This is a genomic window from Peteryoungia ipomoeae, from assembly GCF_004912165.1.
Classification (GTDB): domain Bacteria; phylum Pseudomonadota; class Alphaproteobacteria; order Rhizobiales; family Rhizobiaceae; genus Allorhizobium; species Allorhizobium ipomoeae.
This window is the reverse complement of record NZ_STGV01000001.1, coordinates 570,909-628,579: the sequence shown is the minus strand read 5'-3', so window position 1 is coordinate 628,579 and position 57,671 is coordinate 570,909. Positions and strand designations below refer to the sequence as shown.

The window sequence follows — 57,671 nt, the reverse complement described above, 5'->3', positions numbered from 1 at the left end:
ATCCGTGGCCGCAAAGGCGAGTATAAGAAGGAACTCGCCGAACTGATGAAGAAGGGCTTCCAGCGCGTCAAGATCGACGGACAATTCTACGAGATCGCCGAGGCGCCTCCGCTCGACAAGAAGTACAAGCATGACATCGACGTCGTGGTCGACCGCGTGGTCGTGCGACCGGATATCGCCAGCCGCCTGGCGGACAGCCTGGAGACCTGCCTGCGGCTGGCCGACGGTCTGGCGGTCGCCGAATTTGCCGACAAGGCCTTGCCTCCAGAGGAAACAGCAGCCGGCGGCTCGGCCAACAAGTCGCTCAACGAGACGCATGAACGGGTGCTTTTTTCCGAAAAATTCGCCTGCCCGGTCTCCGGTTTTACCATTCCGGAAATCGAGCCGCGGCTTTTCTCCTTCAATAACCCTTTTGGTGCCTGCCCGACCTGCGATGGTCTCGGCTCGCAGCAGAAGATCGACGAAGCGCTGATCGTTCCTGAAACGCAGCGTCGGCTGAACGATGGTGCGATCGCGCCCTGGGCAAAATCCAGTTCTCCCTACTACAATCAGACGCTAGAGGCCCTGGGCAAGGCTTTCGGCTTCAAGCTGACGTCGAAATGGTCGGATTTGAGCGCCGAGGCGCATAAGGCCATTCTGCACGGCACAGAAGAAAAGATCGACTTTCACTACGCCGATGGTGCGCGCTCCTATACGACCACCAAGACCTTCGAGGGCATCGTGCCCAACCTGGAACGGCGTTGGAAGGAGACCGACAGCGCCTGGGCGCGCGAGGAAATCGAGCGCTTCATGTCAGCCGCCCCCTGCCCGGCCTGCAAGGGGTTTCGACTGAAGCCGGAGGCCCTCGCCGTCAAGATCAACGGGCTGCATATCGGTCAGGTCACCGAAATGGCGATCCGCAACGCAGGATCCTGGTTCGAGGATCTGCCGGCCAAGCTGACAGACAAGCAGAATGAAATCGCGACGCGTATCCTCAAGGAAATCCGCGAGCGGCTGCGCTTTCTCAATGATGTCGGTCTCGATTACCTCTCGATGTCGCGCAATTCGGGCACGCTCTCCGGCGGCGAAAGCCAGCGCATCCGGCTTGCTTCACAGATTGGCTCCGGCTTGACGGGCGTGCTGTATGTGCTGGACGAGCCATCGATCGGCCTCCACCAACGCGACAACGCCCGTCTTCTCGACACGCTGAAACATCTGCGCGACATCGGCAACACCGTCATCGTCGTCGAGCATGATGAGGATGCGATCCTGACGGCCGACTATGTTGTCGATATCGGCCCGGCCGCTGGCATTCATGGTGGCCAGGTGATTGCGCAAGGCTCGCCGCAGGACATCATGGCCAATCCGAAGTCGCTGACGGGCAAATATCTGACCGGGGAACTTGGCGTGAAGGTGCCGGCGCAGCGCCGCAAGCCGAAGAAGAGCCAGCAGATCAAGGTCGTCGGTGCCAAGGGCAACAACCTGAAGAATGTCACGGCCTCGATCCCGCTCGGCGTTTTCACGGCCGTCACAGGCGTTTCCGGCGGTGGCAAATCGACCTTCCTGATCGAGACGCTCTACAAGGCGGCGGCGCGTCGCGTCATGGGTGCCCGTGAAAATCCGGCCGAACACGAGCGCATCGATGGCTTTGAGTTCATCGACAAGGTGATCGATATCGATCAGTCGCCGATTGGCCGCACGCCGCGGTCCAATCCGGCCACCTATACCGGCGCCTTCACCCCCATCCGCGACTGGTTCGCCGGCCTGCCAGAGGCCAAGGCGCGCGGCTATCAGCCGGGCCGTTTCTCTTTCAACGTCAAGGGTGGCCGCTGCGAGGCCTGCCAGGGCGATGGCGTCATCAAGATCGAGATGCACTTCCTGCCCGACGTCTATGTCACTTGCGACGTCTGCCACGGCAAGCGTTACAATCGCGAGACACTGGACGTGCATTTCAAGGGCAAGTCGATCGCCGACGTGCTCGACATGACTGTCGAGGAAGGCGTCGAATTCTTCCAGGCCGTGCCGGCTGTGCGCGACAAGCTGCAGGCGCTCTTTGATGTCGGTCTCGGCTATATCAAGGTCGGCCAGCAGGCGAACACCCTGTCGGGTGGCGAGGCCCAGCGCGTCAAGCTCGCCAAGGAATTGTCGAAGCGCTCGACCGGTCGCACGCTCTACATTCTCGACGAGCCGACCACCGGCCTGCATTTCCACGATGTCGCCAAGCTTCTGGAAATGCTGCAGGAACTGGTCAACCAGGGCAACTCGGTCGTGGTCATCGAGCACAATCTCGAAGTCATCAAGACCGCAGACTACATCCTGGATTTTGGCCCCGAAGGCGGCGATGGCGGTGGCCAGATCGTGGCGCAGGGCACGCCGGAAGAGGTCGTTAAGATAGAGGCCTCCTATACCGGGCAGTTCCTGAAGGAACTTCTGGAGCGTCGCCCGGTGAAGAAGGTTGAGGCGGCGGAATAGCCGCCTCTCCTTGAGGTCGTTTCAGAGCTTCGGCGGGTCCTCGGCGGCATTGTCACGTCGCATCGATCGCCGGGCAGGTGTTTTTGCATGTTCGGGGGCATATGATGACGAATGCTGGCATTATTCGGACCGGAATTGGGGGCTGGACCTTCGACCCATGGGAAGGCTCTTTTTATCCGGAAAAGCTTGCCAAGAAGCGCCAGTTGGAATTTGCCAGCCGGGAACTCAAGGCAATCGAGGTCAACGGCACCTATTATTCCAGCCAGAAGCCTGCAACGTTTGCCAAATGGGCCTCCGAGGTGCCTGAGGATTTTGTCTTCTCGTTGAAGGCAAGCCGCTTCTGCACCAATCGCAAGGTCCTTGCAGAGGCCGGGGAGTCCATCGGCAAGTTTCTTGGACAAGGGATTGCCGAACTTGGACCGCATCTCGGTCCTATCCTCTGGCAGTTCATGGCAACGAAGAAGTTCGATCCTGTCGACTTTGAAGGGTTTTTGTCCCTTCTCCCGAAAACGCTCGATGGTTTGCCGTTGCGCCATGTCGTCGAGCCACGCCATGCCTCCTTCCAGGTCCCGGAATTTGTCGAGATGTTGCGCCGGCATGATGTGGCGGCAGTCTGCGCTGATCACCATGATTATCCGATGTTCGCCGACCCGACCGCAGATTTCATCTACGCGCGGCTACAGAAAGGCACCGACGAGACCCCCACCTGCTATCCGCCCGCGGAAGTGGAGGCTTGGGCCAAGCGCATCGACGTCTATGCCACCGGCGGCATTCCCTCTGACCTCCCCCTGGCCGCACCAGAGAGCGCTGCTCCATCCCGTCCGAGAGACGTATTTGCCTTCTTCATCACTGGCGGCAAGGTCAACGCTCCCAATGGCGCGCGCCTCTTGCAGAGCAAGGTCAGGGCTGCCTAGCAGCTCCGCATTGTCTGACGATTTGAGTAGCTGACGAAAGTGGATTAGCCTCAGTCGCAGAATCGTATGGTCCTGCAGGGTCCGGCTTTGTAAATCGGTATGCCGCCCGCTGTCGGGCCGAAGAAATGTCCGGGGCGTCCATGTCGGGAATTGTCGTTTTCATTCATCTGGCTGGCGCCGTCGCTTTGCTTTTGTGGGCGACGCGCATGGTGCGAACCGGCATTGAGCGCGCCTATGGCAAGTTTCTGAAAACCAGATTGCGCTCTGCTGTCAGCAATCGCGCGTCAGCCGCCGTGGCAGGTTTTTTCCTTGCAGTGGCGCTCCAAAGTGCCACAGCCGTGGCGCTGATCATTTCGTCTTTCTCTGCCGCGGGTTACGTGGTGCCGGCGATCGGGGTTGCAACCCTTCTGGGCGCGGATCTGGGGTCCGCCTTTGTCGTCCGCGTATTGCGCTACGATCTTTCCCTTCTCGTCCCCATACTGCTGCTTGCCGGTACGATCGCGTTTCGCACCGATGAAGCACGAGGCTTGCGCCAGATCGGGCGGATCTTGTTTGGCCTTGGGCTTCTTCTCCTGTCACTGCAGCTGATTGGCGAGGCTTCAGAGCCGCTGAGGTCCAGCAAGGTCCTGCCGATCCTGTTCGACTATCTTGCCACGGACTGGATCAGTGCCTTTGCCTTGGCGGCGCTTTTGGCCTGGAGTTTCCACTCCAGTGTCGCTGCCATTCTGCTGGTAGCATCCTTCGCAGACAAAAACCTTCTGCCGGACGCACTGATCATTCCCGTCGTGCTCGGCATCAACTTTGGTGCCGCGATTGTTGCCGCGATGCTGACCAAGAATGCGGAGCCGAATGCTCGCGTCGCGCCGCTCGCCAATGTGATGATCCGCGGCGCCCTGACGCTGGCCGCGCTGCTTGGGCAGTTCGCCGTCATGCTCGACCCTGCGGTCTTCTCGGCACAACCGGGCGAATCGGTCGTTCTTGTCCACCTCTCGATGAATCTTGCGGTCCTCTTGATCGGCCTTCCCTTCGCTGGTGCGATCGCCCGTCTGCTGGAGGGCGCCTTGTCGACCCCGGGCGAACAGTCCCCGCGGACTGAGCGGCTCTCTGCTCTCAACGGAAATGACCTGTCCAATCCGCAACAGGCTCTGTCCAATGCGACACGCGAGGTTTTGACCGTCTGCGACAAGACAGAGTTCATGCTGAACGGCATTTTCGAACTCTACGAGCATTGGGACCAGAAGAAGATGGAGCGCATACAGGCGCTCGATGACGAGATTGACAGGATACACAACGATATCAAGTTCTATCTGGCGCGCATATCAGAGGCGGCTCTCGACGAGGAGCGGGCCGCATTGTTCCAGAACATACTGGGCGCAACCATCAAGATCGAACAGGCGGCCGACATCATTTCCGAGAGCATGTTGACCCGCGCACGCAAGAAGAACGAGCGCAACATCGCCTTTTCACCCGAAGGCTGGACTGAGATCACCGCCATGCATGGCGAGGTGGTCCAAAACGCGCGTCTCGCCTTCAATCTCCTGCTGTCGCGTGACGTTGCCCAAGCCCGCCACCTTGTGGCGCGCAAGGAGGCAATCCGGCAATTGGTCAAATCCAGTGAGGAAAGCCATTTGCAGCGATTGCGGCGGGGCAATTCTGCAAGTTTCGAAACAAGCTCGCTTCACATCGATACGATGCGTGATCTGAAAGAAATAAACTCGCTGTTCGTCTCGATCGCGTATCCTTTGCTTGAAGGCGAAGGATTGCTGCACAGGAGCCGGCTGGTTCAAGTTGCCGATTTCTGAGCTCGGTAGAGCGTTCTCCTAGTCAAGAGCGTCCAAGGGCGGGATGTTCCGAACCAGATCCTCTGCCGTCATCGGCATCAGCGCTTTGAGGGCTGCTTGACTGTGGCGATGCACACCGGCACAGGCGGCCTCGAAGGCGGGAACGCCATTCGCCAGATGGGCACCGATGATGCCTGCCAGCACATCGCCAGATCCCGCAGTGGCAAGGCTCGGCGGCGCGGAGGTCTCCACCGCAACGCGCCCATCCGGCGCGGCAATAACGGTATCGGCCCCCTTGAAGACGACGACACCGCCGATCTGTGCCGCTGCCGCGCTCGCCATGTCCAGCTTTCCAGATCCGCTTCCGAAAAGCGCTGGGAACAGCCGGGCGAACTCGCCTTCATGCGGGGTGATCACCAGCGCGCCGTCCGTCGGCCCCTGCAGGCTGGCGCGCAGTTCCGGCGTTTCGGCAAAAGCTGTGAGGCCATCGGCATCGAGAACCAATTTGCGGCCAGAGCCCAGAATGGCACGCGCATAGCTTCGGGCAAGCGCCCTGTCGCCAAAGCCGGGGCCAAGCACGAAGGTGGAGCGACGATCGTCCTCAAGCCAGGCTGCGAGGTCGCCTGCTGTATCGATCCGTGTCAGCATCACCGCTGTTGTATGGGCCGCATTGATGGCAAGTGCTGCGCCGCCGCTTGCAAGTGCTACGACGCCGGCCCCCGCGCGCAACCCTGCTTCGGCCGAGAGACGGGCAGCGCCGGTCGCCAAAACAGGCCCTGAAAAGACAGTGAGATGCCCCCGCCGGTATTTGTGATCAGCCGCCGAAGCCTTGCGCAGATGCGGGCGCAAATGCCGAGGGGAATTCAGGCTGACAAGGCCACGATTGGCCTCGACGATACGCCGGGGAATGCCAATGTCGTAGACCTCGACCGGCCCGCAACTGTCTCTGCCGGGCAGCAGAACATGTCCGGGTTTCAAGCCAACGAAGCTCACGCTGCGCTTTGCAACAAAGGCAGCACCCCTCACCCTCCCCGTCAAGCCATCGATCCCCGAAGGCAGATCAACGGCAAGCACGGGAATACCAATTGCGGCCACCTCCTCAATGCATTGGGCCACGACATCAGGCACGTCGCGCGCCAGACCCGCTCCGAAAATGGCATCAATCACGAGATCACCGGCATATGGACGGTAGGCCTCAAGCGGTGCAGACGCGAGCGGGCATGATCGCCGCGCTTCGGCAGCATCCCCGTAAAGGCGATCCGGATCGCCCAGATGGAACAGCGCCACGTCCGCCCCTGCCCCCGCCAGTGCACGCGCCGCCACATAACCATCACCGCCATTGTTGCCAGGCCCGCAAAGCACGCAGAAGCGCAGGGTTTCTGGAAAGTGACGCAAGGCAGTGGCGGCGACAGCCTGTCCGGCGCGCTCCATCAAAGCCGAGCCAGGAATGCCGGAGCGGATCGCATCCGCATCGATTTTGGCCATCGTGGCCGGCGTAATCAGCCAGTTTGAAGGAGTGTCCTGCATGCCCAGATGGTAGGTTCTCCTGCGCGCCGTGCAAGTGGTGATTTAACGGGCGGGAACGACTGCCTAATAAATATGCATATGCCTATTGCGCAACCACTGCGACATTTAAAAACCACCACGAGAGCAATATGTTAGCCGTTGGTGATTGTCAGAAAAAATTGGAAGAAAAATCGGAATTTGCGCATTTCGGGCTGGCTTTTCCTGCAAATTTAACTGAGATTTGCTCCGACGACGGAGGAAGCGGGACGTTTTTCCCAGTTTGCCCATCAAACTGGCACGTTAACTGCATCCTTCCCGGCGAGTCGGAATCCTCCGACTCTCATGAAAGAGGCGGAGAGAAATTTTCTCATGAAAAAGATCGAAGCGATCATAAAGCCCTTCAAGTTGGACGAGGTGAAGGAAGCCCTTCAGGAAGTCGGTTTGCAGGGCATCACCGTAACGGAAGCCAAGGGTTTTGGACGCCAGAAGGGCCATACCGAGCTCTATAGAGGCGCCGAATATGTCGTGGACTTTCTGCCCAAGGTCAAAGTCGAGGTGGTCCTCGCCGATGAAAATGTGGAGGCTGTCATTGACGCAATCCGCAATGCTGCCCAAACCGGACGCATCGGCGACGGCAAGATTTTTGTCTCGAATGTTGAAGAAGTGGTCCGCATCCGCACAGGCGAGACCGGCATCGACGCCATCTAAACCGACAGGATGAAAGCCCTTTGGGTCTTCATCGCCAGCCCATACGAGGAACTCAAGATCATGACGACTGCCAACGACATTCTCAAGCAGATCAAGGACAACGACATCAAGTTCGTCGACCTGCGGTTTACCGACCCGAAGGGCAAGCTGCATCACGTCACCATGGACGTGGTCTGCGTCGATGAAGACATGTTTGCCGACGGCGTCATGTTCGACGGCTCGTCGATCGGCGGATGGAAGGCCATCAACGAATCCGACATGGTGCTGATGCCCGACCCCGAAACGGCCCATATGGACCCGTTCTTCGCACAATCGACGCTGGTCATCATGTGCGACATTCTCGATCCAGTATCGGGCGAAGCCTACAACCGCGATCCCCGCGGCACAGCCAAGAAGGCCGAAGCCTATCTGAAGGCATCCGGGATCGGCGATACCATCTTCGTTGGTCCGGAAGCAGAGTTCTTCATCTTCGACGACGTGAAGTACAAGGCAGATCCCTACAATACCGGCTTCAAGCTCGACTCCACCGAGTTGCCCTCGAATGACGATACCGATTACGAGACCGGCAACCTCGGTCACCGCCCGCGCGTCAAGGGTGGCTATTTCCCTGTTCCACCGATCGACAGCTGCCAGGACATGCGCTCCGAAATGCTGACTGTATTGTCGGAAATGGGCGTTGTCGTCGAGAAGCACCACCACGAAGTCGCCGCCGCGCAGCACGAACTCGGCATCAAATTTGATGCACTCGTGCGCAACGCCGACAAGATGCAGATCTACAAATACGTCGTCCACCAGGTCGCCAATGCCTATGGCAAGACGGCAACCTTCATGCCGAAGCCGATCTTCGGCGACAACGGTTCGGGCATGCACGTGCATATGTCGATCTGGAAAGACGGCAAGCCGACTTTTGCTGGCGATGAATATGCCGGCCTTTCGGAAAGCTGCCTCTTTTTCATCGGCGGCATCATCAAGCACGCCAAGGCAATCAACGCCTTCACCAACCCGTCGACCAACTCCTATAAGCGCCTTGTTCCGGGTTATGAGGCACCGGTTCTGCTCGCTTATTCTGCGCGCAACCGGTCGGCCTCCTGCCGCATTCCCTTCGGCTCCAACCCGAAGGCAAAGCGGGTCGAAATCCGCTTCCCGGATCCGACAGCCAACCCATACCTCGCTTTCGCCGCCATGCTGATGGCGGGCCTCGACGGCATCAAGAACAAGATCAATCCTGGCAAGGCCATGGACAAGGATCTCTACGATCTGCCGCCGAAGGAGTTGAAGAAGATCCCGACCGTCTGCGGCTCCCTGCGCGAAGCGCTGGAAAGCCTCGACAAGGATCGCAAGTTCCTGACCGCTGGCGGTGTCTTTGATGACGACCAGATCGACAGCTTCATCGAGCTGAAGATGCAGGAAGTGATGCGCTTCGAAATGACCCCGCATCCGGTCGAGTTCGACATGTACTATTCTGTCTGAGAAACCATGCTAGGATGCAGAAAGGGAGCGCTTGGCGCTCCCTTTTTTTGTCTCAGGCATCTTTGGCAAGGCAGAGACCCGGCTGAGAGATCGAAAAAAACCGGCAGGAGCTCGATCTGCCGGTTTTCATTATGGTGACAATGGCAAGCCAAAGGTCCAGCCGAAACGATCCCAGCTCGGCTGGAAAGGCGCAATGGGCGGCAACTATTGCTTCATGTGGGCGCGAAGGAGGTTGAGATAATCCTTGTTTGCGTCACTCTGCACATTCTCGACAGCGGACGGTTTGCACTCAACGGTATAGGCCGGATCAAGCCCCTTGCGAACGCAATCACCGATCGTCCACCCTTGCGGGATTTCGGTCAGGTCAATGTCTTTCCATTTCGGGTGACCGGTCCGCCGAAGCTCGTCGATGTTGTCGACCACAAGCCTGGTAAAGTCCGCAACCGCCTTGCAGGCCTTTTCGGAATAGGCATTCTTTTTGGCGCCATATTCATAGGTCATAAGAACAGTCTTAACCGCAACCGTTTGTACGGCTTCCGGTTGGAATGTGTAGAGACCCGCCTGCAGCGTGGTTTCCTTGTAAGTCGAGCGCAGTATTTCTTCAGTGATCGGAACCAGATGAAAGCGTTGGTCCAATCGTCCGTCGGCAAGTGCATCCACCGGAGCACCCGCGACGCGCACCAGCGCATCGAGCTTGCCGTCGCGCAGGAAATCGATCATCTCATCGTTGGACCCCTTGACCAGTTCGACGCCCTTCACTCCCAGAATGTCGAAAATCAACTGTCCGGTGAGATTGGCAGCGCTATCTTGCGGTCCAACGCCAACACGCAGACCCGAGAGGTCCGCCAGCGTTCTGATACCCGAGCGAGCGACAATCTGCACCTCCGCGTCGTAGAGGGGCAGCATGATACGCATGCCGCGCACCGCCGCCTGGACGTCGGCATTCTCGCTCTTGTAGGAATTCATGTAGTTCAGAACGTCAGCCGCGACGATGCCGAACTGGGTGTTCGGACGGTTGCGAACTCCGAAGAAATTCTCCAGCGACCCGCCGGACTCGACCAGGTTCAGGTCGAGTCCGCATCGCTTCCCGATACGGGCAATGTCCTCTGCGAATGGCCAATGCGTGCCGCCGGGCTTGCTGGCCATGATATTGTAATCCGCAGCAATTGCGGGAGCGGCCCCTGTGAAGCCGCCCGCTGCGGCCCACAACGTCAACGTCAATGCAGAAATTCTAGGCAGTCTCACAGGGTACTCCTCCCCTTCAAGGCGTTTAGGGTTTCAATCTCTGCTTCAAGAGATCGAGATATTGTTCGTTGTTGCTGGAAACCGGGGCAGCAACACACGTGGGCTTGTAGTCGGACTCCAGACCCTGCCGCACACAGGCGCCAACGCGCCAGCCAGGTGGAACGGCTGTCAGGTTCACCTGCTTCCACTTGGGATGGCCATCACCCTGGAGGCGCTCAAGGCCATCAAGGATAAGGCGGCTGAAGTCTGAGACGGATCGGCAGCTTTCGCGATGATAGGCGTTCTTGCCCGGCTCGTATTCGAACGTCATCAACACCGCTTTCACCGACACCAGTGAGACCGGCTCGTTTTGGAAACTGTAGGTGCCGGCTGGAATGGTCGTTGGCGTATAGGTCCGCATCAACGCTTCATCGCGGATCGGCAGCAAGTGGAAGCGTGACGCATCGATGTTGTTTTTGACAAAAAGCGAAGCGGGCGCACCTGCGACATAGAAGAATGCGTCGATCTCCCCCTGCTCGAGCAATGGCAAAGCCTGATCCTGGGTATATTCCAGGCGCTGCGCATCCTTGATCCCGAGAATGTCGAGCATCAGGCTGGCGGTGAGATAAGTGCCGCTATCCACCTTCCCGATCGCAACGCGTCGGCCGGCCAGATCCCTGATATCGGCAATGTCGCGACGTGCAAGAATATGGATCTCTTCATTGTAAAGCGGGAACATGATGCGGACGCCGCGGACAGCCTGCTGGATTTGGGCGTCATGCGCCTCGTAAGTCTTCAGATATTCCAGGACATCGCTTTGGACGATACCAAACTGCGTATTGCGCCGATTTCGCAAGGCGCTGAAGTTTTCCAGCGAGCCGGCGCTCTCGACGACATTGAGGTTGAGACCGCAGGTCTTTCCCAAGGCGGCAATATCGCGACCGAATTGAATGTAGGTTCCCGTTGGGCCCCCAGTCATGATGTTGCGCTCGAAAGAGTCGGCCATTGCGATATTGGCAGCGAAAAGACTGGCTGCGACGAGCGCTATCCTCTTCAAAATCTGATGAAACATAGTAATCCCCTTGCCCTTTTCTAAGTCTTTCGGGCTCCCGAGGTAGGGCTTTCCTCGGGAGGTTTGCACAGTCAAATCGTGAAGCATGAATAAAAAGAAAACACCGACCTTTTGGGGCCGGTGTTGTCATTCAATTCTTCAGATGAAGCTTGAGCAAATCCAGATAGTCCTGGTTGAAACTGTCGGCCTGCGCAGCCGGCGCCGCCTCACACTCGACCTTGAAATCGGGCTGCAGACCCATCTTGACGCAGTCGCCGATTTCCCAACCCGGCGGGATCTCCGTCAGATCGACATCCTTCCACTTCGGGTGACCGTTCTTCTTCAGATCATCCAGATTGTCGACGAGCACACGGGTCATCGTCGCGACGGCGTTGCAGGCCTCCTTGTAATAGGCATTCTTGCGGCTGCCGTATTCATAGGTCATCAAGACGGTCTTCTGCGAGACGATCGGCACATCGGTCTTTTGGAACGAGTAAGTTCCCGCCGGCATCACGATCGGCTTGTAGCTCGCCTTCAGCAGTTCATCCTCGATCGGGACAATGTGAAAACGATCGTCAAGCCGCCCGTCGGCAATTGCGGGGTTGGGCGCGCCAGCCACGTGCATGAAAGCATCGAGCTCGCCCTGCCGCAGCAATTCGATCATGTCGTCCAGCGACTGGTTCACCCGTTCTGCCGGGCGAATGCCAAGAATATCAAAGATCAGCTGCGACGTGAGGTTCGCCGCGCTTTCCTTGTTGCCAACGCCGATACGCCTGCCATTCAGATCCTGCAACGAGCGGATATCCTTGGACGCGATGACGTGGATTTCGGTATCGTACAGCGGCAGCATGATGCGCATGCCCTGAACGCTGGCCTGAACCTCTTTATCCTGAGACTGATAGCCTTTCAGGTAGTCCAAAAGGTCGGCGCTCACGAGACCATACTGTGTGTTGGTACGGTTACGCACGCCATAAAAATTTTCAAGAGATCCCTTCGATTCAACAACATTCAAAGGGACGCCACATTTGCGGCTTACGCCGAGGATGTCTTGAGCAATCGCAAAATGCGTCGTGCCCTTGTACATCGACATCAGGTTCTGCTCGAGCGATTGAGCCGGCCCAGCAGTCAACGCGGCCGTGCACAGCGCCGACATCAAAACGATAGCGCGACGGATGTTCAAGTCTATCTCCCTTATGGATCAGCAGTCGCTGTCTAGGTTGCGAATGAGGTCACGCAACGGAACGACAGGAACGTGGTTATTAAACGCGCTGGCAAGACTGCTTGAAACGCACTCCCCGCGCACCAGGCGGGCTTCCAGATCAGATCTCGACGTCTCGCTCAAACCGGAGAGACCAGGGGCCTTGCCAAGCACATCCGAGACCGCCAATGCAGAGCGAGGCGTCAGCGCGCGACCAGCCGAAGAAGCAAGCTCCGGCGGCGTTTCGGTGACAGCTGCCGTCATGCCCGAGAAGGAACTGTTCGGCTGCGGCTCAGAGACACTGGTGCCCGTCACGCCACCAGCCGAATTCGATTGCGCCTCAGTTTCAGCGACACTACCGGAAATCGACTCAAGCGCAGGCGTGCGAGTGGACTTGTCTTCAGCCAGCGCACTGACAGCGCTGCCACCAGATGGAGCAGCAGAAGCCGACGCCAGACGATCGGACATCTCGGTCGCAGCAGCAGTCATGGCGCGAGCAGCCTCGGCCTCCGCGGCAGCCTTACCTGCAAGAGCGGACGCCACCTTGCGGTCAGCCTCCTCCTTCTCGCGGGTCGCAACGATGATCTGCGACTGCAGCGTCTCGACCTGCTGCCTAAGCGAGGTCAGATCAGTCCGCGCAGCCTCAACTTCGACTGCACAGCGCTTCTGCTCATCAAGCGTCCACAAGAGACCGCTGGTGTCCGACGAACCCTGCCCGGCAGACGCAACCTCAGATTGGGCCGGCTTCTCCGGCTCCATGCTGATGTAGCTCGTGATGGCAGCTCCCGCGATGAAAGCAACCGGCACCGCCATGCCCAAAGCAAGCGGCAGTATAGAAAATTTACGATGATGGCCCTGTGCCACGACAGAGTCTTCTTCCCAACGAGTACGCAACTACTTTACCCCTTGTTAATTGCGGTGTTCTTAGCGAAGTACTCTGCGCTCCACAAGTTTGCATGTCTGAAATTAGCACGCGATTACTGATTTAGAGTTAACTCGCAGATCGCAACCCACAATGACACACCAGATTTTGGCGAATTTATGTGCACGACACTAACGCAACACCCCCGGAAGTTCTAGGAAAAACACGGTGTTGACCCCTTCCGCCTGTGATGCAGGACACAAAGTAGACTGTGAGTTTTCATCCTGAACAATATAAAGTCTAATTTATGCGGGCTTTATTAAATTACGATCTATTTATATTTACGTGTTTTAGCGCTTTATTTCCACCCAGAATAGCACGCGCTTGCGCTGATGGGGGTTCTCTCGGCTATCAAGCCATCGACTCATCGCAAATTGAGACATCGCCGCCCTCAGCCTCACGGCCCGAGCAGCGCACCACCCTTGAAATCAAGGGGGCACTTCACCACCTAACTTGGGAAAGGATGAAAGCCATGAAACACAGAAACGCTAAGTTCGGTATTGGTGACGTCGTCCGCCACAAGGCATTTCCGTTTCGCGGCGTCATTTTCGACGTCGATCCGGAATTCTCCAACACGGAAGAATGGTGGAACTCAATTCCTGCCGATATCCGGCCTCGCAAGGATCAGCCCTTCTACCACTTGCTCGCGGAGAACGAGGAAACGGAATACGTCGCTTATGTCTCCGAGCAAAATCTTGAAGCCGATACCAGCGGCATTCCATTGCGCAATCCGCATGTGCACCAGATCTTCGAGATTGAACCGCGCGGGCACTACAAGCCGAAAATGAACTTCGCCCATTGACCAGCACCTGGACAGCAAAAAGCCCGCGCCTTCCATCAGGCGCGGGCTTTTGTTCGTGTCAAAGACTGAGTTGGTTCAGTTGCTTGTCTTGGCAGCGTTCTGGGCGTCGTTGATTGCCTTGCTACGCTCTTCCATCTTCTGCTGCATGGCTTCCTGAAGCAGGCGCTGACGCTCTTCAGCCTGAGACTGTGTCATCGCTTCACCGTCAAATGCGCTGGTGAACCCTTCCAGCGGAATCTTGATCGGGTTGGGGGCACGACGGAAGTTGATCGACGTGAAGACGACTTCCTGACCCTTCTTCAGATTGGCGATGATGGCGTCGGTCAGCGGGATTTCTGCGGTGCAGCGATCCGGCAGGCAGACAGCGTAGTCAACCTTGGTGCCTTCCGCGCCGTCGATCTGCATCAGGATGCCCGGCGGGATCAGGCGAGCCGAAGGAACGGTCACCTGCAAGAGCTTGCGGTTCACCTTGCCCTCGACCGTGATCAGGCCGACGGCGGTGATGAGCTGGCCGTTGGCGGCAACGATCTGGTTCTGCACGACGCAGACGTCAGAGTCTTCCTGCTTCGAGCAGGTCTTGAACCACTTGGCTGGTGCTGCTTCCTGCGCCTGGACTGCAACCGGTGCGGAGGTTGCCGCGACGCCGAGAGCCAGTGCAGACAGTGCGGTCCGCGTTACATTCTTAAAATTGAACATCATTGGTATTCCGTCTCCTGAAAGCCCCTGTCGCGCGGCATTGTCCGCCGCGTCGTTGACCGATCCTGCATGCCGGTGACCTGTCGCCCAAATAAGGCAAATGCATGACCTGGCGATCGTCGCACCTGTTACATGCTGGCGGCAGGAATATCCAGCATTTCTTTGCTGCGGGATCGATTCACCGCGTCTAATTCTCACCGCGATGTGTTGGTTTTGTGGTCGCCATGCTAGCTTGCATGCAAATTAGGATTCCATACTGGAGGAGAACCCGGTGCGTCGCCTCGTCTATACGCTGATGTGTCTTTCACTTGCGACGTCTGTCGCAGCTCAACCGCGCCACGGCATTGCAATGCATGGCGAACCGGCCCTCTCCAGCGATTTTCAGCATTTCTCTTACGTGAACCCAGCAGTAAAGAAAGGTGGCACGATCAATTATGGTGTCGTTGGCACCTTCGACGCCGTCAATCCTTTCGTCTTGAAAGGCATGCGCACCAGCGCCCGCGGCATCTGGGACCCCGAATTCGGCAACCTCCTCTATGAGACGCTGATGACCCGATCGGCGGACGAGCCTTTCAGCCTCTACGGTCTCCTTGCCAAAACGGTCGAGTGGGACGAGGACCGGACCTATGTCCAGTTCAACCTGGATCCCGCCGCGCGTTGGAGCGATGGCAAGCCCGTGACCCCGGAGGATGTCATCTTCACCTACGAGCTATTGCGCGACAAAGGCCGCCCGCCCTTCAGCAGCCGCCTGGCTGGTGTCGACAAGATGGAAAAGATCGGCGAGCACGGGGTTAAGTTCACCTTCAACGACAAGGCCAACCGCGAAACGCCGCTGATCTTTGCGACCGCCACCCCCGTCCTGCCCAAACATGCCATCGATCCGGAGAAATTCGATCAGGGCGGTCTCGGCATTCCTGTCGGTTCCGGCCCTTACAAGATCAAGGAGCTGAAGCCCGGTGACAAGGTGACTTGGGAACGCGATCCGAATTATTGGGCCAAGGACATTCCGGCCAAGGTGGGTTTCGACAATTACGACCAGATTACCGTGACCTATTTCCTCCAGGAGGCGACACTGTTCGAAGCCTTCAAGAAGGGCGCCATCGACGTCTATCCCGACGGAGACGCGACCCATTGGGCACGCGCCTATGATTTCCCCGCGGCGCAGAATGGCGACGTGATCAAGGAGACGGTGAAACCTGGCTTGCCAACCGGCATGCTGGGATTTGTCTTCAACACCCGCCGTCCTGTCTTCGCCGATCCGAAAGTCCGCGAGGCTCTGTCGGTCGCCTTCGATTTCGAGTGGCTGAACAAAACCCTGTTCGGTAGCGCCTTTACCCGGACCCAAAGCTACTGGCAAAATTCCAGCCTCGGTGCCCATGGCAATGCCGCCGACGAGCGGGAACTCGCATTGCTCGGGCCTGCGAAAGACAGGCTTCCCCCCGAAATTCTCGCTGGCACCTACACGCAGTCCGCCACCGACGGCTCCGGCGGCGACCGGAAAGCATTGGGGAAAGCCGTCAAACTGCTGGGTGAAGCCGGCTACAAGATCTCCGGCGGCAAGATGCTGGACAAGGACGGTCGACCGCTGAGCTTCGAGGTCATGAGCAAAAACGAAGGCCAGGAGAAGATGGCGCTGGCCTTCCAGCGCAGCCTCAAGCTGATCGGGATCGACATGGCAATCCGAACGGTTGATGACGCCCAGTATCAGGCGCGCTCCAACAGCTTCGATTATGATATGGTCATCATGTCCTATACGTCCTCGCTGTCGCCGGGCGCCGAGCAACTCAATCGTTGGGGCTCTCAATCCCGCGACGCAAACGGCAGCTTCAACTATGCCGGCGTTGCCGATCCGGACATCGACCGGATGATCGAGGCCCTGCTCCAGGCCCGTAGCGCGGACGATTTCACAGCAGCCGTCAGGGCCTATGACCGTCTGCTTGTCGCAGGGCATTATGTTGTGCCGCTTTATCATATTGGAGAACAGTGGGTCGCCCGCTGGAAACATATTGGCAGGCCGGACAAACAGCCGCTTTACGGCTACCAGCGCCCCACATGGTTTGACGCGCGCGTCCAATAGCGGCTAAGGCGACCGCTGACGGTGTGAGCCGCGGTTCCGGGCACACGAGTCTGGAGAGACAGCAACGGTTTCGTTGCAGCAGAAGAGGAATACCCATGGACCGAATCACCATCGACCTCGTCTCCGACGTCGTTTGCCCCTGGTGCTATCTCGGCAAGGCCCGGCTTGATCTTGCCATTGCCGAAGTGCAGGACGAAATCGGCATCGACGTCAACTGGCGCCCCTACCAGCTCAATCCGGATTACCCGCCGGAAGGTGTCGAGCATCAGGTCGAGTTGGCAAAGAAGCTCGGCGGCAAGGAGCAGATGGATCGCGCCCACGCGCATCTGCGCCAGCTTGGCGCCGAAGTCGGCATCTATTTCGATTTCGACGCGATCAAAGTCGGGCCGAACACGCTTGATGCCCACCGCTTGATCCATTGGGCCGGCCAGGAAAGCCGCGAAGCACAGACCAAAGTCGTCGACCTTCTGTTCAAGGCCAATTTCGAGCAGGGCCGCAATATCGGCGACCAGACAGTTCTTCTCGATATCGCCGCCGAGGCCGGTCTGTCGCGGGCAGTCATCGAATCGCTGCTTTCAGGCGATGCGGATGTCGACCACGTGCTGGCGGAAGTCGAGGCCGCCAAGCAGATGGGCGTCAACGGCGTGCCCTTCTTCATCTTCGATCAGCAATACGCCGTCTCGGGCGCCCAGCCGCCGGAAGAACTCGCCAATGCGCTGCGTGAAATCGCCAAGGCCAAGCGCGAGGCAATGCGCAATCTGAATTGACCACCTTGGCGAACCAGCCTATCCCGGGGTGATAAATAGCCTCTCCCCGGGATCAAATACCTTGTCATCAGACACCACCTTCAAGGGCGTCATACTCGCCCTCATTTGTTTTGCTGCCTATGCCTTTAGCGACGCCGCCGTCAAACTGGTCGATGGGCGCGTCCCGGCCTTCGAGGCAGGGCTGATCGGCAGCCTCTTCGGCATCCTCGCCATCCCCTTTTTGATGAAGCGCGGCGATCGCTGGACGGACCTCGTGCGCAGCAGCAACTGGCCGCTTTGGTGGCTGCGCTTCGCCTGCGCGGCAATCGGCACCGTCACCAGCATCATCTCGTTCACAGAATTGCCGATGGCGGAAGCTTTCTGCCTGATTTTCCTGCTGCCGAGCTTCGCGACAATCCTTTCCGTCATCTTCCTCAAGGAGCAGGTCGGCATAAAGCGCTGGGCCGCCGTCATCATCGGCTTCCTCGGGGTACTCGTCGTGCTGCGTCCCGGTTTCCGCGAGCTCGAATTCGGTCATCTGACGGCCCTGATCTCCGGCTTTACCGGCGGCGTCTCCATCGTCATCTTCCGTGCCATGGGGCCGAAGGAAAAGAACATTTCGCTCTTCGGCGCGGGCCTCATTGGCAACATCGTGCTCTGCGCGCTGCTTTCGCTGCCCGATCTGCACATGCCGAGCGGTTACGATCTGACGCTGCTTGCGGCCTTCGGCATTCTCGCAGCCGTCGGCAATGTCTTCATGATGCTCGCCTCCTTCTACGCCCCTGCCCCGATTGTCGGACCGATCCAGTACAGCCAGATGCTCTGGGCCATTCTCTTCGGTTACGTCATCTTCGGCGACAAGGTCGACTGGCCCATGGGTGTCGGCATCGTGCTCATCGTCGGCTCCGGCCTGCTCACCCTGATCCGCGAGCGCAAGCGCGACACGCCGCTCCCGCCACCAGTTGCCGGCAAATCGGATGCGGCGCTGGCGATCAAGCCGCAAGAGGGCGACTGAGACATATCAATGAAACCGGATTCGTCTGACCAGAGACAGCTTTTCGTGCGATTGGCGGACCGAGCTGACCTACCTGGACTCCTGCCGCTTTACCGCGATCTGAACCCCGATGATGTCGAGTTATCAGTCGATGCAGCAGAAACGCATCTCGATGCTCTCGGACGCATTCCCGGCAGCGCGGTGCATGTCGGCGTTCTCGACCAGACCATTGTCAGTACCTGTACGTTGATTGTCCTCCCCAATCTAACTCGGGGCGGCCAGCCTTATGCCTTGATCGAGAATGTAGTCACCGGTTCTCAGCATCGTGGACGCGGTTACGGTCGCGCCACACTGCAACATGCCGTTTCAGCCGCCTGGGATCATGGCTGCTATAAGGTAATGCTGTTGACCGGCTCAACCAAGACCGAGACACTTGGCGTCTACCGGTCTGCGGGTTTCGAGCAGAACAAAACCGGCTTCCAGATCCGCCGCATCGCACCACGCATCGGCTAGGGCGCCCTCAGCCCTTCGCCAACTCCGCCAGGTGCGTCATCACGACCGCCGCGCCCGACAACCGCTTTTCCGGCGTCGGCAGGTCGCGCGTCAGGAACACGCTGTGATCGGGGCGGATCTTCGCCATTGTCCCCTGCTTGGCGATGAAGCCGACCAGCGCTGCCGGGTTGGGAAATTGCTTGCCGCGGAACTGCACGACGACGCCCTTCGGACCCGCCTCCAGTTTCTCGACATTGGCCGTGCGGCAGAGCGCCTTGATATAGACCACCTTCAAGAGATGCTGCACCTCGATCGGCAGTGGGCCGAAGCGGTCGATCAGTTCGGCGCCGAAACCGTCGATCTCGCGCAGATCGTCCAGTTCGCCGAGGCGGCGATAGAGCGCCATGCGCAGATGGAGATCGGGTACATAGGTCTCCGGAATCATCACCGAGGTCCCGACCTGGATCTGCGGCGACCAGCCGGTGTCGACGACTTCGTCGATACCCTTCACTTCGGCCACGGCCTCCTCGAGCATCTGCTGGTAAAGCTCGAAGCCGACTTCCTTGATGTGGCCGGACTGTTCCTCGCCAAGCAGGTTGCCCGCGCCCCGGATGTCCAAGTCATGGCTTGCCAACTGAAAGCCGGCGCCGAGTGTGTCGAGCGATTGCAATACCTTCAGCCGTCGTTCCGCACTCTGGGTCAGCACCTTGTTGACCGGCAGGGTCAAAAGCGCAAAGGCACGGACCTTGGAACGGCCGACGCGGCCGCGGATCTGGTAGAGCTGGGCCAGGCCGAACATGTCGGCGCGGTGAACGATCAGCGTATTGGCCGTCGGCACATCGAGCCCCGATTCGACAATGGTCGTCGACAGCAGCACATCGTAGCGGCCTTCGTAAAAGGCATTCATGATGTCTTCGAGCTCGCCCGCCGCCATCTGCCCATGCGCGAGCGCGACCTTCAGCTCCGGCACGTTTTCATCGAGGAAGGCCTTGATGTCGGCGAGATCGGCCAGACGTGGGCAGACATAGAAACTCTGGCCGCCGCGATAATGCTCGCGCATCAGCGTCTCTCGAATGACGAGCGGATCGAAGGGCGAGATGAAGGTGCGGACCGCCATCCGGTCGACGGGTGGCGTGGTAATCAAAGACAGCTCGCGGACACCGGTCATCGCCAGCTGCAGCGTGCGCGGAATGGGCGTCGCCGACAGCGTCAACACATGCACGTCGGATTTCAGCTCCTTCAGCCGCTCCTTGTGCTTGACGCCGAAGTGCTGCTCCTCATCGATGATCAGGAGGCCGAGATTGGCAAAGCTGATGCCAGAGCCGAGCAGCGCATGGGTCCCGACGACGATGTCGGTCTTGCCGTCGGCCACCTCCTTCTTGACGAGGTTGAGTTCCTTGGTGCCGACAAGGCGCGATGCCTGCTGCACGCGGATCGGCAGGCCCCGGAAGCGCTCCGAAAAAGTCTTGAAATGCTGGCGCGCAAGCAGCGTCGTCGGCACCACCACGGCGACCTGGATGCCGTTCATCGCGGCGATGAAGGCCGCGCGCAGCGCAACTTCCGTCTTGCCGAAGCCGACGTCGCCGCAAATCAAGCGGTCCATCGGTCGGCCCTGCCCCAGATCCGAGCGCACCGCTTCGATGGCGTTCTCCTGGTCTTCCGTCTCGTCATACGGGAAGCGAGCCGCGAATTCGTCGTAGAGCCCTTCCTGCGTCGTCAGCACAGGCGCCGAGCGGGTCATCCGTTCGGCGGCGATCTTGATCAGCGCACCGGCCATGTCGAGGAGCCGCTTCTTCAGCTTGGCCTTGCGCATCTGCCAGGCGCCACCGCCAAGCTTGTCGAGCTGTACCTCGGTTGCCTCGCCGCCATAGCGCGACAAGAGATCGATGTTCTCCACCGGCAGAAAGAGTTTAGCGTCATCGGCATATTGCAGTTCGAGGCAGGCACGCGGCGCGCCGGCAGCCTCGATCGTTCTCAGCCCGATGAAACGCCCGATCCCGTGCTCGGCATGTACGACGATTGAGCCTTCGTCGATGCTCGCGACTTCCGAGATGAAGTCTGACGCACGCTTGCGGCGCTTCGACCGCCGGACCATGCGGTCGCCGAGAATGTCCTGCTCACCGACGATGATCAGCTTACCCGCCTCGAAGCCGCCTTCGAGGCTGAGGACGGCGGTGCCCGCCTCGCCTATCTTCAGCTTGGCGACATCCTTCAAGGACCCAACCGGCACCAGCCGCTCCAGGCCATGCTCGTTTAGAACCTGCAACAGTCGGTCAAGCGAGCCTTCAGACCAGCCGGACAGGATCACCTTGGCACCCATCGCGCGCTTGTCGGCGACGTATTTGACCGCTTGCTCGAATACATTCACTCGACCGCTCTCGGCCTCGCCCGCTTCATTGGCGGTCTTCGCCCAGCGCGGCGTGGGTCGCGCATCGACCTCGATCACCAGGCGGCTTTCACCCCCGTGCTCGGCAAATGGCGTGATGCGGATCGGATCGAACGCATCCAGCGCGCGGCCGAATTCCGCCGCACCGAGATAGAGCCGTTCCGGCGGCACCGGCTTGTAGGGCGTGCCCTGGGCCAGGTGCCCCTTGCCGGGCGTCGCGCTGTTGAGACGTGCCTCGTAATAGTCACGGATCAGCTTGGCCCGTTCTTCGGCAGCCTCACGCACGGTATGATCGGTGACCATGCGGAACCCACGCAGATAGTCGAAGGTGGTCTCCAGCTGGTCATAGAACATCGGCAACCAATGCTCCATGCCCGCATAGCGGCGCCCCTCGGAGACGGCTGCGTAGAGTGCATCATCCCGCGTCGCAGCGCCGAACAGCGACAGATAGTTCTTGCGGAACCGAGCGATGCTTTCCGGCGTCAGCGTCACCTCGCTCATCGGGTTCAGGTCGAGGGACCGCACCTGGCCGATGGTGCGCTGGCTTGCCGGATCAAAAGACCGGATGCTTTCGAGCGTATCTCCGAAGAAGTCGAGGCGAACAGGCTCTTCCGATCCCGGCACGAAAACGTCGAGGATACCGCCGCGCACGGCAAACTCGCCGACCTCACGCACCGTTGCAACCCGGTCGAAGCCATTGCGCTCGAGCCTTGCCGCCACATCATCCATGCGCACCTGGTTGCCGGGTTTCGCCGAAAAGCCGAGACTGTCGATCACATCGGCCGGTGCCACCTTCTGCAGCATGGCATTGACTGTCACGAGCACGATCGCCGGATGCGGATTGAGATAAAGCGCAATCAGCCCTGACAGCGCCGCAAGGCGCCGCGCCGAGACATCGGCCGATGGCGACACACGGTCATAGGGCAGGCAATCCCAGGCGGGCAGTGTCAGGACAGGAATATCCGGTGCGGCAAAGCCCAGCGTCTGCTCGATGTTCTGCAGCCGTTGCCCATCCGAGACCACATAGGCAACCGGCTTGCCCTGCCGCGCGAGGTCCGCAAGGATAAAGGCGTCCATGCCATCCGGCACATGGGAAAGCGTCAGAGCCGATTGCGCATCGACAATCCGCTTCACATCGATCAGGGACATCAGGGCCTACTTCTCAATTTGCATCCGCAACGACAGGCGAGAAATGCGGACGAAGGGCCGCGATCCGCTCAAACAGCGGCGTCTGCAGATGTGCCGGCACGGGTTCGGCACCCGTAATGTAGCGAACGAGGTCATTGTCCTCTTCGGCCATGATCCGTTCCAGCTCGTCAAGATCGGCTTCGCTCAGATCGGCGATCTCGGCCTCGCAGAACTGTCCCAGCATCAGGTCCATCTCGCGGATCCCGCGATGCCAGCAGCGGAACAGGATGCGCCGCCGACGGGGATCGAGGTCGACACTGCTTCTCACCAGTCCAGTCATTTCGCCATCCTTCGTCTCGTTGCGCTTCTATAGAGCAGGCTTGTGAAATTGTCAGCTTGCCAAGCCGGCATTTTGCAAGGCATTTTGCCCGCGTCATGCGTCCAAACCATCTTGATCCCCTTTTCGCCTCCGTTTCGTCCCTGCCTGGTGTCGGCCCCAAGGTCGCACAGCTGCTGGCAACCCTTGTCGGTCGTGACGAAGGCGAGGATGCTCGGGTTCTCGATCTCTTGTGGCTCGCACCACACCGCCTGATCGACCGCCGTCATCAACCCGGCATCGCTTATGCAAACCAGGGCTCGCTGGTGACCATCACAGGCCGTGTCGACCGGCACCTGCCGCCGCCAAGCGGCAAGAGCAATCTGCCCTATCGCGTCATGCTGCACGACGAGACCGGTGAACTGGCGCTGACCTTCTTCAAGGTCAAGGGCAACTGGCTGGAAAAGGCCTTGCCGCTCGACGAGGTCTTCATGGTCTCCGGCAAAGTCGACTGGTTCAACGGCCGTGCCTCCATGGTCCATCCCGATTTCATGCTGAAAGCGAGCGAGGCCGAGAACCTGCCGCTGGTCGAGCCTGTCTATCCGCTGACTGCCGGTCTCTCTCCGAAGGTCCTGCGCAAGGCCATCGAAGCCTCTCTCGAAAAGACGCCCGATTTTACCGAATGGGCCGATGATGCGCTCGCGACCAGGCAAGGCTTCACAAGCGTCCGCGACAGTCTTGTCGCCCTGCACCATCCGCGCGACGAAAAGGACATCGACCCGCAGGCCCCGGCACGCCGAAGGCTCGCCTATGACGAATTCCTGGCGGGCCAGGTCTCGCTGGCACTCGTCCGGCAGAAGCTGCGACGCGTGCCGGGCATCCCCATCCGGCCAACCGGCGCACTCAGCGACAAGATTCGGACAGCCCTTCCCTTTACGCCGACCAACAGCCAGCTGGCCGCCATCGCCGACATTCTGAAGGACATGGCATCCGACCAACGCATGCTGCGTCTCGTTCAGGGCGATGTCGGCGCCGGCAAGACGCTGGTCGCCCTGTTTGCCATGGCCGCCGCGGTGGAAGCCGGTGGACAGGCCGTGCTGATGGCGCCGACAGAGATCCTCGCCCGCCAGCACCATGCCACACTCTCCCGCCTTAGCGCTGCCGCAGACCTCAAGATCGACGTCCTGACCGGCCGGACCAAGGGGAAGGAGCGAGACGCCATTCTCGAACGCATCGCTTCCGGCGAAACGCAGATCGTCATCGGCACCCATGCGCTGTTCCAGGATACAGTCACCTACCGCAACCTGACTTTGGCCGTCGTCGACGAACAGCATCGCTTCGGCGTGCATCAACGGTTGCGCCTCACTGCCAAGGGACTATCGCCGCACATGCTGGTGATGACGGCAACGCCGATCCCGCGAACCCTGGTGCTGGCGGCGTTTGGCGACATGGACGTCTCCAAGCTCACCGAAAAGCCCGCCGGCAGAAAACCGATCCAGACGGTAACGGTGCCGACCGAACGCGTGCCCGATGTCATCGAGCGTCTGCGGGCTGCCATTGCGGAAGGCAAGAAAGCCTATTGGATATGCCCGCTGGTGGAGGAAACGGAAGAAAGCGAGCTCATGTCCGCCGATGAACGGCGAGCCGTGCTGCAACAGTTCATTAAGGCGCCGATCGGACTGGTGCACGGACGCATGGCGGGTGCGGAAAAGGACGCCGCGATGCTCGCCTTCAAGAACGGCGAAACCCGCCTGCTGGTCGCCACCACCGTGGTCGAAGTCGGCGTCGACGTTCCCGATGCCACGATCATGGTGATCGAACACGCCGAGCGATTCGGCCTTGCGCAATTGCACCAGTTGCGTGGCCGCGTCGGACGTGGCGACGAAGCCTCAAGCTGCATCCTGCTCTACAAGGGCCCGCTCGGCGAAACGGGAAAGGCCCGCCTCTCCATCCTGCGCGATTCGGAGGACGGCTTCCTGATTGCCGAGGAAGACCTGAAATTGCGTGGCGAAGGCGAGCTTCTCGGCACCCGCCAATCCGGCACCCCGGGCTTCAAAATCGCAAGCCTCGAGCATCATGGCGATCTCCTGGAAATCGCGCGCAAGGATGCAGCTTATCTGCTTGACCGCGATCCGGAACTGACCAGTCAACGGGGTGAAGCGGTGCGCACGCTGCTCTATCTCCACCGCCGCGACGAGGCGATCCGATTCCTGCATGCGGGTTAAGGCAAGCGCGCTTTACCGCGCCTTCGACGTTTTTACAGACACGGCCTCATCCTCGGCCGGCAGATCGGCAAAAGCCGTCATCGCATCGGCAAGGTTCGGCTTGTGCTCAGGCGTGACGAGACCGGCACTGATCAGGAGTTTAACGCCTTCTTCCGGAGTCATGTCGAGCAACATCAACTTGCTGCGCGGCACGAACATCAGGAAACCAGCCGTCGGAACCGGCGTCGGTGCCAGAAAGACGGCGACCATCTCCTCGCCATTGGCATTCAGCTTTGCCGCAATTTCCCCCTTGGCATCGGTGGACACGAAGACCAGTGCCCAGGTTCCGGCACGCGGAAACTCGATCAGCCCCACTTTCTTGAAGGAATTGCCCTGCTCCTTGAGCACCGTCTCGAAAATCTGCTTGGTGCTTTTGTAGACGGTTCGCACCAGCGGCATGCGATTGAGGATGTTCTCGCTGTAGGAGACGATCGAGCGCCCGATAAGGTTACGCCCCAGAAACCCAACCAGCGTGATGAAAAGGATCGCAATCAGCAAGCCGGTGCCTGGAACGGCAAATTTGAGATAGGCCTCAGGATTGTAGCGGTCAGGCAAATAGGGTTTCACCCAACTATCGGCCCAATGGATGAAGGTCCAGGTCAGATAGATGGTGATTGCCATCGGCGCGCAGATGATCAGCCCCGTCAGGAAGTTGTTCCTGAGGCGGGTTGCCAGCGAGATCCTGTCAATCGAGTCCGTCATGTCGGGCCATCATTGTGCAGTGCCAAATCACCCGGACAATGCCCAAGCCTGCTTCCGGGCGCAAGGAAAAGTGCAACCTGCGCCCGGCCTCAGGGATCACTCGACCGTGACCGACTTTGCCAGATTGCGTGGCTGATCGACGTCCGTGCCCATGAAAACCGCCGTGTGATAGGCGAGCAACTGAATCGGGATCGAGTAGATCATCGGCGAAATGATCTCGGCCACTTCCGGCAGCACGATCGTTGCCATGGTCTCGAGCTTGGAAGCGGCCGCACCCTTCTCGTCGGTGATGAAGATGATTCGGCCGCCGCGCGCGGCAACCTCCTGCATGTTCGACACGGTCTTCTCGAAGAAGCGATCGAAGGGTGCAATCACGATGACCGGCATGTTCTCGTCGATGAGCGCGATCGGGCCATGCTTCAATTCGCCGGCCGCATAACCCTCCGCATGGATATAGGAGATCTCCTTGAGCTTCAGAGCCCCCTCCAGCGCCAGCGGATAGCTGGTGCCGCGGCCGAGATAAAGCACGTCCTTGAACTTCGAGAGATCCCGCGACAGGGACTCGATCTGCGGCTGCACGGCATTGATGACCTTGCTCATGATGCGCGGCATCTCGATCAGGCTGTGCACGAGCTGCTTCTCGTCAGCCTCGCTCAAAGTTCCCCGCGCCCGGCCCGCCGAAACGGCAAGCGAAGCGAGTACGGCAAGCTGACAGGTAAAGGCCTTGGTCGACGCGACACCGATTTCCGGACCGGCGAGGATCGGGAAGACTGCATCGGCTTCCCGCGCAATCGTCGATTCCTTGACATTGACGACAGCTCCGATTTTCAAGCCGTTGTCCTTGCAATAGCGCAGAGAGGCAAGCGTATCGGCCGTCTCGCCCGACTGCGATATGAAGAGTGCCGCCTGGTCCCTACTCAGCGGCATTTCGCGATAGCGAAACTCCGAGGCGACGTCGATCTCCACCGGCAAACGTGCATATCGCTCGAACCAGTACTTGCCGACGAGACCGGCCAGATAGGCAGTGCCGCATGCGGAAATTGCAAGCCCGCGCAGATTGGCAAAGTCGATACCGGCATCCACCGGGCGCACCTTCTGCTCGGCAAAATCCACGTAATGCGACAGCGCGTGGGAGATCACCTCCGGCTGCTCGTAGATTTCCTTCTCCATGAAGTGGCGATGATTGCCCTTGTCGATCATGTAGGCCGTGGCAGACGAGATCTGGATCGGTCGCTCGACGCGGTTGCCCGCAAGATCGAAAATCTGCGCGCCGTCGCGCCCGAGGACAGCCCAGTCGCCATCCTGCAGATAGGCGATACGGTTGGTGAAAGGCGAAAGTGCAATGGCATCCGAGCCGAGGAACATCTCGCCATCGCCATAACCGACGGCAAGCGGCGGGCCCGAGCGTGCTGCCATGATCGTCGACGGATCATCCTCGAAGATGACCGCGAGCGCATAGGCGCCGGTTACGTGACGCAGCATTTCATGCATGCCTTCGCGGCGACCAAGCCCCTGCCGGCGATACTTCGCCAGAAGCTGAGCCACAACCTCGGTGTCGGTCTGGGTAACGAAGATCGCCCCCTCGGCGCCAAGCTCTTCCTTGATCTCGGCAAAGTTCTCGATAATGCCATTGTGCACGACGGCGACGCCGTCGACGAAATGCGGATGGGCGTTGGTTTCGTTCGGTACGCCATGCGTCGCCCAGCGCGTATGCGCGATCCCGATCAGGCCAGGCAGCGGCTCGCCGGCAAGTTTGGTCTCGAGATTGAACAGCTTGCCCTCGGCGCGACGGCGATCCAACTTGTTGTCATGGATTGTCGCAACACCGGCGGAGTCATAACCGCGATATTCCAGCCGCTTCAACGCATCGACCAGACGCTCCGCCACCGGCTTGACCCCGACGATGCCGACAATACCGCACATAAACTTCTCCGTAATACTTCAGAACTTGCGGACCTTCCTATCGTCTCCGGCAGGATTGGCAATCGCATCGGCTGTCAAATTGCATTTCGTCTCGTAATGCAACGCAGCATCACGATTGGTGATACCAATTTAGGATTTGGTCTTTTTTGCAGCCTTGATCGCCAGATTACGCTCGCGCACCAGGGCAGCCCGCCCCGCCTTCACCTCCTGTCGCGCGCGACCGAAGGCCAGCGCGTCAGCAGGGACGTCCTCGGTGATGACGCTGCCCGAGGCAATGAGCGCCCCATCGCCGATCGAAACAGGGGCAACAAGGGAAGAATTCGAGCCGATGAATGCCCCTGCCCCAATCCGCGTCTCATGCTTGTTGACGCCGTCATAATTGCAGGTGATCGTACCGGCACCGATATTCGTCTCCGCTCCGACCACGGCATCGCCGATATAGGTCAGGTGGTTGACTTTGGCGCCCTTGCCGATCTCGGCCTTCTTCACCTCGCAGAAGTTTCCAACCTTGGCGCCTTCGGCCAGATTGGCGCCGGGACGAAGCCGTGCAAATGGGCCAACCGTCGCGCCTGCCGCCACATGGCAACCTTCGAGATGCGAGAACGCATGGATGACCGCGCCGCCCTCCACCGTGACACCCGGACCAAAGACCACATTCGGCTCGATCACGGCATCCTGTCCAATCACTGTGTCATAGCTCAGGAAAACCGTCTCAGGCGCGATCATCGAGACACCTGATATCATCACCTCGTGGCGGCGGCGCTGCTGCCAGATCGCCTCGATATAGGCAAGTTCGGCGCGGTTGTTGCAGCCGGTCAATTCGCTTTCCGGAGCATCGACCGCGACAACCCGACCACCCAGCGACCGAGCGATTTCGACGATGTCGGTCAAATAGAATTCGCCCTTGGCATTGCTGTTGCCAATGCGTTTCAGGAGATCAAGCGCCTTGTCTCCATTGATCGCGAGCAGCCCACTATTGCACCAGGTGACGAGCCGCTCTTCGTCGGAGGCATCCTTTTCCTCGCGGATTGCGACCAGCTCACCGTTTTCAACCAGCAAACGGCCATAGCCGGTCGGATTTTCGGTGTGAAAGCCGATAACGGCAACGTCAGCCCCTGTGTCCAATGCCGCGCGCGCCGCCTTCAGCGGCGCTGCGGTAATCAAGGGAACGTCGCCATAGGCCACAAGGATCTGGTCGTAGCCGCGAGAAATCGCCGCCTCCGCCATCAGCACAGCATGGCCGGTGCCGCGGCGTTCGGTCTGAAGGAAGCTTTCAACCGCAAGCCCGTCTACCCGGGCCGCCGCCGCAACGCGCTCGGCATCCCGCCCGAGGACCAGCGCAACATCTGAGATATCCGACTGCGCCAGCGATGCCATCACATGCGCGATCATCGGCCGACCGCCAACCGGATGCAGGACCTTCGACATCGAGGATTTCATGCGCGTGCTGTCGCCAGCGGCGAGAACGACGGCGAGGCAGGTACGGCTCATGCAGTGGCTCCAGGCAAGAATTATTCGGGATTTCAGTAGCCTTGCGCCGCTTCCGCCGCAAGCGATATCGGATCGCCCGTCAGCCCTTGGCGATTGCGAGAATTCCGGCCAGTGCCGTCGACCGCCCCCCCTCGACCACGGCCTGCGTCGTGGCGCGCGCCGCTTCCGGATCGCGTCGCTCGACGGCCTCGACGATGGCGAGATGCGCCTCGACGATATTGTGGCGCCGCGCGGCAAGGTCTGGTGACAGGGAAATCTTCAAAGCACCCTCAAGTGCCGATTTTATGAAACCAAGCATACCATCGTAGAATATGTTGCCCGACAGCAAGGTAAGAAGGATATGAAAGCGCAGATCCGCCTCGACCCTCTCCTGCAGCGAGATCGCTTCGGAGCCCAGCTGCAGGGCATAACCGCGCAGCTCGTCGCAATCCTCCGGCGTTGCCCGCATAGCTGCAGCGGCGGCGGCGGCGGGCTCCAGTAGCAGTCTGACATCGTAGAGCTGCTCGACGAAGTCGGGCGTGACGCCGACGTTGAAGTGCCAACGCAGCACATCCTCATCGAGCAGGTTCCAGTGACACTGTTCGCGCACGCGTGTCCCAACGCGCGATTTTGCCACGATCAACCCCTTCGCTGTCAGGGTCTTCATCGCCTCGCGCAAAACAGAGCGCGACACATCGAATTGTGACTCAAGCGCCTGATCGCCCGGCAGGACGGCTCCCACGGGATATTTTCCGCCAACGATCGAGAGCCCGATCTCCTCGACAACCTTGGCATGCGTCGTGCGCAACTCGGTGCCGAGCCTAAGCCCCCTGATGTCTTCTCTGCGCATCGCCGCCTCTTCCGTCTTTCTAAATTGTACCGGTACAGGAGAGTCTTGGCGGCGTGAAGAACGCTTGGCTGTGCGTTCACATGATTTGGAGTCACAAGGGGCGCCCATGGCACCCCTTGCTTTCATTGCTTGTTCTGGTCCGCTTTACTGCGGCAGCTTGTCGTCCACGCCCTCGACGTAGAAGTTCATGCCGAGGATGGTGCCGTCGTCAGCCGATTCGCCTTCCTTCAGCCAGACGCTGCCGTCCTGCTTGTTGACCGGGCCGGTAAACGGCTTCAGCTCGCCAGACTTGATCTTGGCTTCGGTTGCGAGTGCCATTTCCTTCACGTCTTCCGGCATGTTGGTGTACGGCGCCATGGTCAGGATGCCGTCCTTCAGGCCGTCAAAGGTCTGCTGCGATTCCCAGGTCCCATCGAGAACGGCCTGCGCGCGCTTGATGTAATACGCACCCCAGGTATCGATGATCGAGCTCAGCTGCGAGGTCGGACCCGCCTTGATCATGTCCGAAGCCTGGCCGAAGGCCTTGATGCCACGCTCTTCGGCCACCTGCATCGGCGCCGTCGTGTCGGTGTGCTGGGTCAGGATATCCACGCCCTGGTCGATCAGCGCCTTGGCCGCATCGGCTTCCTTGCCGGGGTCGAACCAGGTGTTGACCCAGATCACCTTGAGCTTGAATTCCGGGTTGACGCTGCGCGCACCCAACAGGAATGCGTTGATGCCGCCGACCACTTCCGGGATCGGGAAGGAGGCGATGTAGCCGGCGGTGCCGGTCTTCGACATCTTTCCGGCGATCTGGCCGTTGATGTAGCGGCCTTCATAGAAACGGGAATTGTAGGTCGCAAGGTTGGCTGCTGCCTTGTAGCCGGTGGCATGCTCGAACTTCACGTCCGGGAATTTCTCGGCAACCTTGACCGTCGCTTCCATGAAGCCAAACGAGGTCGTGTAGACCATGGCGCAGCCGGAGCGCGCCATGCGCTCGATGGCGCGTTCGGCATCCGGGCCTTCCGGCACGTTTTCAAGGAACGGCGTTTCGATCTTGTCACCGAAATGCGCCTGCAACTCCTGACGGCCGATATCATGGGCCTGCGTCCAGCCGCCATCGGTCTTCGAGCCGACATAGATGAAGCAGATCTTGGTCTTGTCTTGTGCGACCGATGGCGCGGCCGTGGAAAGGACCGCGGCGACGGATGCCGTCAGCGCAAGAAGGAAGTGTCTCATGGTTTTCCCCTGTCTGGTTAGGTTGAATTCAGTGTTGTTACCGGTCCGGCACAAACGGCTTGCCAAGCGAGGCAGGCGTATTGATCAAGGTCGTCCTGCGATTATGCGAAATGATCACAAGGACGACAATGGTTGCCGCATAGGGCAGCGCGGAGAGAAGCTGGGATGGTAGACCAAAGCCCAGCGCCTGGGCATGCAGCTGACCAATGGTGACGGCGCCAAAGAGGTATCCGCCAGCCAGGACGCGCCATGGACGCCAGGCGGCAAACACGACCAGCGCGAGCGCAATCCAGCCGCGACCGGCCGCCATGTTCTCCACCCACTGCGGTGTGTAGACCAGCGACAGCTGTGCCCCCGCAAGGCCCGCACAGGCGCCGCCGAAGAGCACTGCGAGATATCGCATGCGAATGACCGGCAGGCCAAGCGTATGGGCCGAGCCGTGGTTGTCGCCGATCGCCCGCAGTTTCAGACCGGTCCTGCTCCTAAACAGGAACCAGTTGACGCCGATGACCAACGCAATCGAGGCGTAGAAGAAGAGATCCTGCCGGAACAGCACCGGGCCGATCAACGGAATGTCAGCCAGAATCGGAATGGCGATAGGCTGCATCTTGATGCCGGGCGATCCGACGAAACCTTCGCCGATCATGCCTGAGAGACCGAGACCGAGGATTGTCAGGGCAAGGCCTGTCGCCACCTGATTGGCAACGAAGGAGAGCGTCAACACGCCGAACAGCAGCGAGAAGGCCGCGCCGACGACCACGCCGGCCATGACGCCAAGATAGGGAGACCCCGTCGCCTGCGTCGCCATGAAAGCGGCAACAGCGCCCATGATCATCATGCCCTCGACACCGAGATTGAGCACGCCCGCACGCTCCGCCACCAGCTCACCCATCGCGGCAATGACAAGTGGTGTGGAGGCGGTGATGACGGTCAGGAGAATAGCTTCGACAATCATCACACGCCTTTGTCGGAAGAGCTGCGGACCCGATCAATCACGATCCGCACCTTGTAGAGAATGAGCGTGTCGCAGGAGAGAACGAAGAAGAGGATCAGCCCCTGGAAGACACGGGTCACCTTGTCGGAGATCCCGAGTGACAGCTGGGCAGCCTCGCCACCGAGATAGGTCAGTGCGAGCACAAAGCCTGCGGCAATGATACCAAGCGGATTGAGCCGGCCAAGGAAGGCGACGATGATCGCGGTAAAGCCGTAACCTGGGGAAATCGCCGGCTGCAGATGGCCGATCGAACCGGACACTTCCGAAATCCCGGCAAGACCGGCGAGCGCGCCCGAGAGCATGAACGAGAACCAGACCATCTTGCGGGCAGAAAAACCTGCAAACCGCCCTGCCCGCTCGGATTCGCCAAGTACGACCACCTGGAAGCCCTTCAGCGTGTAACGCATCATGAACCAGATCAGTACGGCCGCCACGATGGCAAAGACGAGCCCGTAATGGGTACGACCGGAGGCCAGGATCTCGGGCAAGACAGCGTCCGACACGAAGGAGCGCGACTGCGGAAAATTGAAGCCGCCCGGATCTTTCCAGGGGCCACGGGTCAGCCAGTCCAGAAACAGCTGGGCGATATAGACAAGCATCAGGCTTGTCAGGATCTCATTGGTGTTGAAACGGGTTTTCAGAAGTGCAGGGATCGCACCATAGAGCGCACCGCCCAGCGCCCCCATCACCATCATCATCGGCAACAGCAGCGGCGATTGCCACTCGTAGAAGGTGATCGGCAGGATCGAGCCGATGATCGCCCCCATGGTGAACTGACCCTCTGCGCCGATGTTCCAGTTGTTCGACCGATAGCAGACCGAAAGCCCGACAGCGATCAGGATCATCGGTGCAGCCTTGATCGCCAGCTCGTGCAGCGACCAGACATCGAGAAGCGGTTCAACGAAGAAGCTGTAAAGCGCCGAAAGCGGTGCCTTGCCAAGCGCGGAAAACATGATGGCGCCGGCTATCAGCGTCAGTGCCAGCGCCAACAGCGGCGATAGCATGGCAAACAGGGGAGATGGGCGAGGCCGACGCTGAAGTTCAATGCGCATGGGCATCTCCCGGCTGGTGCAATCCACCCATCAGGATCCCCAGATGCTCCCGTGTCATCGTCGAGGCGGGATGGATGTCTGACAGCCGCCCTTCGGAGATCGCCGCAACGGTGGTTGCCACCTCGAAAATTTCATCGAGATCCTGACTGATCACGATCACTGCGGAACCGGCCTTCGCGAGATCAACGAGGGCTTGCCGAATGCGGCTGGCCGCTCCCGCATCGACCCCCCAGGTGGGTTGATTGACGATGAACACCGAAGGCTGCCTGTCGAGTTCGCGCCCGATGATGAACTTTTGCAGATTTCCGCCGGAAAGCGATCCGGCGACCGGGTCTTCGCCGCTTTTGCGCACATCCATCGCAGCGACGATACGGGCCGTGGCCTGCCGCAGAATGCCATGGCGCACAAGCCCGAGCTTGCCGCCGGAGAGATAGGCCACCTTGTCGGAGGCATGGCGCGACAGGACGAGGTTTTCAGACAGGCTCATGCCGGTTACCGCCGCGTGGCCATGCCGCTCTTCCGGCACGAAGGCAGCGCCAAGCAGCCGACGCGCATTGATGCCGTTGCGGCCAACCGGCTGTCCGCGCAACAGGATCGCCGCATGATCGGCAACCGGATGTTCCCCCGACAGGGCATCGAACAATTCACTCTGACCATTGCCGGCAACGCCCGCAATCGCCAGGATCTCCCCTGCCCTTACCGACAGGTTGACCGACCGTAGCGGCATGGCAAATGGCGTGCGGGCCGGCACCGACAACGACCGGACCTCGATCTGCACCGCCCCGCCCGTCGGCATGTCGGGACGCTCGACCTCCGCCACATTGGCACCCACCATCATGCGGGCCAGCGATGCCGGCGTTTCATCACGCGGATTGCAGTCCCCCGTCACCTTGCCGTGGCGCAAGACCGTCGCGCGATCGCAAATCCGCTGCACTTCTTCCAGTCTGTGACTGATATAGAGAACCGAGCGTCCCTCGGCCTTCAGCTTGAGCAGGGTTTCAAACAGCTTGTCGGCTTCCTGCGGCGTCAGCACCGACGTCGGCTCGTCAAGAATGATCAGTTTCGGGTTCTGCAGCAGCGCACGCACGATCTCGATCCGCTGGCGTTCTCCTACGGAAAGATCAGCCACATGCGCATGGGGATCGAGCGGCAGGCCATACGCTCTGGAAAGATCCGAAGCCTTTTGCGCAAGCTCCGCCATCGAGATCGTGCCATCAAGCGACAGCGCAATGTTTTCGGCAACCGTCAGCGCCTCGAACAGTGAAAAATGCTGGAACACCATGCCGATGCCCAGTCGGCGTGCGACAGCAGGATTGGCAATCGAGACGGCGTCGCCATTCCAGAAGATCTCCCCTTCGCTTGGCGCCAGAATGCCAAACAGCATCTTGACCAGGGTCGATTTTCCCGCACCGTTTTCGCCGAGCAGGGCATGGATCTCGCCCGCGTCAATGTCGAGATCAATTGCGTCACAGGCCCGGAAGCTGCCAAACAGCTTGCTCACACCGCGCACGCTCAAGAGCGGCCTTTGAGCTCCGTTCTGCACTTGTGACACGTGTTCCCCTCGGTTGACTAAGCCAAGGCGAGACGCTTCTCAGCCTTGCGCTCAATTCATAACCAGTTTGCGGCAACGCACAACATATGGGCAGCTCAATTTTTGGGTTTTCCCCCGGGCGCGCGTGAAAATGGTCAACGCGCCTTTCCGAGATTGGGCAGCAACTGCATGACGCCGCCGATCACATAGAGGTAGATCCCGCTCACGATCATGCCCCAGACCACCCATGCGGGGGACTGAAAATGCAGAAGAAGAGCATAGCCCCCGAACCCGCACCAGGCGAAGAAGACGGCTAGATTGAGCCATCGCAGCCGCTTTACACGAACCGGATGCAGGAAATGGACGGGAAGGAAGGTCAGGACGACGGAGAAGAGAACCGCGATCAAGGCCGTGGTGGCGCTGGCATCGATGACGAACAGCGTCAACACCAGCATGTTCCAGACGACGGGGAAGCCCGAGAAGAAGTATTCGTCGGTCTTCATGCCCATGTCGGCATAGTAGATCGCACTGGATACAACGATCAAACCCGCGGCGACGAAGGACCAGGGTTCACCGATCATGCCGCTTTGGTAAAGCGCAAAGGCCGGCAGCAGCACATAAGTCACGTAGTCGATGATGTTGTCGAGCGTATCGCCGGACCAGTTCGGCAGGACCTCCTTGACTCGGACCTTGCGTGCAATCGGCCCATCGATTCCGTCGACAAGCAAAGCAAGACCGAGCCACCAGAACATATCGACGAAGCGCTGTTCTGCAGCCGCAACCACACCAAGAAACGCCAGAAACGAGCCCGACGCGGTCAAGATATGCACCGAGAAAGCTCGGATTTCCGCATAGGGAACCCGTTTGTAATTGAAAAGCTTCATCCTTGCTCCAGTTCGACCGACCGGGAAAGCCAACGGTATCCAATGAATTCTTCGCATTTGCAACAACGCGGCAGTCGATTGCAGGTTCGCCGGTGACGCTGCGCACGTTGACTGCGCCAATTCGGCCCATGGATTTCGCAATCAAGCATCGATAGAAAGGGCATGCTGAACAAGAGGAAAGCCGAGATGCCGGACAGCTTTGACATTGCCATCGTCGGATCGGGACCTGCGGGCCAGATTGCTGCCATCGCGATGGCCCGTGGCGGACGCCCTGTGGCGCTTGTCGGACTGGATCCGGCCACCTCGGATCGCCGCACCACCGCCTTGATGCACCAGTCGCTGGAGGTCATGGACCGGCTTAAACTGTGGGACGCGATGAAACCCCAGTCGGCGCCGCTCTCGACCATGCAGATCCTCGATGGCACGGCACGCCTGCTGCGCGCCCCCACCGTCGCCTTCCGCGCGTCCGAAATCGGTCTCGAAGCCTTCGGCTACAATATTCCAAATACTGTCCTTCTGGAGAGGCTCGCCGCGGCCGTATCCACCGAGCCGCTGATCACGCGCTTCGCCACCACGGCAGAGGCGATCCAGATCGGCGATGGCGCAGTCGATCTGTCGCTCGCGAGCGGTGAGACCATATCCGCAGCCTTTTTGATCGGCGCCGATGGCAAGCGCTCGAAGACACGCGAGGCAGCCGGCATTGGCCTGAAGACCTGGTCCTATCCGCAAACAGCCGTGGTCCTGAATTTCAGCCACACGCGTCCGCATCTTAATGTCTCGACGGAATTCCACACCGAGACCGGCCCGTTCACGCAAGTTCCCCTTCCCGGCCAACGCTCCAGCTTGGTCTGGGTCGTGAGACCGGAACAAGCCGAGCACCTTCTGTCGCTTTCCCCTGAAGCACTGTCCGGCGAAGTTGAGCGGCGGATGCAATCCCTGCTCGGCGCGGTCACCGTCGAGGATGGTGCGCAGGCCTGGCCGCTCTCCGGCATGACGGCGCACAAATATGGCAAGGGACGTGTCGCCTTCATCGGCGAGGCGGCCCATGCCTTTCCGCCGATCGGCGCCCAGGGTCTCAACCTCAGCCTGCGCGATATCGCAGCGCTGGAGGACATCCTGACAGACCGGACTTCCGCGGCCATTCCATCCGATGCCGGCGATCGCTTCGACCGTCGGCGCCGACTGGATATCGCGAGCCGCACGGTGAGCGTCGATCTCCTCAATCGCTCGCTCTTGTCCAGCCTTCTGCCCGTTCAGATGTTGCGCGCCAGCGGCCTCCAGGTGCTTGCCAGCGTCTCGCCCTTGCGCCACCTCGTCATGCAGGAAGGGGTCGCACCGGGACGCAGCCTGAAGAACCTGCCGGGGCTGTTACGGGAAAAGATCCGTCGGTAAAGCGCCGCTGGTCATGGCGATCAGCAGAGCCGAGACCGAAAACACCGAAAGCACTGTCGTAATCAGGATCGTGGCCGAAGCCCGCTCCTGCCAGACACCATAGTGCTGGCCGAGCACGAAGACATTTGTCGCCGTCGGCAGCGCGGCAAGCAGCACCGCCGCCTTGATCCATACAGGTTCGAAATTGCCGGCAAGGCTCAAGACCACCCACATCAGCAGCGGATGGACGACGAGCTTGATTGGCACGAGATAGCCGATTTCGACCGGAATGCGCTTGAGCGGTCGCAGCGCCAGCGTCACCCCCATGGCAAACAGCGCGCAAGGAGCTGCCGCCTGGGCCAGATAGTCGATGAGACGGGCTGCCGCGACCGGGATCTCAAGTTTCAGTGCGGCCACGAGAAAGCCGAGTGCCGTCGCAATGATGAAGGGGTGGGTCGCGACCTTCGTTATGACCTCGACAACAACCGCACCAGCCGGGCGCTTCTCGTCGCCGGCAAGCGCCATCATCGCCGGCGCAACCATGAAATGCAGCGCATTTTCAAAGCAGACGACGAGCGCCACCGGCACCGCCGCAGCCTCCCCCAAGGCCAGAAGCGCGAGCCCCGGCCCCATATAGCCGATATTGCCATAGGCCCCGGCAAAGCCCTGGATGACGCATTCGTCGAACCGGTTGCGACGCAGGTAGCGGCCAATCAGGAAGGCAAGGACGAAGATCACATAGGTTCCGGTAAGGTCCGCCGCGATAAAGTCGATCTGGGCGAGATCCTCGATCGGTGTCCGGGAGACGAGCTTGAAGAACAGAGCCGGCAGGGCAACGTAGATGATGAAAACATTCAGCCAGCCAAGCGCCTCGGCCGGCTGCTGCTTCAGCCGTGCCACGACGTAGCCAATCAGGATCAGGCCGAAGAACGGCAGGACGAGCGCCACAATATCAGCCATCAGCAAACCCCGCCAGCCGGAAGACAAACCGCTTGCCGAACAGGCAGCAGTCCCCGCTTAGCCGATTTGCGACAGGATTGGAAAGGTTTGCTGGAACCAGATCGCCATGTCCGAGACATAACCGAAGATGAAGGCAAGGCCGGTAAGCACAAGAAGGCCGCCCATCGCCTTTTCGACAAGGCCGAGGTGGCGACGGAAGCGTGTGAGGAACCGCATGAAGGCACCGGAAAAGCCGGCAGCGATCCAGAAGGGCACGGCAAGCCCAAGCGAATAGATGGCAAGCAGCAATGCCCCTGCCCCTACGGTCTCCTTCGAGGCCGCGACCCCGAGGATCGCCCCGAGGACCGGCCCGATGCAGGGCGTCCAGCCAAAGGCAAAGGCAAGCCCCATGACATAGGCGCCCGAGAGCGTGGCCGGCTTGCCGCCACCGGAAAACCGGTACTCCGACGAAAGCAGCCCCAAGCGAAACACGCCAAGAAAATTCAGGCCCATGATGATGATGATCACGCCACCGATCTTCGACAGGAGATCGAGATGCTGGCGCAACAGGCCGCCAATCGTCGAGGCACCGGCACCCAACGCCACGAAAACCGTGGCAAAACCGAGCGTAAAGACGATGGCCGTCAGAAACACCGTGCGCCGGGCCGCAGCATTTTCCGCCTGACCGCCGCCTCTGAATTCATCAACGGATATGCCGGCCATATAACAGAGATAAGGCGGCACAAGCGGCAGAACGCAGGGCGACAGAAACGACAATGCTCCTGCCAAAAGAGCACTGAAGAATGAAATATCGCCTATCGACACCTGGCACTCCCTGTAGAGATCGGGCCCTTCCTAATCCCGACCTTTACCCCTTGCCAATCACCTTTGCGTAGCCTGCGACAATTGCACTCGCTTTTGCGCTGAAAAATGCATTTTTGCGGTTGACCGGCAGAGGTCACCTGCCTATGTTCCGCGCACTTCCGGCGGCCCTGATTTGGCCGCACCTGGGAGAGCGTAGCTCAGCCGGTAGAGCAACTGACTTTTAATCAGTAGGTCCAGGGTTCGAATCCCTGCGCTCTCACCACCTTGCCGGTGAGATTCTCAAGAACACAGCGATCGTTCAGACCCGCCAGCGACGCGCACAGGTCGCAGTTGGAGTGCACAATCGTCACGGTCGCAAGCCCTCATTAAGCTCTCACGGAAGATCAGATTGCATTTATATCCACAATTCTGATATTCATCAGTTCTGTTAGATGTGGCAGAAGATATGACCGGAACAGTACTCGTAATCGACCCCAGTGAGCGACAGGACATCATCAAAGCGCTCGCCAGCGAGGTCCGCATCTCCATTCTCAAGATACTCCGGTCCGGTGAGGCGAAAAACGTCAACCAGATTGCCGAAGAACTGGCGCTGCCACAGTCGACGGTTTCGGCAAACATCCAGATCCTCGAGAGCATCGGTCTGATCACCACCGAAAGCCAGAAGGCCCGCAAGGGCAGCCAGAAGGTCTGCCGCTCCGCCTTCAAGGAAATCCTCGTCGCCTTCCAGGATAGCGCGGCAGCCCATCGCGATGACATGATCGAGGTGTCGATGCCGCTTGGGCTTTATACCCAGTTTGAGGTAACGGGACCTTGCGGGCTGTGTTCGCGCGACGGCGTGATCGGCCTTCTCGACGTGCCCGACACCTTTCTCGATCCGGACCGGATGAAGGCGGGTCTTCTGTGGTTTACGCAAGGCTTTGTCGAGTATCAGTTCCCCAACAACACCTTGGTGCGCAAGGCAAAGCCGCGGGCGCTCGAATTCTCGATGGAACTCAGCTCAGAGGTTCCCGGCACGGCCGCCGACTGGCCTTCCGACATCTTCCTCCAAGTCAACGGCGTCGATATCGGCATCTGGACCTCGCCTGGTGATTTTGGCGACAAACGCGGCGTCTACACCCCCGACTGGTGGAAACTCAGCGGCTCCCAATACGGCAAGCTGAAGAACTGGCGAATCGGCCAGGATGGCAGCTTCATTGATGGCATAAAGATCTCCGACATCACGCTCGACGACCTCCACCTCGAACAACATCGCTCCATCCGTATGCGGGTTGGCGTCAAACCGGATGCAGAGCATCCCGGCGGCATAAACATCTTCGGTCGCGGCTTCGGCAATTACGATCAGGACATTACGCTGCGCATACAACTTTGACGTTTCACACCTCCACCCCTCTTGACGCCCGCCCCTTTCCGATGGCTATTATATCTGCAACACAGATATAAACCGGAATATCGGATATTGTTCTCTGGGAGGGGACCGATGGAAGCTAAAGTCACCGCGCATGCGCGCTACACGATCGCAGATATCGACAAGCGGCTTTATGGTTCGTTTCTCGAACATCTGGGACGCGCGGTCTATACCGGCATCTACGAACCCGATCATCCGAGCGCAGATGAGAACGGCATGCGCCGCGACGTGATCGAACTGGTGCAATCGCTCGACACGCCCGTTTGCCGCTATCCCGGCGGCAATTTTGTCTCCGCCTACAACTGGGAAGATGGCATCGGCCCGCGCGAGAGCCGCCCCACACGCCTCGACCTCGCCTGGCGCACCGCCGAATCGAATCATGTCGGTGTGCATGAATTTGCCGATTGGGCCAAAGCCGCCGGCACCGACATGATGCTCGCGGTCAATCTCGGCTCCCGCGGCCTCGATGCCGCCCGCAACTTCGTCGAATATGTCAATCATCCCGGCGGCAGCCACTGGTCGGATCTGCGCCGCAAGAACGGCCGCGCCGATCCCTGGAACGTCAAGCTCTGGTGCCTGGGAAACGAGATGGACGGCCCCTGGCAGGTCGGCCACAAGACTGCCTCGGAATATGGCCACCTCGCCAACGAGACCGCCAAGGCCATTCGCGCCTTCGATGACAAGCTGGAACTCGTCGTCTGCGGTTCGTCGCATTCGGACATGCCGACCTATCCGCAATGGGAGGCAACAGTCCTCGATGAGACCTATGACCAGGTCGATTACATCTCGCTGCACATGTATTTCGAGAACTATGAGAAGCGGACCTCGGAATATCTCGCCCTGCCGCAAAAGCTCGACCGTTATATCGGCACGGTTGCTGGCGTCATTGATTACGTGAAGGCCAAGAAGCGCTCGAAGAAAGACGTCAAGATTTCCTTCGACGAGTGGAATGTCTGGTATCACGAGCGCAAGAGCGACGCCAAGCGCATGAAGGAATGGGACTGGCCGCATGCCCCTGTTCTTCTCGAAGACATCTATAACTTCGAAGACGTGCTGCAGGTCGGCTGCATTCTGAACACCTTCATCCGCCGTTCGGATGTGGTGCGCATCGCCTGCATTGCCCAGCTGGTCAATGTCATCGCCCCGATCATGACGGAACCGGGCGGCAAGGCCTGGCGACAGACGATTTACTACCCCTTCCAGCTCGCCTCGCGCAACGGTCGCGGTGTTGCCCTTCATCTGGATGTCGATTGCCCCAGCTACAATGCCGATGTCGCAGCCGATGTCCCCTATCTCGATATCGCCGGCGTCCATGACGCCGATGCCGGAACGGTCACCTTCTTTGCAATCAACCGCCATGGCGAGGAGGCCATGTCGATCGATCTGTCGCTGGAGCGGTTCGGCACCCCGAGATCTGTCGAGCACACCTTGATCAAACATGATGACCTGGAGGCGAAGAATACCCGCGACAATCCGGATGCGGTCAAGCCGGTCAAGGCGGATGGCGCCAGGCTGTCAGGCGAAACGTTGCAGCTGAGCGTACCGCCCTACTCCTATTCGATGATCAAGGTGACGCTCTAGTTTAAAAGCAATTTGCGGCGGGAGGCCGCAAACTTTGGGAGGAGAAGCAGATGTCGAAACTTTACAGCATCGCGAAGGGCGCTGCCGTTGCGGCGACCCTCTTCGCCGGCACGGCGCAAGCCCAGGAGACCGTCACCTGGTGGGATTTCCTGGCAGGCGGCGACGGCGTTCGCATGAAGCAGATGATTTCCGATTTCAACAATGCGCATGAGGGCAAAATCACCATCAATGCGACGACGTTGGAATGGGGAACGCCTTTCTATTCGAAGGTTCAGACCTCCGCTGCCGTCGGCGAAGCGCCAGATGTCATGACCTACCACGCAAGCCGCATTCCCTTGGCCGTCAAGCAGGGCATTCTGCAAGAGATCACGCCTGACGATTGGACGACGATGGGCCTGTCGAAGGACAACTACGCCAGCGCCACCTGGGATGCGGTCTCGATCGACGGCAAGCAGTATGCCGTTCCGCTCGATACCCATCCGATTGTTCTTTACTACAACAAGGACGTCCTCTCGAAAGCCGGCCTCTTGACCGAAGACGGCAAGCCAAAGGGCCTTGAAAGCCGCGAGGCATTTGAGGCGACTTTGAAGGCCTTGAAGGATGCCGGCGTCAAATTTCCGCTCGGATCCGTGACGGCAGACGGCAACTTCATGTTCCGCACCATCTACTCGCTGATGGGCCAGCAGGACGGCGAATTGCTGACCGACGGCGAGTTCCTGGCGGGCGATAACGGCGAAAAGCTGCAGAACGTGCTGACCGTGCTGCAGGGCTGGACCAAGGAGGGGCTGCAATCGACCTATACGGACTATCCCGCCACCGTTGCCCTCTTCACCTCCGGCGAAGCAGCCATGATGATCAACGGCGTCTGGGAAGTGCCGACCATGGTCGACCTCCAAAAAGAGGGCAAACTGTTTGAATGGGGCGCCGTCGAACTGCCGGTCATTTTCGACCATGCCTCGACCTATGCCGACAGCCACGCGTTTGCCATTCCCGCCAACAAGGGCAAGGAGATGAGCCCTGAGAAGCGCGCGGCCGTGCTGGAAGTCATCGCCTGGATCGAGAAGAACTCGCTACTCTGGGCAACCGCCGGCCACATTCCGGCCTATGGCCCGGTCACCGAAAGCGCCGAATACAAGGCGATGGAACCCAACGCCACCTATTCGACACTGACCGCCAACATGATCTTCGATCCGAAAACGCCGCTTGCGGGCGTGGCCGGCCCGATCTTCGATGTGATGTCGACCTATTTCGTGCCGACCTTGAACGGCGAAATGGATCCGGCCGAAGCGGTCGAGGAAATCAAGGCCGAACTCAACGATCTCTGATCGTAAGCGGGCTGCCCATTCCGGCGGCCCGCAACTTTTCCTGTTCGCGCTTGAGAGGTTGCCATGCTCCGCAATACGCGCAGCGAAGCGATTGTCGCCCTGTGTCTGATCGCTCCCTTCCTGATCATTTACGGGTTGGTTTTCATCTATCCGACGATCAACCTGTTCATGGTCAGCCTCACCGATGCGCCGCTGATTGGCGACGGCGCCTATGTGGGGCTTGAAAACTATGCCCGCCTGTGGGGCGAGCGGCGTTTCGAGACAGCTCTCTGGAACACCGCCTACTTCGTCGCCCTCACCGTCATTCCGGGAACCCTAGTGGCATTTGCCATTGCGCTCGGCGTCTCCCGGCTGAAGGGACGGCTGCAGGCGCTGGTTCTGGCGCTGTTCTTCCTGCCCTACATCCTGCCGGTCTCGGTGGTTTACCTGATCTGGGACTGGACGCTCAATTTCCAGTTTGGCATTGCCATGTATCTCTTCGATCTCGTTGGGCTCGCGCGCATTCCCGTCTTCAAGTCCACCACCTGGTTCATGCCGGCCGTTGGCGTCATCACGATCTGGTGGACCTGCGGCTTCTCCGTTCTCCTGTTTCTGGCCGGCCTGCGCGCCATCCCCGCCGAAATCTATGAGGCCGCCGCCCTCGACAATTCCGGTCGTTGGACGACATTTCGCAAGCTGACCTGGCCGCTGATGTGGCCGGTGACAACGTTGGTGGTCACGATCCAGCTCATCTCGCAGCTGAAGATCTTCGACCAGGTCTATCTGTTTTCGACAGGTGGTCGCCCGAACGACAATCTGGTCCTCGTCTACTACGTCTTCCAGCGCGCATTTCAGCTGGACCAGGGCGGACGCGCAGCCGCCGCCGCCGTGGTGTTGTTCGTGATCGTGATCGTCGTTTCCGTTCTCAATTTCCAGCTGAGCCGGCTGAGCAAGGAGGGTCGCGCATGACCGTGACCACCATGAAACGCCTTAATCTCGCCGGTCTCATCCTCACCCTGGCAACCGTCATCCTGGCGGTCCTCTGGGCTTTCCCGCTCTACTGGGGCGTCATATCCTCCCTCAAGCCAGAGGATGAAGTTGTCAGGCCCTATATTGAACTCTGGCCGGAAACGCTGACCTTCACGCATTACCTGTTTGCGCTGACCAACACAGAAATCGGCACCTGGTATCTGAACTCGATCGTCACCGCGCTCGCGATTACGCTCTTCACCGTCGTGTCCTCGATGCTTTGCGGCTATGCGATCTCACAGCTCAACTTCCCGCTCCGCCGCCCGCTCTGGTGGCTGATTCTGGCAAGCTTCATGGTCCCGACCCAGACTTTGATCGTCAATCATTTCGAGCTCGTGGCGGGGCTTGGCCTTCTCAACACCTGGGCAGGCATCGTGCTGCCGCAACTCATCCATCCGGTCATCATCATCGTCTACAAGCAGTTCTTCGACAATGTCCCGAAGGATTACCGCGAGGCCGCCGTGATGGACAACGCATCCGAATGGCGGATCCTGACGCGCGTCTATATGCCGATGAACTGGGGTGTCACCACAGCGCTTGCCATCGTCACCTTCATCTGGTCGTGGAATGCCTTTCTCTGGCCGTTCCTGTCGGTCACAAGGACCGACATGATGACGATCACCGTCGGCATTACCCAGGTCAACGATGCCTTCGGCGTCTATTATGCACGGGAACTGTCTGCCGCCGTCCTGGCCGGTCTGCCCGTCGCCATCGCCTATCTGATCTTCCAGCGTCAGGTGACGGAGGCAATCACCCTGTCCGGCGGCGTCAAGGGATAATTGCCCCAGGTCTGGTGCTGGCAAGTTGATGAGGTGGGAGCAATCCCACCTCACATTCTCTTCCATTTCATTGGATATGGTGCGCGCGGCCCTGCGGATCGAAGAGATGCAGGGCGGTCGGATCAAAGGTGATCGGCACGGCATCACCCGGCGCCACCATCGAGCGCCCCTGATCCTGAGCAATCAACTCCGTGCCATCTTGCAGCGTGCAATAGATCAGCGTCCTTTCGCCGAGCCGCTCCACCACGCCGACCTTTGCCGTCGTGGTCACGGCCTCGCTATTGCCATTGTCGACGATCCGCACCGATTCGGGACGGATGCCAAGCTCATACTGTCCGGGCGACAGTCCCTGAAAGCCGATGCGCATCTGCGTGCCATCATTGAAGCGCGCCTGACCAGGGGTGTCGCCGGAAAGCTCGGCCTTTAGAAAATTCATGCCCGGACTGCCAACAAACCCCGCAACGAAGCGCGTCGCAGGTTTGAGATACACGTCCATCGGCGTGCCGATCTGCTCGATGCGGCATTTGTTGAGCACGACGATCCGATCCGCCAGCGTCATCGCTTCGGTCTGGTCATGCGTCACATAAATCATCGTCGAGCGGATCCGCTGATGCAGTTCGGCAAGCTCCACACGGGTGCGCACCCGAAGCGCTGCATCGAGGTTCGACAGCGGTTCATCGAAGAGAAAGGCCTTGGGCTCCTTGACGATAGCGCGACCGATGGCCACCCGCTGCCGCTGACCACCGGAAAGCTGGGCGGGACGTCGTTCCAGAAGATCCGTCATTTCCAGCATCTGTGCCGCCTGATCGACGCGTGCCGCAATGTCAGCCTCGTTCATGCCGATATTGCGCAGACCGAACGCCATGTTGTCGCGCACGGTCATGTGCGGATAAAGCGCATAATTCTGAAACACCATGGCCACGCCGCGCTGCCCGGGCGCCAATCGCTCGCATGAGACGCCGCCGATTGTCAGGCTGCCACTATCGATCGTCTCCAGCCCGGCAATCATCCGCAACAGCGTCGATTTTCCAGAACCCGAGGGGCCGAGAAATACCATCAGCTCTCCCGAGGCCACCGTCAGCGATATATCCTTGATGACAGTGACACTGCCAAAACTTTTCGATACGTTTTCAAGCCTGATCTCCGCCATCTCATCCTCCCAGATAATAAGAACCATTCTTTCTGGTATATACCGGAAGTCAAGGTATGAATGGCGGCGATGTCCGATCGGCGGCGACGGATTCGCCATGCCTTGCGGGCCGGGCCGGGCAGCCTTGCAACCAGCGGCTTGAGCCGATATGACCAAAAATGTCCCAGTTTGGGAAATATAGACGGCATTCCTTCAAATTTGACTGAAGAAATACAGCGAAGTGGAACAGCTTTCGCCGCATTGTCGTTGCATAGCTCATCGCAGGAGAGTGAACAGATGAGATGGATCTTTGTAGCGCTGATCGCTTCGGTGCTCAGCATTCTGGCGTTCAAATACGCCAACAACTCGCTCGGCGGCGGTGAGCTCATGGCCTCGCCTATGGATGCAGATAAAGCGGGCTGACAAAACCTGCCCGCCCCTCGCGTTGCTTAAGCGTTGCTCGGCGCTTCAGCCAAGAAATGAACGCAACCATTCCGGCGAAAGCTGGCGTTCGAGGTCGCTGGCCACCTCGTCGAGAGCCGCATCAACCCGTCCCGCATAGCTTTGCCCCTCCCCTTCAAGACCGAAGCTCGCCAGAAGTTTCTGCCGGTAGACATCGCTGCCGAAGAGGCCGTGCAGATAAGTGCCCATGATCCGGCCATCCGCGGACAAGGCCCCGTCGGGCCGACCGTCTATAGTAACGGAAGGACGGGCGCAGTCAGGTCCATGCGTTTTTCCCAGATGGATTTCGTAGCCACTTAAGGGGGCGTCATATTCCTCAGAATGCGCTGCGCTGTTGCGCACGGTCTTTTCCGGCGCCATCTCGGTCTCGATGTCGAGCAACCCAAGTCCGTCGACACTGCGGGGCAAACCTTCGAGCCCCAGGCTGTCGGAAACCTTTCGTCCCAGCATCTGGTATCCGCCGCAGATGCCGATGACGCGACCGCCACGCCGGACATGCAAGGCCAGGTCCTTGTCCCAGCCATTGGCGCGGAACTCCTCCAGATCGCCAATTGTTGATTTCGAGCCGGGAAGAATGACCAGACCGGCATCGGCGGGAAGCCGCTCGCCGGCGCGCACATACACAAGTGCAATATCCGGTTCAGCGGCGAGCGGATCGAGATCGTCGAAATTGGCGATCCGCGACAAGACGGGGACCGCGACCTTCAGCGCCGCCTCGCGGTTCTTGACCAGCCGCTCGAGGACGACGCTGTCCTCAGCAGGCAGACGGGCCGCTGCCTTCAGCCACGGCACGACACCGAAGCATTGCCAGCCGGTATAGGATTCGATGGCCTTCAGCCCATCATCGAAGAGGCTGACATCGCCGCGGAACTTGTTGATCAGATAGCCCTGCACCTGCCGGCGATCCTCGTCCAGAAGGATGGCATGCGTGCCGACGATCGAGGCGATCACACCACCACGATCGATATCGCCCACAAGCACCACCGGCACATCGGCGCGTGTCGCAAATCCCATATTGGCGATGTCGCCGGCGCGCAGATTGATTTCCGCGGGCGAGCCCGCCCCTTCGACGATCACAAGGTCTCGCCCCTGCTTCACCGTCGCAAAACTGTCGAGCACAGCCTCAAGCAGCTGCGGCTTCAGGCGCTGATAGTCTCGGCCTTTTGCCTGACCAAACACCCTGCCCTGAACGATGATCTGACTGCCGGTCTCGCTTTGCGGCTTCAAGAGCACCGGATTCATATGCACGGACGATGGCACCCGCGCGGCAAGTGCCTGGAGCCATTGTGCACGCCCGATCTCACCGCCGTCATCGGCAACAGCCGCATTGTTCGACATGTTCTGCGGCTTGAAGGGCGCAACAGCAAGACCCCGGTTGGCGGCAAGCCGGCAAAGCCCTGCGACCAATATCGTCTTACCGACATCAGACCCGGTTCCCTGCAGCATGATGGCTTTCGTCATCGTCTCGACTGTCCTGTTTGCGCATACCAGCAGCCTGGCCATACCGCTTGTTTTAAAGGGCGAATTCGCCAAGACCGGAGCAAATCCTGTCGCTGCGACAGCCTGCCGCGGCGCAAAATCCCACAATGGCTCAAAAGCGACGCGTCATGCCGGAAAATGCGCTGGCGCAGCCACGATGAAAGCAGTATCCCGCCCGCAGATCGGCACAGCAGATCGCCGACACCCCCGAGGAAACACCCATGCTCTACATCCTTGAAAACCGCAAGACCTTGGCCATTGCCTGGAACGGCTACGCCCCGCAGCCCAAGCACCGTGCCTGCTGGGAAGTCCTCAGCCCGCGCCGCCAGACTAAGCCGACCAAAGGCTGACGCTCGACCATCAGGGATGCGTCTGCGAGCACCACATTGCACGCATAACAAGACGTATCCCCGCAGAACTCTCGCTATGGTTTTTGTTTTCCATGGCGTCACTCTTAGATTTTTACAGTTTTTCAGTTTTTTTTCGCGGCAGACATCAAACGTCTCGCGCCGCGAAGTTTGACGCGCCTGGGATAGTTTAGGTCTTTCCGGGAACCGCAGTTTCCCAAGGCTTCTATCCATCACGGGCAGATGCCCGCTCAGTGGGCGAAAGATGCTTTGCCTTGCGTCGAAATGCGGCAAAACGTGTCGCGCAATCTGACATCGTGAACGCCATACGCCGCCCTTGGTGGCCGCAGGCTGTTGCTTTTTCTCTCCATAAACGTAGGCTTAAGCCGCGATACGAGCTCGGCCAGGCACCAGCCTCTCACGACAAGAGCCGGTCGGTTCGGGATGCAATTGTGGCAAACCAGCTCCAACCGCATCCAGCAAACGAGAAACCTTTGGCAATGCGGTCCGCAGTAGCCGTCTTTGCCCCTTCCGTTGAACGCTGCAAGATAAGACTGGGAGGTCTTAAATCCATGAAGAAGCTCCTCGCTTCCACCATCCTCGCAGCCGGCCTTTATGCCGCTGCGGGTTCCGCCCAGGCCGCAGAGTGCGGTGATGTCTCGATCGCCGAAATGAACTGGGCCTCCGCCGGCGTGGCGGCCTATGTCGACAAGATCATTCTTGAAAGCGGCTATGGCTGCAAGGTCACGGTGGTCACCGGCGACACCATGCCGACCTTTGCCTCGATGAATGAAAAGGGCCAGCCCGACATGGCGCCCGAAATGTGGGTCAATGCCGTGCGCACGGCGCTCGATCAGGCAATTGCAGAAGGCCGTCTGATCCAGGCAGCTCCGCTTCTGTCCGATGGCGGCGTTGAAGGTTGGTGGATCCCGAAATTCATCGCCGACGCCAATCCCGACATCAAGACGGTCGAAGATGCCTTGAAGCGCCCCGACCTCTTCCCTGCCCCGGAAGATCCCACTAAGGCAGCCGTGACCAACTGCCCGTCTGGTTGGAACTGCCAAGTGTCGACCGCCAATCTCTACCGCGCCGTCGGCGCCAAGGACAAGGGTTTCGAGCTGGTGGACACCGGTTCGGCTGCCGGCCTTGATGGTTCGATCGCCAACGCCTTTGAAAACAAGAAAGGTTGGCTCGGCTATTACTGGGCTCCGACCGCCATCCTCGGCAAGTACGAAATGGTGAAACTCTCCTTCGGCGTCGAACACGACAAGGCCGCATGGGACGCCTGCACCGCGATCCCGGATTGCCCGGATCCGAAGGTCAATGCCTATCCGGTGTCCGACGTCTTCACTGTCGTCACCAAGGACTTCGCCGAAAAGGCGGGCGTTGCCATGGATTACGTCAAGACCCGCAAGTGGGACAACGGCACGGTTGGCAAGGTTCTCGCCTGGATGGACGAGAACCAGGGCACCAACGAAGACGGCGCACGCCACTTCCTGGAAACCTATCCCGACATGTGGACGACCTGGGTCGCCCCTGAAGTCGCCGAGAAGGTCAAGGCGGCACTTTAATCTGAAAAGATCGGCGGGCTTTAGCCCGCCGATTGGTCTCTGGCGTGTCATGCGCGCCAGATGTGTTTCGGCGGATCGACGGCACCCGACGTCGCATCCGGTATCCATCTCGGCCCGGAACTCAGCTAGCTTTGAAGCAACCTGAGCCGCGCAGCGTGAACGAACGGCAGTGAATGCCGCATCCTGGACGCCGTCCTAGAGCGAGGGGTCATTAAGGGGAAGACTTATGGCATCAATATTATGCAACTACCTGCCGGAACTGCTCTGCAAGTTTCCAGAAATCGATGATACCGCGATGCGAATTGCGCGGAAATCGATTGACGACAGTTTCAAAGGATTTGTGCGCTCCTACGGAAATGTCATCGACGCGCTCACCAATCCTCTGCAACTGTTCCTGAATTGGCTTGAAACCCTTTTTGTCAACGCACCCTGGTTCATTTTCCTGCTGGTTATGGTCGCAATTGTTTATGCGACGAGCCGCAATCTCCGCATCGTCGCCATCACCGTTATTGGAATGTTGTTCATCGGTTTTGTCGGACTTTGGGAAGACACCATGGTGACACTTGCCATCGTCACCGTATCGACCCTGCTTGCCATCGTCATTGGCATCCCGATCGGCATCCTCATGGCGCGATCTGACCGCGCCCAGGCATTCTTCAACCCGATCCTCGACGTCATGCAGACCATGCCGAGCTTCGTCTACCTTATCCCTGTTGTCATGGTCTTTGGCATCGGCAAGGTACCGGGCGTCATCGCCGTCGTGATCTACGCTGTGCCGCCGATGATCCGGCTCACCAATCTCGGCATTCGCTTGGTTGACCGTGAGGTCCTGGAAGCAGCCGATGCGTTCGGCTCCTCGCCCCGGCAGAAACTGATGAATGTCCAGATCCCGTTGGCGCTGCCAACGGTCATGGCCGGCATCAACCAGACCATCATGATGTCACTCGCCATGGTCGTCGTCGCCTCGATGATCGGTGTCGGCGGTCTGGGCAAGAACGTCCTTCAGGCCATTTCCAACCAGTTCCTGACCATCGGCTTCCTCAACGGCTTTGCGCTGGTTGCCATCGCCATCATCTTCGACCGCGCCAGCCAGGCTTACGGCAAGCGCCTTCAGCGCCACACGGAGGTGGTCCATGGCTAGTCACGGCATTGAAATCCGCAATCTCTACAAGATCTTCGGCCCCAATGGCCGTGACTACATCGATGCCGTCAAGGGCGGCATTTCCAAGTCGGAACTGAACGAGACCCATGGCCACGTGCTTGGCCTGAAGGACATCAACATCTCCATGCCGGCAGGCGGCATCACGGTCGTCATGGGTCTCTCGGGGTCTGGCAAGTCGACCCTGATCCGCCATATCAACCGGCTGATCGATCCGACCTCGGGCGAGGTTGTCTATGACGGCGTCGATGTCTGTCAGATGTCGGAAAGCGAACTGCGCGAATTCCGCCGTCACAAGACGGCGATGGTCTTCCAGAAGTTCGCGCTTCTGCCGCATCGCACGGTGCTCGAAAACACCGTCTACGGCCTTGATATCCAGGGCATTCCACGCTCGAAGAGCGAGGAGATCGGCCGGCGCTGGATCGACCGCGTCGGGCTTACCGGTTTCGAGCAGCACTATCCGAACCAGTTGTCGGGCGGCATGCAGCAGCGCGTCGGCCTCGCCCGCGCGCTGTCGAATGATGCCGACATTCTTCTGATGGACGAAGCCTATTCGGCGCTCGATCCGCTGATCCGTGTCGACATGCAGACCGTCCTCCTCGATCTCCAGCAGGAGTTGAAGAAGACCGTTGTCTTCATCACCCACGACCTCGATGAAGCCCTGCGGCTCGGCGACAAGATCGCCATTCTGCGCGACGGCGAAGTCATTCAGCAGGGCAGCGGTCAGGATATCGTCCTCAATCCGGCCGATGATTACATCAGCGCCTTCGTCAAGGAGGTCAATCGCGGCCGCGTCATCCGGGTCGATACGATCATGTCGCCCATGCCGGGGGCGACCGAGACCCTGCTTCTGCCTAAGGCAACCGTTCTGGAAACTGCGGCCCGCCAGATGACCGAAGCCGGGCTTCAATCTGCAAGCGTCGTCGACGACGCCGGCAAGCCGATTGGTCGGATCGATCTGCAGCAGATCATCGCGGCCATGGTCACGCCACGCAGTCACGAGGACACGCAGATCGCCGCTGAGTGAGGCTGCACGACACCTTCGGCAACCGGCCCCGCATGGGGCCGTTTGCTTTTCGACATTGAAGTCATATAAAGAACTCTTTATATCATAGAGACACGCGCAAGGACGATACCATGGCCACTCTTTCCAACCCGCTTTCGGATCTTCTCGCCGAGAAGGGCGTGCTGCTGGCCGATGGCGCCACCGGCACCAACCTGTTCTCCCAAGGCCTTGAGGCCGGCGAAGCGCCCGAACTGTGGAACGAGGCGCAGCCGGAAAAGATCGTCAAGCTGCATCAGGACTTCGTCGATGCCGGCGCCGACATCATTCTCACCAATTCCTTCGGCGGCACGCGCCATCGCCTGAAACTGCACCAGGCCGAGAACCGCGTGCACGAACTGAACAGGAAGGCCGCCGAGATCGCCCGCTCCGTTGCCGACAAGGCACCGCGCAAGGTTATCGTTGCCGGTTCCGTCGGCCCGACGGGCGAACTTCTGGTGCCGCTCGGCGCCATGACCTATGAGGATGCGGTTGCCGCCTTCGTCGAACAGATGGAGGGCCTGAAGGCCGGCGGCGTCGACGTGGCCTGGATCGAGACCATGTCTTCGCCCGACGAAATAAGGGCCGCGGCAGAAGCCGCCGTCAAGGTCGGCCTCCCCTACACATTCACCGGCTCTTTCGACACCGCCGGCAAGACCATGATGGGTCTCGACCCGAAGGACATCCACGGCGTTGCCGGAGACATCGGCTCCGGCCCGCTCGCCGTCGGCGCCAATTGCGGCGTCGGCGCCTCGGATATTCTTTCAAGCCTGCTCGACATGACGGGCGCAAACCCGGACGCGACCGTCATCGTCAAAGGCAATTGCGGCATTCCAGAATTCCGCGGCACGGAAATCTTCTATTCCGGCACCCCGCCACTGATGGCCGATTATGCCCGCCTCGCCCGTGACGCAGGCGCCAAAATCATCGGCGGCTGCTGCGGCACCTCCTGCGACCACCTCGCGGCCATGCGCCGGGCCCTCGACGACTATACCCCCGGTCCCCGCCCGACCATTGAGACCATTGTCGAGCAAATCGGACCGCTGCGCAACAAGACGGCAGCCGAATCCGGCGCTCAGGATGGCGGCCGCCGCACGCGCCGTCGCGGCTAAGCCGCTCAAACGACAGGCATCAAAGGTGAGACGCGAGCGACGGCGCCCTGTGGGCGCCGTTTTCACATCATGCAAAATGATGGCGTGCTAAAACACCAGCCTGGAGCAAACTTGCGATGCTCTAGGATGAGGCTGGCACGGCAGCAATGACTGACTTTGTGTGCCGACATCTGTGCCTATAGGGAGTGAGTTCCATGTCCGTTTTCCCCGATCGCGACACCGTCGCTGACAAGATCGCAGCACTCCAGGATGCCGACCAGGCATTCCTGCGACTGTTGTTCGATACACCAAGCCAGGACGATGCGCTCCTCGAAGGATTGTATCTTTACCTGGAGACGGCGTCCGCCGCGCCCTTCCTCAACTCACTGAAGCTGGAGCGCACCGGTGAGTGGATTGGAAACGAAGCCCCGGCCCGACTGCAGATTCGCCTTATGGAAGCGGCCCGCTCCAGCCAGCATCCGGCCTTTGCCGCTTTTCGCAGCGGCCTCTCCCGCTCCGGCGGCCTGGAACGGGCCTATCCCAAGGCGGCTGTCTAAACGCCAAGCACCCAGGCAAGGGCCGAAGCGCACCCGCTTTGGCCCGTCACACCTCACCTTACGTCACCTCGCATCCCGTTGCGGGATCGGAATGCTGACAGACAGGATCGGCCCCATTGGGAATAGCCGGTCGCGCCGGTTTGAAGCCGCGTCAAACAGGCTTGACACCGTACCGTCAAGATAAAGCGCATTGGCGCATCCCAGCCGATCGCGAAAGAGCTTTGCGAAAGCATAGAACTGCACCGGCTGCCTGGAGATGACCAGGTAGACCGCGCCGTCCTTGTCCACCCCGACGCCATTGCGGATCTTGTAGCTGTCGCTATCCGGCAGGAAGCGCGGGTGAAGCTTGCCATTGATAACCAGCATCGGACCCGATTGGGTGGCAAAATCCGCCCCCTTGCCGGCAGCCAGATACGCCTTCGTTTCCGTCACTGCGGCCTTGCCATCACGCATCGAAAAGATCCCGTTCGGCAACAGGTGAAAATTGCCATAACCGCCAACGGTCACCGCCGATTTGATCTCCACCCCATGTTCGACATGGTAGCCGACCGGCTGCCGGTCGGCGTGATACATGCCGCCATTCATCGCAATCAGCAGCACCCGCCGCTCGGCCCAAAGCTGGCGACGCAAGCCGTCAAAGCCGCCATAGACCCCGCCGTCCGGCCCGGCCAGATGGACGCGAATCGCGGCGTCAACCGGGTTGATTCGGCATACCGTATAGGCCTCTGCGTTCTCCTGGACGGTCTCGCAACCCGGTGGGAATTGCGCCACCGCCTGCGGCGCTCCAAAAAGTCCTAGACCAAAAATGAGGGCGAAAATGCCGGTGATGTGGCGCAAGCGTAACAAGCCTCTCTCAATCGGCGCCAAGGGTCCGCTCCATTAACAAATCCTGCACCGTATTAACCTTTCATTAACCATGACCCTCAATCATCGATCACGCGGCCGATGACCAGCGTCGCATCTCACACCAGCGATGACCTGCTTCGGCTCTCAATTCCAGGGGGAAAATTCATGCCAGTTCTGACATTTGCCAATACCAAGGGCGGTGCCGGCAAGACCACAGCTGCCCTCGTGCTCGCCTCTGAACTCTCTGCCCGCGGCATCCGGGTCACGATGCTCGACGCCGATCCGAGCGGCTGGCTCACCCGCTGGTACCAGAAGCAGGCTGTGACACCCTTCCTCACGGTCCAGCCCGTATGCGACGAGACGATCGAAGAAACCACGGTCAAGGCGAAGAAGGCCGGCGGTTATGTGCTGATCGACCTGCCCTCCTCCGGCGAGACGGTTCTTGCCCGCGCCGTGGCGCTGGCCGATCGCGTTCTCGTGCCGGTCCAGGGCTGCGCCATGGATGCCCAGGGCGGCGCCGAGGTTCTTGATCTCCTGAACGAGCTCGACACCCGCTGCAACGTCAAGATCGCGCATTCGGTTGTCCTGACCCGTGTCAACGCGGCTGTCACAACCCGCGCGCTGCACGCCGCCAAGGATTTCCTGAGCGCCCGTGGCATCGAGACAATGACGACCCCCATCACCGAACGCGCCGCCTATCGTGACGTCTTCGACAAGGGCGGCCTGATCCACGATCTCGATCCGCTGGAAGTCTCCAACCTGTCGCGCGCCCTCGACAACGCCTCGCGCTTTGCCGATGAAGTCCTGGACCTCGTGCCGCAGCGCGCGCTTCTGCGCCGCCCGTCAGCCGCCGTGCCCCTCCGTCCCGCCGCCTGACAGCCTCACCCCCTGCCGGCGTTCCGTAACCCAACGGAGCGCCTTGCCGATGACGGGCCGGCACGCAGCGCGACGTGTCTCCTGCCTTTGTCATCGCGGCAGCCACAGGGCTTCCATATGGAAGCGCAATTGCGTCGCAGACGGCCTGTAGGCCGCGCCCACCGGGCAGGCATTGCGCGCCTCGCAACCGCCGCCCATGCACCCTTTCCCCTCGCCGAGCCCCGCCAGATGCTTGCGGCACGCCGCGACATTGAACCTGTCGCTATCGACAGCATTCACCGGGCAGGCAGACAGACACGGCTTGTCGATACAGTCAGCACAAGGCGACGGCTGCGACGCCGACGCCGCGGGTTTCGACAGCGCCATCAAGTTCAGGCCGAACCGAAGCGCATCTGCCTCGGTGAAACCAAGCGCACCGCGATAGCTATGCCACAATCCGTATACAGGGTGGATCAGCATTCCAAGCGGCGACGCCTGCAGCCCCTCGGCGCGAGTCGCCCATTGCTGGAACGGCTGGTAGGGCACGGCAAAGGGAAAGAATGCGCAAAGACCGGCTCGTGCAGCCAGTCCACCAATCACGCTGGTCGACCATTGATCCAGCGGGTCAGCGCCACCTCTATCCGGTTGTTTCGCCTGCCACGCTGAAAACGGGTCCCACAGGCTACCGCCAATGGGCCCGATCAGCAGCACGGTGCGTACATCTCGACCAACATCGATCGCTGGCGCGGCATCGCCCTCTGCGAAGACCACCCAGCCGCGAAACTGCAGCCCCTGCGCTTCGATCTCATGGCGCAGATCTTCGATGGATGACAAAGGGCCGCTCATCGCGGCCCCTCGAACTTGTAATGCGGTCGCCAGACTTCGGTCTGGATCATGTCGGCGACCCGTTCCGCTCCGCCTTGCTCCCTGGCCACGGGACCCTTTCAGGTGAAGGCGTCAGGCATCGAGTCCTTCCGGCCCGCGATGAAGGCGAGAAGCGCCTCGTCGATGGCCGGGTCAAGCGCCGGTGCCTCATAGGCATCGAGCCAGGAACGGCAGAGCGCATTGGCGCGATCCTCGATCCGCTTGCGACCTTCGACCTCCCACTGCTCGAAGGAATTGTTGTCGGCGAGCGGCGAGCGGTAGAAGGCCGTCTGGAAATTGGCCTGGGTGTGGGCGCAGCCGAGATAGTGGGCACCGGGGCCGACTTCGCGGATCGCGTCCATTGCCTGGCCATCGGCCGAAAGATCGACACCCTGGGCAAGCTTCTGCATCATGCCGAGCTGATCCTGGTCGATCATGAACTTCTCGTAGCAGGCGGCAAGCCCGCCCTCGAGCCAGCCCGCGGCATGCAGCACGAAGTTCGCACCGGCAAGCAGGGTCATGTTCAGCGTATTGGCACTTTCATGCGCGGCCTGGGCATCCGGCACCTTGGAGGCGCAGAGCGAGCCACCGGTACGGAAGGGCAGTCCCATGCGACGGGCAAGCTGGGCCGCGCCATAGGAGACAAGCGCAGGCTCCGGCGTGCCGAAGGTCGGCGCGCCCGACTGCATCGAGATGGATGCCGCAAAGGTGCCGAACAGCACCGGCGCACCCTTGCGGATCAGCTGGGTAAAGGAAGCCCCCGCGAGAACCTCAGCCAGGATCTGCGTCAGCGTGCCGGCAACCGTGACCGGGCTCATCGCGCCGGACAGGATGAAGGGCGACACGACGGATGCCTGATTGTGGCGGGCATAGACCTTGGCCGCGCCGAGCATGGTTTCGTCGAACACCATCGGCGAGTTGGCGTTGATCAGGTTCAGCATGACGCAGTTGTTTTCGACGAAGTCGTCACCGAAGACGAGCTTGGCCATGGCAACCGAATCTTCCGCGCGCTCGGGCGCCGTCACCGATCCCATGAAGGGTTTGTCGGAATATTTGATATGGCTGTAGACCATATCGAGGTGACGCTTGTTGACGGGAATGTCGACCGGTTCGCAAACCGTGCCGCCGGACGAATGGATCGACGGCGCCATATAGGCAAGCTTCACGAAGTTGCGGAAATCCTCGAGCGTCGCATAGCGCCTGTTGCCATCGAGGTCGCGCACGAAGGGCGAGCCGTAGACCGGCGCAAAAACCGTGGCCTTGCCGCCGATCTGCACGCTGCGCTC

At 59.9% G+C, this 57,671-nt stretch carries 49 protein-coding genes and 1 tRNA gene (2 of these 50 cut by a window edge); 26 read left to right on the top strand and 24 right to left on the bottom strand.

All coding sequences use genetic code 11. From position 1 onward, the window contains the following. The 3 genes from uvrA to FAA97_RS02955 form a co-directional block, all read left to right on the top strand. Positions 1 to 2,451, top strand: partial view of an excinuclease ABC subunit UvrA gene (uvrA, locus tag FAA97_RS02965; protein ID WP_136597028.1) — the 3' portion only. The gene continues 471 nt to the left of window position 1, outside the view; only the last 2,451 of its 2,922 coding nucleotides appear in the window; its start codon lies off the left edge, out of view; its stop codon occupies positions 2,449 to 2,451. 104 nt (positions 2,452 to 2,555) lie between these two features. After that, a complete protein-coding gene (locus FAA97_RS02960; protein ID WP_136597027.1) occupies positions 2,556 to 3,365 on the top strand; it encodes a DUF72 domain-containing protein in 810 nt (269 codons plus the stop codon). A gap of 140 nt (positions 3,366 to 3,505) precedes the next feature. Beyond that, positions 3,506 to 5,167, top strand: a complete 1,662-nt coding sequence (locus FAA97_RS02955) for a Na/Pi cotransporter family protein (protein WP_136597026.1) — start codon at positions 3,506 to 3,508, stop codon at positions 5,165 to 5,167. An 18-nt stretch (positions 5,168 to 5,185) separates the two neighbouring features. Here FAA97_RS02955 and FAA97_RS02950 read toward each other — a convergent pair whose 3' ends face one another. Beyond that, entirely contained in the window at positions 5,186 to 6,673 is a 1,488-nt protein-coding gene (locus tag FAA97_RS02950) for an NAD(P)H-hydrate dehydratase (protein WP_136597025.1), read from the bottom strand. A gap of 348 nt (positions 6,674 to 7,021) precedes the next feature. On the opposite strand from FAA97_RS02950, the gene FAA97_RS02945 reads away from it, so the two are divergent. Further along, a complete protein-coding gene (locus FAA97_RS02945) occupies positions 7,022 to 7,360 on the top strand; it encodes a P-II family nitrogen regulator (RefSeq protein WP_006727717.1) in 339 nt (112 codons plus the stop codon). Between the two features lie 60 nt (positions 7,361 to 7,420). Beyond that, positions 7,421 to 8,830 carry a type I glutamate--ammonia ligase gene (gene glnA / locus FAA97_RS02940; RefSeq protein WP_136597024.1) on the top strand — a complete coding sequence of 470 codons (1,410 nt, stop codon included), beginning with the start codon at positions 7,421 to 7,423 and terminating at the stop codon, positions 8,828 to 8,830. Between the two features lie 204 nt (positions 8,831 to 9,034). Here glnA and FAA97_RS02935 read toward each other — a convergent pair whose 3' ends face one another. The 4 genes from FAA97_RS02935 to FAA97_RS02920 form a co-directional block, all read right to left on the bottom strand. Next, positions 9,035 to 10,075 (bottom strand): TAXI family TRAP transporter solute-binding subunit, encoded by a 1,041-nt coding sequence (locus FAA97_RS02935; RefSeq protein WP_136597023.1) that lies wholly within the window; start codon positions 10,073 to 10,075, stop codon positions 9,035 to 9,037. Between the two features lie 25 nt (positions 10,076 to 10,100). Further along, positions 10,101 to 11,126, bottom strand: coding sequence for a TAXI family TRAP transporter solute-binding subunit (locus FAA97_RS02930; RefSeq protein WP_136597022.1), 1,026 nt, complete (start codon positions 11,124 to 11,126; stop codon positions 10,101 to 10,103). A 130-nt stretch (positions 11,127 to 11,256) separates the two neighbouring features. Then, positions 11,257 to 12,285, bottom strand: a complete 1,029-nt coding sequence (locus FAA97_RS02925) for a TAXI family TRAP transporter solute-binding subunit (RefSeq protein ID WP_136597021.1) — start codon at positions 12,283 to 12,285, stop codon at positions 11,257 to 11,259. Positions 12,286 to 12,303: 18 nt separating this feature from the next. Then, positions 12,304 to 13,167: a hypothetical protein gene (locus FAA97_RS02920; protein WP_136597020.1), complete on the bottom strand. Its 864-nt coding sequence runs from the start codon at positions 13,165 to 13,167 to the stop codon at positions 12,304 to 12,306. A 530-nt stretch (positions 13,168 to 13,697) separates the two neighbouring features. On the opposite strand from FAA97_RS02920, the gene hspQ reads away from it, so the two are divergent. Continuing rightward, entirely contained in the window at positions 13,698 to 14,027 is a 330-nt protein-coding gene (hspQ, locus tag FAA97_RS02915; protein WP_136597019.1) for a heat shock protein HspQ, read from the top strand. Positions 14,028 to 14,102: 75 nt separating this feature from the next. On the opposite strand, the gene FAA97_RS02910 is transcribed toward hspQ, so the two are convergent. Beyond that, entirely contained in the window at positions 14,103 to 14,726 is a 624-nt protein-coding gene (locus FAA97_RS02910) for an invasion associated locus B family protein (protein ID WP_136597018.1), read from the bottom strand. Positions 14,727 to 15,018: 292 nt separating this feature from the next. Between FAA97_RS02910 and FAA97_RS02905 the strand changes: the two genes are divergently transcribed. The 4 genes from FAA97_RS02905 to FAA97_RS02890 all read left to right on the top strand — a co-directional run bounded on the left by FAA97_RS02905 (position 15,019) and on the right by FAA97_RS02890 (position 19,053). Then, on the top strand, positions 15,019 to 16,800 hold the full coding sequence (locus FAA97_RS02905) for an extracellular solute-binding protein (RefSeq protein ID WP_136597692.1): 1,782 nt from the start codon (positions 15,019 to 15,021) through the stop codon (positions 16,798 to 16,800). 95 nt (positions 16,801 to 16,895) lie between these two features. Continuing rightward, positions 16,896 to 17,567, top strand: a complete 672-nt coding sequence (locus FAA97_RS02900; protein WP_136597017.1) for a DsbA family oxidoreductase — start codon at positions 16,896 to 16,898, stop codon at positions 17,565 to 17,567. A 61-nt stretch (positions 17,568 to 17,628) separates the two neighbouring features. Next, a complete protein-coding gene (locus FAA97_RS02895; protein ID WP_136597016.1) occupies positions 17,629 to 18,561 on the top strand; it encodes a DMT family transporter in 933 nt (310 codons plus the stop codon). A 9-nt stretch (positions 18,562 to 18,570) separates the two neighbouring features. After that, entirely contained in the window at positions 18,571 to 19,053 is a 483-nt protein-coding gene (locus tag FAA97_RS02890; RefSeq protein ID WP_136597015.1) for a GNAT family N-acetyltransferase, read from the top strand. 7 nt (positions 19,054 to 19,060) lie between these two features. Here FAA97_RS02890 and mfd read toward each other — a convergent pair whose 3' ends face one another. Beyond that, positions 19,061 to 22,567: a transcription-repair coupling factor gene (gene mfd / locus FAA97_RS02885; protein WP_206109946.1), complete on the bottom strand. Its 3,507-nt coding sequence runs from the start codon at positions 22,565 to 22,567 to the stop codon at positions 19,061 to 19,063. A 13-nt stretch (positions 22,568 to 22,580) separates the two neighbouring features. After that, the gene (locus FAA97_RS02880) at positions 22,581 to 22,886 is read right to left on the bottom strand and encodes an FAD assembly factor SdhE (RefSeq protein WP_136597013.1); all 306 of its coding nucleotides are present in this window, start codon (positions 22,884 to 22,886) and stop codon (positions 22,581 to 22,583) included. Between the two features lie 95 nt (positions 22,887 to 22,981). Between FAA97_RS02880 and recG the strand changes: the two genes are divergently transcribed. Beyond that, positions 22,982 to 25,087: an ATP-dependent DNA helicase RecG gene (recG, locus tag FAA97_RS02875; protein WP_136597012.1), complete on the top strand. Its 2,106-nt coding sequence runs from the start codon at positions 22,982 to 22,984 to the stop codon at positions 25,085 to 25,087. Between the two features lie 12 nt (positions 25,088 to 25,099). On the opposite strand, the gene FAA97_RS02870 is transcribed toward recG, so the two are convergent. From FAA97_RS02870 to pcsA, 9 genes are all read right to left on the bottom strand, one after another. Further along, entirely contained in the window at positions 25,100 to 25,828 is a 729-nt protein-coding gene (locus FAA97_RS02870; RefSeq protein ID WP_136597011.1) for a DUF502 domain-containing protein, read from the bottom strand. Between the two features lie 96 nt (positions 25,829 to 25,924). Next, complete coding sequence (gene glmS / locus FAA97_RS02865; protein ID WP_136597010.1) at positions 25,925 to 27,751, bottom strand: glutamine--fructose-6-phosphate transaminase (isomerizing); 1,827 nt, start codon at positions 27,749 to 27,751, stop codon at positions 25,925 to 25,927. 129 nt (positions 27,752 to 27,880) lie between these two features. Beyond that, positions 27,881 to 29,242 (bottom strand): bifunctional UDP-N-acetylglucosamine diphosphorylase/glucosamine-1-phosphate N-acetyltransferase GlmU, encoded by a 1,362-nt coding sequence (gene glmU, locus FAA97_RS02860; RefSeq protein WP_136597009.1) that lies wholly within the window; start codon positions 29,240 to 29,242, stop codon positions 27,881 to 27,883. A gap of 79 nt (positions 29,243 to 29,321) precedes the next feature. Further along, the gene (locus FAA97_RS02855) at positions 29,322 to 30,071 is read right to left on the bottom strand and encodes a FadR/GntR family transcriptional regulator (protein WP_136597008.1); all 750 of its coding nucleotides are present in this window, start codon (positions 30,069 to 30,071) and stop codon (positions 29,322 to 29,324) included. 144 nt (positions 30,072 to 30,215) lie between these two features. Beyond that, the gene (locus FAA97_RS02850) at positions 30,216 to 31,289 is read right to left on the bottom strand and encodes a BMP family ABC transporter substrate-binding protein (RefSeq protein WP_136597007.1); all 1,074 of its coding nucleotides are present in this window, start codon (positions 31,287 to 31,289) and stop codon (positions 30,216 to 30,218) included. Between the two features lie 37 nt (positions 31,290 to 31,326). After that, entirely contained in the window at positions 31,327 to 32,247 is a 921-nt protein-coding gene (locus FAA97_RS02845; RefSeq protein WP_168800900.1) for an ABC transporter permease, read from the bottom strand. After that, positions 32,244 to 33,335 carry an ABC transporter permease gene (locus tag FAA97_RS02840; protein ID WP_136597005.1) on the bottom strand — a complete coding sequence of 364 codons (1,092 nt, stop codon included), beginning with the start codon at positions 33,333 to 33,335 and terminating at the stop codon, positions 32,244 to 32,246. The genes FAA97_RS02845 and FAA97_RS02840 overlap by 4 nt, the downstream gene beginning before the upstream one ends. Further along, positions 33,325 to 34,887, bottom strand: a complete 1,563-nt coding sequence (locus tag FAA97_RS02835; protein ID WP_136597004.1) for an ABC transporter ATP-binding protein — start codon at positions 34,885 to 34,887, stop codon at positions 33,325 to 33,327. The genes FAA97_RS02840 and FAA97_RS02835 overlap by 11 nt, the downstream gene beginning before the upstream one ends. A gap of 134 nt (positions 34,888 to 35,021) precedes the next feature. After that, positions 35,022 to 35,750 (bottom strand): phosphatidylcholine synthase, encoded by a 729-nt coding sequence (gene pcsA / locus FAA97_RS02830; RefSeq protein ID WP_136597003.1) that lies wholly within the window; start codon positions 35,748 to 35,750, stop codon positions 35,022 to 35,024. A 186-nt stretch (positions 35,751 to 35,936) separates the two neighbouring features. Here pcsA and FAA97_RS02825 point away from each other — a divergent pair, with 186 nt between their 5' ends. Next, complete coding sequence (locus FAA97_RS02825; RefSeq protein WP_136597002.1) at positions 35,937 to 37,142, top strand: UbiH/UbiF family hydroxylase; 1,206 nt, start codon at positions 35,937 to 35,939, stop codon at positions 37,140 to 37,142. Here FAA97_RS02825 and FAA97_RS02820 read toward each other — a convergent pair. Together FAA97_RS02820 and FAA97_RS02815 are read right to left on the bottom strand one after the other, a co-directional pair. Continuing rightward, positions 37,119 to 38,081 carry an AEC family transporter gene (locus tag FAA97_RS02820; protein ID WP_136597001.1) on the bottom strand — a complete coding sequence of 321 codons (963 nt, stop codon included), beginning with the start codon at positions 38,079 to 38,081 and terminating at the stop codon, positions 37,119 to 37,121. The genes FAA97_RS02825 and FAA97_RS02820 overlap by 24 nt on opposite strands. A 57-nt stretch (positions 38,082 to 38,138) precedes the next feature. Then, complete coding sequence (locus FAA97_RS02815) at positions 38,139 to 38,885, bottom strand: cytochrome c biogenesis CcdA family protein (RefSeq protein ID WP_136597000.1); 747 nt, start codon at positions 38,883 to 38,885, stop codon at positions 38,139 to 38,141. A 186-nt stretch (positions 38,886 to 39,071) separates the two neighbouring features. Here FAA97_RS02815 and FAA97_RS02810 point away from each other — a divergent pair. The 6 genes from FAA97_RS02810 to FAA97_RS02785 all read left to right on the top strand — a co-directional run bounded on the left by FAA97_RS02810 (position 39,072) and on the right by FAA97_RS02785 (position 44,983). Continuing rightward, positions 39,072 to 39,147 (top strand) — tRNA-Lys (locus FAA97_RS02810). A gap of 183 nt (positions 39,148 to 39,330) precedes the next feature. Next, a complete protein-coding gene (locus tag FAA97_RS02805; RefSeq protein ID WP_136596999.1) occupies positions 39,331 to 40,254 on the top strand; it encodes an ArsR/SmtB family transcription factor in 924 nt (307 codons plus the stop codon). Positions 40,255 to 40,362: 108 nt separating this feature from the next. Beyond that, positions 40,363 to 41,871 (top strand): arabinosylfuranosidase ArfA, encoded by a 1,509-nt coding sequence (gene arfA, locus FAA97_RS02800; RefSeq protein WP_136596998.1) that lies wholly within the window; start codon positions 40,363 to 40,365, stop codon positions 41,869 to 41,871. A 50-nt stretch (positions 41,872 to 41,921) separates the two neighbouring features. After that, positions 41,922 to 43,196 (top strand): extracellular solute-binding protein, encoded by a 1,275-nt coding sequence (locus FAA97_RS02795; protein WP_136596997.1) that lies wholly within the window; start codon positions 41,922 to 41,924, stop codon positions 43,194 to 43,196. A 63-nt stretch (positions 43,197 to 43,259) separates the two neighbouring features. Next, positions 43,260 to 44,144: a carbohydrate ABC transporter permease gene (locus tag FAA97_RS02790; protein ID WP_136596996.1), complete on the top strand. Its 885-nt coding sequence runs from the start codon at positions 43,260 to 43,262 to the stop codon at positions 44,142 to 44,144. After that, positions 44,141 to 44,983 carry a carbohydrate ABC transporter permease gene (locus FAA97_RS02785; protein ID WP_136596995.1) on the top strand — a complete coding sequence of 281 codons (843 nt, stop codon included), beginning with the start codon at positions 44,141 to 44,143 and terminating at the stop codon, positions 44,981 to 44,983. The genes FAA97_RS02790 and FAA97_RS02785 overlap by 4 nt, the downstream gene beginning before the upstream one ends. Before the next feature lie 67 nt (positions 44,984 to 45,050). Here FAA97_RS02785 and FAA97_RS02780 read toward each other — a convergent pair whose 3' ends face one another. Then, a complete protein-coding gene (locus FAA97_RS02780; RefSeq protein WP_136596994.1) occupies positions 45,051 to 46,133 on the bottom strand; it encodes an ABC transporter ATP-binding protein in 1,083 nt (360 codons plus the stop codon). Between the two features lie 60 nt (positions 46,134 to 46,193). Here FAA97_RS02780 and FAA97_RS02775 point away from each other — a divergent pair, with 60 nt between their 5' ends. Further along, positions 46,194 to 46,535 (top strand): hypothetical protein, encoded by a 342-nt coding sequence (locus FAA97_RS02775; protein ID WP_136596993.1) that lies wholly within the window; start codon positions 46,194 to 46,196, stop codon positions 46,533 to 46,535. A gap of 45 nt (positions 46,536 to 46,580) precedes the next feature. On the opposite strand, the gene FAA97_RS02770 is transcribed toward FAA97_RS02775, so the two are convergent. Further along, positions 46,581 to 48,035 (bottom strand): cobyric acid synthase, encoded by a 1,455-nt coding sequence (locus FAA97_RS02770; RefSeq protein WP_136596992.1) that lies wholly within the window; start codon positions 48,033 to 48,035, stop codon positions 46,581 to 46,583. 239 nt (positions 48,036 to 48,274) lie between these two features. Here FAA97_RS02770 and FAA97_RS21360 point away from each other — a divergent pair, with 239 nt between their 5' ends. The 6 genes from FAA97_RS21360 to FAA97_RS02745 all read left to right on the top strand — a co-directional run bounded on the left by FAA97_RS21360 (position 48,275) and on the right by FAA97_RS02745 (position 53,820). Continuing rightward, positions 48,275 to 48,403, top strand: coding sequence for a hypothetical protein (locus tag FAA97_RS21360; RefSeq protein WP_281281295.1), 129 nt, complete (start codon positions 48,275 to 48,277; stop codon positions 48,401 to 48,403). Positions 48,404 to 48,972: 569 nt separating this feature from the next. After that, positions 48,973 to 49,971 (top strand): ABC transporter substrate-binding protein, encoded by a 999-nt coding sequence (locus FAA97_RS02765; RefSeq protein WP_136596991.1) that lies wholly within the window; start codon positions 48,973 to 48,975, stop codon positions 49,969 to 49,971. A gap of 226 nt (positions 49,972 to 50,197) precedes the next feature. Next, the gene (locus tag FAA97_RS02760; RefSeq protein WP_136596990.1) at positions 50,198 to 51,112 is read left to right on the top strand and encodes an ABC transporter permease; all 915 of its coding nucleotides are present in this window, start codon (positions 50,198 to 50,200) and stop codon (positions 51,110 to 51,112) included. Continuing rightward, on the top strand, positions 51,105 to 52,157 hold the full coding sequence (locus tag FAA97_RS02755; RefSeq protein ID WP_136596989.1) for a quaternary amine ABC transporter ATP-binding protein: 1,053 nt from the start codon (positions 51,105 to 51,107) through the stop codon (positions 52,155 to 52,157). Before FAA97_RS02760 ends, FAA97_RS02755 begins: the two co-directional genes overlap by 8 nt. A 110-nt stretch (positions 52,158 to 52,267) precedes the next feature. Beyond that, entirely contained in the window at positions 52,268 to 53,284 is a 1,017-nt protein-coding gene (gene bmt / locus FAA97_RS02750; protein WP_136596988.1) for a betaine--homocysteine S-methyltransferase, read from the top strand. A gap of 194 nt (positions 53,285 to 53,478) precedes the next feature. Continuing rightward, positions 53,479 to 53,820, top strand: a complete 342-nt coding sequence (locus FAA97_RS02745; protein ID WP_136596987.1) for a hypothetical protein — start codon at positions 53,479 to 53,481, stop codon at positions 53,818 to 53,820. 63 nt (positions 53,821 to 53,883) lie between these two features. Here the strand turns inward: FAA97_RS02745 and FAA97_RS02740 are convergent, their stop codons facing one another. Further along, complete coding sequence (locus FAA97_RS02740; RefSeq protein ID WP_246041322.1) at positions 53,884 to 54,666, bottom strand: phosphodiester glycosidase family protein; 783 nt, start codon at positions 54,664 to 54,666, stop codon at positions 53,884 to 53,886. 165 nt (positions 54,667 to 54,831) lie between these two features. Here FAA97_RS02740 and FAA97_RS02735 point away from each other — a divergent pair, with 165 nt between their 5' ends. Further along, the gene (locus FAA97_RS02735; RefSeq protein WP_136596986.1) at positions 54,832 to 55,542 is read left to right on the top strand and encodes a ParA family protein; all 711 of its coding nucleotides are present in this window, start codon (positions 54,832 to 54,834) and stop codon (positions 55,540 to 55,542) included. A 90-nt stretch (positions 55,543 to 55,632) separates the two neighbouring features. Here FAA97_RS02735 and FAA97_RS02730 read toward each other — a convergent pair whose 3' ends face one another. Together FAA97_RS02730 and FAA97_RS02725 are read right to left on the bottom strand one after the other, a co-directional pair. Further along, positions 55,633 to 56,367 carry a 4Fe-4S dicluster domain-containing protein gene (locus FAA97_RS02730; protein ID WP_136596985.1) on the bottom strand — a complete coding sequence of 245 codons (735 nt, stop codon included), beginning with the start codon at positions 56,365 to 56,367 and terminating at the stop codon, positions 55,633 to 55,635. A gap of 98 nt (positions 56,368 to 56,465) precedes the next feature. Beyond that, positions 56,466 to 57,671: the 3' portion of a trimethylamine methyltransferase family protein gene (locus FAA97_RS02725; RefSeq protein ID WP_136596984.1), read on the bottom strand. 360 nt of this gene lie beyond the right edge of the window; the window shows 1,206 of its 1,566 coding nt (coding positions 361–1,566); the start codon falls outside the window, past its right edge — the gene reads right to left on this strand; the stop codon is at positions 56,466 to 56,468.

Coding starts and splice junctions, on each gene's coding strand:
- FAA97_RS02960 (WP_136597027.1), top strand. CDS start 2,556: ATGACGAATGCTGGCATTATTCGGACCGGAATTGGGGGCTGGACCTTC.
- FAA97_RS02955 (WP_136597026.1), top strand. CDS start 3,506: ATGTCGGGAATTGTCGTTTTCATTCATCTGGCTGGCGCCGTCGCTTTG.
- FAA97_RS02950 (WP_136597025.1), bottom strand. CDS start 6,673: ATGCAGGACACTCCTTCAAACTGGCTGATTACGCCGGCCACGATGGCC.
- FAA97_RS02945 (WP_006727717.1), top strand. CDS start 7,022: ATGAAAAAGATCGAAGCGATCATAAAGCCCTTCAAGTTGGACGAGGTG.
- glnA (WP_136597024.1), top strand. CDS start 7,421: ATGACGACTGCCAACGACATTCTCAAGCAGATCAAGGACAACGACATC.
- FAA97_RS02930 (WP_136597022.1), bottom strand. CDS start 11,126: ATGTTTCATCAGATTTTGAAGAGGATAGCGCTCGTCGCAGCCAGTCTT.
- hspQ (WP_136597019.1), top strand. CDS start 13,698: ATGAAACACAGAAACGCTAAGTTCGGTATTGGTGACGTCGTCCGCCAC.
- FAA97_RS02910 (WP_136597018.1), bottom strand. CDS start 14,726: ATGATGTTCAATTTTAAGAATGTAACGCGGACCGCACTGTCTGCACTG.
- FAA97_RS02905 (WP_136597692.1), top strand. CDS start 15,019: ATGTGTCTTTCACTTGCGACGTCTGTCGCAGCTCAACCGCGCCACGGC.
- FAA97_RS02900 (WP_136597017.1), top strand. CDS start 16,896: ATGGACCGAATCACCATCGACCTCGTCTCCGACGTCGTTTGCCCCTGG.
- FAA97_RS02890 (WP_136597015.1), top strand. CDS start 18,571: ATGAAACCGGATTCGTCTGACCAGAGACAGCTTTTCGTGCGATTGGCG.
- mfd (WP_206109946.1), bottom strand. CDS start 22,567: ATGTCCCTGATCGATGTGAAGCGGATTGTCGATGCGCAATCGGCTCTG.
- FAA97_RS02880 (WP_136597013.1), bottom strand. CDS start 22,886: ATGACTGGACTGGTGAGAAGCAGTGTCGACCTCGATCCCCGTCGGCGG.
- recG (WP_136597012.1), top strand. CDS start 22,982: ATGCGTCCAAACCATCTTGATCCCCTTTTCGCCTCCGTTTCGTCCCTG.
- FAA97_RS02870 (WP_136597011.1), bottom strand. CDS start 25,828: ATGACGGACTCGATTGACAGGATCTCGCTGGCAACCCGCCTCAGGAAC.
- glmS (WP_136597010.1), bottom strand. CDS start 27,751: ATGTGCGGTATTGTCGGCATCGTCGGGGTCAAGCCGGTGGCGGAGCGT.
- glmU (WP_136597009.1), bottom strand. CDS start 29,242: ATGAGCCGTACCTGCCTCGCCGTCGTTCTCGCCGCTGGCGACAGCACG.
- FAA97_RS02855 (WP_136597008.1), bottom strand. CDS start 30,071: ATGCGCAGAGAAGACATCAGGGGGCTTAGGCTCGGCACCGAGTTGCGC.
- FAA97_RS02850 (WP_136597007.1), bottom strand. CDS start 31,289: ATGAGACACTTCCTTCTTGCGCTGACGGCATCCGTCGCCGCGGTCCTT.
- FAA97_RS02840 (WP_136597005.1), bottom strand. CDS start 33,335: ATGCGCATTGAACTTCAGCGTCGGCCTCGCCCATCTCCCCTGTTTGCC.
- pcsA (WP_136597003.1), bottom strand. CDS start 35,750: ATGAAGCTTTTCAATTACAAACGGGTTCCCTATGCGGAAATCCGAGCT.
- FAA97_RS02825 (WP_136597002.1), top strand. CDS start 35,937: ATGCCGGACAGCTTTGACATTGCCATCGTCGGATCGGGACCTGCGGGC.
- FAA97_RS02820 (WP_136597001.1), bottom strand. CDS start 38,081: ATGGCTGATATTGTGGCGCTCGTCCTGCCGTTCTTCGGCCTGATCCTG.
- FAA97_RS02805 (WP_136596999.1), top strand. CDS start 39,331: ATGACCGGAACAGTACTCGTAATCGACCCCAGTGAGCGACAGGACATC.
- arfA (WP_136596998.1), top strand. CDS start 40,363: ATGGAAGCTAAAGTCACCGCGCATGCGCGCTACACGATCGCAGATATC.
- FAA97_RS02795 (WP_136596997.1), top strand. CDS start 41,922: ATGTCGAAACTTTACAGCATCGCGAAGGGCGCTGCCGTTGCGGCGACC.
- FAA97_RS02790 (WP_136596996.1), top strand. CDS start 43,260: ATGCTCCGCAATACGCGCAGCGAAGCGATTGTCGCCCTGTGTCTGATC.
- FAA97_RS02785 (WP_136596995.1), top strand. CDS start 44,141: ATGACCGTGACCACCATGAAACGCCTTAATCTCGCCGGTCTCATCCTC.
- FAA97_RS02780 (WP_136596994.1), bottom strand. CDS start 46,133: ATGGCGGAGATCAGGCTTGAAAACGTATCGAAAAGTTTTGGCAGTGTC.
- FAA97_RS02775 (WP_136596993.1), top strand. CDS start 46,194: ATGGCGGCGATGTCCGATCGGCGGCGACGGATTCGCCATGCCTTGCGG.
- FAA97_RS02770 (WP_136596992.1), bottom strand. CDS start 48,035: ATGACGAAAGCCATCATGCTGCAGGGAACCGGGTCTGATGTCGGTAAG.
- FAA97_RS21360 (WP_281281295.1), top strand. CDS start 48,275: ATGCTCTACATCCTTGAAAACCGCAAGACCTTGGCCATTGCCTGGAAC.
- FAA97_RS02765 (WP_136596991.1), top strand. CDS start 48,973: ATGAAGAAGCTCCTCGCTTCCACCATCCTCGCAGCCGGCCTTTATGCC.
- FAA97_RS02760 (WP_136596990.1), top strand. CDS start 50,198: ATGGCATCAATATTATGCAACTACCTGCCGGAACTGCTCTGCAAGTTT.
- FAA97_RS02755 (WP_136596989.1), top strand. CDS start 51,105: ATGGCTAGTCACGGCATTGAAATCCGCAATCTCTACAAGATCTTCGGC.
- bmt (WP_136596988.1), top strand. CDS start 52,268: ATGGCCACTCTTTCCAACCCGCTTTCGGATCTTCTCGCCGAGAAGGGC.
- FAA97_RS02745 (WP_136596987.1), top strand. CDS start 53,479: ATGTCCGTTTTCCCCGATCGCGACACCGTCGCTGACAAGATCGCAGCA.
- FAA97_RS02735 (WP_136596986.1), top strand. CDS start 54,832: ATGCCAGTTCTGACATTTGCCAATACCAAGGGCGGTGCCGGCAAGACC.
- FAA97_RS02730 (WP_136596985.1), bottom strand. CDS start 56,367: ATGAGCGGCCCTTTGTCATCCATCGAAGATCTGCGCCATGAGATCGAA.